Origin of the sequence: Streptomyces sp. TSRI0107 (assembly GCF_001905845.1) — a bacterium.
Classification (GTDB): domain Bacteria; phylum Actinomycetota; class Actinomycetes; order Streptomycetales; family Streptomycetaceae; genus Streptomyces.
In genome coordinates this window covers 1-56,881 of record NZ_LIVZ01000005.1, presented here as the reverse complement: position 1 = coordinate 56,881, position 56,881 = coordinate 1, and the positions used below count along the sequence as shown (strand labels likewise).

Annotated in this window: 48 protein-coding genes and 2 tRNA genes (1 of these 50 cut by a window edge); 16 read left to right on the top strand and 34 right to left on the bottom strand. The window is 72.1% G+C overall.

The genetic code is table 11. The annotated features are described in order from the left end of the window. Nucleotides 1-469, top strand: partial view of a ribonucleoside-diphosphate reductase subunit alpha gene (locus AMK31_RS14030; RefSeq protein ID WP_073940836.1) — the end only. 1,892 nt of this gene lie to the left of the window's left edge; only the last 469 of its 2,361 coding nucleotides appear in the window; its start codon lies off the left edge, out of view; its stop codon occupies nt 467-469. Next, nucleotides 469-1,482, top strand: coding sequence for a ribonucleotide-diphosphate reductase subunit beta (locus AMK31_RS14025; protein WP_073940835.1), 1,014 nt, complete (start codon nt 469-471; stop codon nt 1,480-1,482). Before AMK31_RS14030 ends, AMK31_RS14025 begins: the two co-directional genes overlap by 1 nt. A 48-nt stretch (nt 1,483-1,530) precedes the next feature. On the opposite strand, the gene AMK31_RS14020 is transcribed toward AMK31_RS14025, so the two are convergent. The 10 genes from AMK31_RS14020 to AMK31_RS13975 form a co-directional block, all read right to left on the bottom strand. After that, complete coding sequence (locus AMK31_RS14020) at nt 1,531-2,910, bottom strand: bifunctional albaflavenone monooxygenase/terpene synthase (RefSeq protein WP_073940834.1); 1,380 nt, start codon at nt 2,908-2,910, stop codon at nt 1,531-1,533. After that, nucleotides 2,907-4,004 carry an epi-isozizaene synthase gene (gene cyc1, locus AMK31_RS14015; protein ID WP_107468621.1) on the bottom strand — a complete coding sequence of 366 codons (1,098 nt, stop codon included), beginning with the start codon at nt 4,002-4,004 and terminating at the stop codon, nt 2,907-2,909. The genes AMK31_RS14020 and cyc1 overlap by 4 nt, the downstream gene beginning before the upstream one ends. A 277-nt stretch (nt 4,005-4,281) precedes the next feature. After that, nucleotides 4,282-4,932 carry a peptide deformylase gene (def, locus tag AMK31_RS14010; RefSeq protein ID WP_073940832.1) on the bottom strand — a complete coding sequence of 217 codons (651 nt, stop codon included), beginning with the start codon at nt 4,930-4,932 and terminating at the stop codon, nt 4,282-4,284. 120 nt (nt 4,933-5,052) lie between these two features. Then, the gene (locus tag AMK31_RS14005; protein WP_073940831.1) at nt 5,053-6,033 is read right to left on the bottom strand and encodes a tetratricopeptide repeat protein; all 981 of its coding nucleotides are present in this window, start codon (nt 6,031-6,033) and stop codon (nt 5,053-5,055) included. A gap of 116 nt (nt 6,034-6,149) precedes the next feature. Then, entirely contained in the window at nt 6,150-7,391 is a 1,242-nt protein-coding gene (locus tag AMK31_RS14000; RefSeq protein WP_107468606.1) for an HD-GYP domain-containing protein, read from the bottom strand. Next, a complete protein-coding gene (locus AMK31_RS13995) occupies nt 7,388-8,695 on the bottom strand; it encodes an HD-GYP domain-containing protein (protein WP_073940830.1) in 1,308 nt (435 codons plus the stop codon). The genes AMK31_RS14000 and AMK31_RS13995 overlap by 4 nt, the downstream gene beginning before the upstream one ends. A gap of 132 nt (nt 8,696-8,827) precedes the next feature. Then, on the bottom strand, nt 8,828-9,130 hold the full coding sequence (gene rsrA, locus AMK31_RS13990) for a mycothiol system anti-sigma-R factor (RefSeq protein WP_073940829.1): 303 nt from the start codon (nt 9,128-9,130) through the stop codon (nt 8,828-8,830). Further along, nucleotides 9,127-9,822 (bottom strand): sigma-70 family RNA polymerase sigma factor, encoded by a 696-nt coding sequence (locus AMK31_RS13985; RefSeq protein WP_198948493.1) that lies wholly within the window; start codon nt 9,820-9,822, stop codon nt 9,127-9,129. The genes rsrA and AMK31_RS13985 overlap by 4 nt, the downstream gene beginning before the upstream one ends. A gap of 277 nt (nt 9,823-10,099) precedes the next feature. Next, the gene (locus AMK31_RS13980) at nt 10,100-10,750 is read right to left on the bottom strand and encodes an alpha/beta hydrolase family protein (RefSeq protein WP_241842648.1); all 651 of its coding nucleotides are present in this window, start codon (nt 10,748-10,750) and stop codon (nt 10,100-10,102) included. 1 nt (nt 10,751) lies between these two features. Then, a complete protein-coding gene (locus AMK31_RS13975) occupies nt 10,752-11,567 on the bottom strand; it encodes an SOS response-associated peptidase (RefSeq protein ID WP_073940828.1) in 816 nt (271 codons plus the stop codon). A 51-nt stretch (nt 11,568-11,618) separates the two neighbouring features. On the opposite strand from AMK31_RS13975, the gene AMK31_RS13970 reads away from it, so the two are divergent. The 4 genes from AMK31_RS13970 to AMK31_RS13955 all read left to right on the top strand — a co-directional run bounded on the left by AMK31_RS13970 (nt 11,619) and on the right by AMK31_RS13955 (nt 15,245). Next, on the top strand, nt 11,619-12,332 hold the full coding sequence (locus tag AMK31_RS13970; RefSeq protein WP_073940827.1) for a M50 family metallopeptidase: 714 nt from the start codon (nt 11,619-11,621) through the stop codon (nt 12,330-12,332). A gap of 95 nt (nt 12,333-12,427) precedes the next feature. Beyond that, nucleotides 12,428-13,765, top strand: coding sequence for a 3-phosphoshikimate 1-carboxyvinyltransferase (gene aroA, locus AMK31_RS13965; protein WP_073940826.1), 1,338 nt, complete (start codon nt 12,428-12,430; stop codon nt 13,763-13,765). Between the two features lie 10 nt (nt 13,766-13,775). Then, entirely contained in the window at nt 13,776-14,786 is a 1,011-nt protein-coding gene (gene rsgA, locus AMK31_RS13960) for a ribosome small subunit-dependent GTPase A (RefSeq protein ID WP_073940825.1), read from the top strand. 135 nt (nt 14,787-14,921) lie between these two features. Then, nucleotides 14,922-15,245: a DMT family transporter gene (locus AMK31_RS13955; RefSeq protein WP_073940824.1), complete on the top strand. Its 324-nt coding sequence runs from the start codon at nt 14,922-14,924 to the stop codon at nt 15,243-15,245. Between the two features lie 6 nt (nt 15,246-15,251). On the opposite strand, the gene AMK31_RS13950 is transcribed toward AMK31_RS13955, so the two are convergent. Then, nucleotides 15,252-15,860, bottom strand: a complete 609-nt coding sequence (locus tag AMK31_RS13950; protein WP_198948492.1) for a TetR/AcrR family transcriptional regulator — start codon at nt 15,858-15,860, stop codon at nt 15,252-15,254. Nucleotides 15,861-16,676: 816 nt separating this feature from the next. Between AMK31_RS13950 and hisN the strand changes: the two genes are divergently transcribed. Next, nucleotides 16,677-17,477 (top strand): histidinol-phosphatase, encoded by an 801-nt coding sequence (gene hisN / locus AMK31_RS13945; protein ID WP_073940823.1) that lies wholly within the window; start codon nt 16,677-16,679, stop codon nt 17,475-17,477. 163 nt (nt 17,478-17,640) lie between these two features. Further along, nucleotides 17,641-18,060, top strand: coding sequence for a CBS domain-containing protein (locus AMK31_RS13940; RefSeq protein ID WP_073940822.1), 420 nt, complete (start codon nt 17,641-17,643; stop codon nt 18,058-18,060). 90 nt (nt 18,061-18,150) lie between these two features. Here AMK31_RS13940 and AMK31_RS13935 read toward each other — a convergent pair whose 3' ends face one another. Then, complete coding sequence (locus tag AMK31_RS13935; RefSeq protein WP_073941274.1) at nt 18,151-19,605, bottom strand: catalase; 1,455 nt, start codon at nt 19,603-19,605, stop codon at nt 18,151-18,153. Nucleotides 19,606-19,760: 155 nt separating this feature from the next. Between AMK31_RS13935 and AMK31_RS13930 the strand changes: the two genes are divergently transcribed. Next, a complete protein-coding gene (locus AMK31_RS13930; protein WP_073940821.1) occupies nt 19,761-20,177 on the top strand; it encodes a Fur family transcriptional regulator in 417 nt (138 codons plus the stop codon). 139 nt (nt 20,178-20,316) lie between these two features. On the opposite strand, the gene AMK31_RS13925 is transcribed toward AMK31_RS13930, so the two are convergent. From AMK31_RS13925 to AMK31_RS13910, 4 genes are all read right to left on the bottom strand, one after another. Next, nucleotides 20,317-20,390, bottom strand: a tRNA-Met gene (locus AMK31_RS13925). A 61-nt stretch (nt 20,391-20,451) separates the two neighbouring features. Further along, nucleotides 20,452-22,311, bottom strand: coding sequence for a tetratricopeptide repeat protein (locus AMK31_RS13920; protein ID WP_073940820.1), 1,860 nt, complete (start codon nt 22,309-22,311; stop codon nt 20,452-20,454). Between the two features lie 205 nt (nt 22,312-22,516). Further along, nucleotides 22,517-22,590, bottom strand: a tRNA-Met gene (locus AMK31_RS13915). 43 nt (nt 22,591-22,633) lie between these two features. Beyond that, nucleotides 22,634-25,579, bottom strand: a complete 2,946-nt coding sequence (locus AMK31_RS13910; protein WP_073940819.1) for a UPF0182 family membrane protein — start codon at nt 25,577-25,579, stop codon at nt 22,634-22,636. Nucleotides 25,580-25,741: 162 nt separating this feature from the next. Here AMK31_RS13910 and AMK31_RS13905 point away from each other — a divergent pair, with 162 nt between their 5' ends. Further along, nucleotides 25,742-26,287 (top strand): PPA1309 family protein, encoded by a 546-nt coding sequence (locus AMK31_RS13905; protein WP_073940818.1) that lies wholly within the window; start codon nt 25,742-25,744, stop codon nt 26,285-26,287. A gap of 293 nt (nt 26,288-26,580) precedes the next feature. Here AMK31_RS13905 and AMK31_RS13900 read toward each other — a convergent pair whose 3' ends face one another. From AMK31_RS13900 to AMK31_RS13885, 4 genes are all read right to left on the bottom strand, one after another. Beyond that, on the bottom strand, nt 26,581-27,678 hold the full coding sequence (locus tag AMK31_RS13900) for a YlbL family protein (RefSeq protein WP_073940817.1): 1,098 nt from the start codon (nt 27,676-27,678) through the stop codon (nt 26,581-26,583). A gap of 49 nt (nt 27,679-27,727) precedes the next feature. Continuing rightward, complete coding sequence (locus AMK31_RS41000) at nt 27,728-27,892, bottom strand: hypothetical protein (RefSeq protein ID WP_198948491.1); 165 nt, start codon at nt 27,890-27,892, stop codon at nt 27,728-27,730. A gap of 127 nt (nt 27,893-28,019) precedes the next feature. After that, nucleotides 28,020-28,481, bottom strand: coding sequence for a molybdenum cofactor biosynthesis protein MoaE (locus AMK31_RS13890; protein WP_073940815.1), 462 nt, complete (start codon nt 28,479-28,481; stop codon nt 28,020-28,022). A 122-nt stretch (nt 28,482-28,603) separates the two neighbouring features. Beyond that, nucleotides 28,604-29,716 (bottom strand): SDR family oxidoreductase, encoded by a 1,113-nt coding sequence (locus tag AMK31_RS13885; RefSeq protein ID WP_073940814.1) that lies wholly within the window; start codon nt 29,714-29,716, stop codon nt 28,604-28,606. Nucleotides 29,717-29,911: 195 nt separating this feature from the next. On the opposite strand from AMK31_RS13885, the gene AMK31_RS13880 reads away from it, so the two are divergent. Together AMK31_RS13880 and AMK31_RS13875 are read left to right on the top strand one after the other, a co-directional pair. Beyond that, nucleotides 29,912-31,357, top strand: a complete 1,446-nt coding sequence (locus AMK31_RS13880; protein WP_073940813.1) for a zinc-dependent metalloprotease — start codon at nt 29,912-29,914, stop codon at nt 31,355-31,357. Beyond that, nucleotides 31,354-31,875, top strand: a complete 522-nt coding sequence (locus AMK31_RS13875; protein ID WP_073940812.1) for an NUDIX hydrolase — start codon at nt 31,354-31,356, stop codon at nt 31,873-31,875. The genes AMK31_RS13880 and AMK31_RS13875 overlap by 4 nt, the downstream gene beginning before the upstream one ends. Nucleotides 31,876-31,944: 69 nt before the next feature. Here the strand turns inward: AMK31_RS13875 and AMK31_RS13870 are convergent, their stop codons facing one another. The 4 genes from AMK31_RS13870 to AMK31_RS13855 form a co-directional block, all read right to left on the bottom strand. Further along, nucleotides 31,945-32,700 (bottom strand): AIM24 family protein, encoded by a 756-nt coding sequence (locus AMK31_RS13870; protein WP_073940811.1) that lies wholly within the window; start codon nt 32,698-32,700, stop codon nt 31,945-31,947. An 18-nt stretch (nt 32,701-32,718) separates the two neighbouring features. After that, nucleotides 32,719-33,399 (bottom strand): AIM24 family protein, encoded by a 681-nt coding sequence (locus AMK31_RS13865; protein WP_073940810.1) that lies wholly within the window; start codon nt 33,397-33,399, stop codon nt 32,719-32,721. A gap of 13 nt (nt 33,400-33,412) precedes the next feature. Next, complete coding sequence (locus tag AMK31_RS13860; protein ID WP_073940809.1) at nt 33,413-35,188, bottom strand: TerD family protein; 1,776 nt, start codon at nt 35,186-35,188, stop codon at nt 33,413-33,415. A 135-nt stretch (nt 35,189-35,323) separates the two neighbouring features. After that, nucleotides 35,324-35,920, bottom strand: coding sequence for a M48 metallopeptidase family protein (locus tag AMK31_RS13855; protein ID WP_073940808.1), 597 nt, complete (start codon nt 35,918-35,920; stop codon nt 35,324-35,326). A gap of 257 nt (nt 35,921-36,177) precedes the next feature. Here AMK31_RS13855 and AMK31_RS13850 point away from each other — a divergent pair, with 257 nt between their 5' ends. Then, complete coding sequence (locus tag AMK31_RS13850) at nt 36,178-37,392, top strand: TOMM precursor leader peptide-binding protein (RefSeq protein ID WP_073940807.1); 1,215 nt, start codon at nt 36,178-36,180, stop codon at nt 37,390-37,392. Next, entirely contained in the window at nt 37,385-38,749 is a 1,365-nt protein-coding gene (locus tag AMK31_RS13845; protein ID WP_073940806.1) for an ABC1 kinase family protein, read from the top strand. The genes AMK31_RS13850 and AMK31_RS13845 overlap by 8 nt, the downstream gene beginning before the upstream one ends. Before the next feature lie 28 nt (nt 38,750-38,777). Here the strand turns inward: AMK31_RS13845 and AMK31_RS40405 are convergent, their stop codons facing one another. From AMK31_RS40405 to AMK31_RS13825, 5 genes are all read right to left on the bottom strand, one after another. Then, entirely contained in the window at nt 38,778-38,987 is a 210-nt protein-coding gene (locus AMK31_RS40405; RefSeq protein WP_143204234.1) for a hypothetical protein, read from the bottom strand. 136 nt (nt 38,988-39,123) lie between these two features. After that, complete coding sequence (locus AMK31_RS13840; RefSeq protein WP_073940805.1) at nt 39,124-39,447, bottom strand: hypothetical protein; 324 nt, start codon at nt 39,445-39,447, stop codon at nt 39,124-39,126. After that, entirely contained in the window at nt 39,444-39,812 is a 369-nt protein-coding gene (locus tag AMK31_RS13835; protein ID WP_020119791.1) for a WhiB family transcriptional regulator, read from the bottom strand. Before AMK31_RS13835 ends, AMK31_RS13840 begins: the two co-directional genes overlap by 4 nt. A gap of 176 nt (nt 39,813-39,988) precedes the next feature. Beyond that, the gene (locus tag AMK31_RS13830) at nt 39,989-40,318 is read right to left on the bottom strand and encodes a hypothetical protein (RefSeq protein WP_073940804.1); all 330 of its coding nucleotides are present in this window, start codon (nt 40,316-40,318) and stop codon (nt 39,989-39,991) included. 165 nt (nt 40,319-40,483) lie between these two features. Beyond that, a complete protein-coding gene (locus AMK31_RS13825; RefSeq protein WP_073940803.1) occupies nt 40,484-42,679 on the bottom strand; it encodes an ATP-dependent DNA helicase UvrD2 in 2,196 nt (731 codons plus the stop codon). Nucleotides 42,680-42,863: 184 nt separating this feature from the next. Between AMK31_RS13825 and AMK31_RS13820 the strand changes: the two genes are divergently transcribed. Further along, entirely contained in the window at nt 42,864-43,106 is a 243-nt protein-coding gene (locus tag AMK31_RS13820; protein WP_073940802.1) for a mycoredoxin, read from the top strand. 101 nt (nt 43,107-43,207) lie between these two features. Here the strand turns inward: AMK31_RS13820 and nudC are convergent, their stop codons facing one another. The 5 genes from nudC to AMK31_RS13795 form a co-directional block, all read right to left on the bottom strand. Further along, on the bottom strand, nt 43,208-44,152 hold the full coding sequence (gene nudC / locus AMK31_RS13815) for an NAD(+) diphosphatase (protein WP_073940801.1): 945 nt from the start codon (nt 44,150-44,152) through the stop codon (nt 43,208-43,210). A gap of 157 nt (nt 44,153-44,309) precedes the next feature. Next, on the bottom strand, nt 44,310-45,713 hold the full coding sequence (locus AMK31_RS13810; protein ID WP_073940800.1) for a dipeptidase: 1,404 nt from the start codon (nt 45,711-45,713) through the stop codon (nt 44,310-44,312). A gap of 10 nt (nt 45,714-45,723) precedes the next feature. Continuing rightward, nucleotides 45,724-49,317 carry an ATP-dependent helicase gene (locus tag AMK31_RS13805; RefSeq protein ID WP_073940799.1) on the bottom strand — a complete coding sequence of 1,198 codons (3,594 nt, stop codon included), beginning with the start codon at nt 49,315-49,317 and terminating at the stop codon, nt 45,724-45,726. Nucleotides 49,318-49,420: 103 nt separating this feature from the next. Beyond that, entirely contained in the window at nt 49,421-53,269 is a 3,849-nt protein-coding gene (locus tag AMK31_RS13800) for a UvrD-helicase domain-containing protein (protein WP_073940798.1), read from the bottom strand. A 257-nt stretch (nt 53,270-53,526) separates the two neighbouring features. Beyond that, nucleotides 53,527-53,913, bottom strand: a complete 387-nt coding sequence (locus tag AMK31_RS13795) for an MGMT family protein (protein WP_073940797.1) — start codon at nt 53,911-53,913, stop codon at nt 53,527-53,529. Nucleotides 53,914-54,099: 186 nt separating this feature from the next. On the opposite strand from AMK31_RS13795, the gene AMK31_RS13790 reads away from it, so the two are divergent. Then, the gene (locus AMK31_RS13790; RefSeq protein ID WP_198948490.1) at nt 54,100-56,829 is read left to right on the top strand and encodes a lysylphosphatidylglycerol synthase transmembrane domain-containing protein; all 2,730 of its coding nucleotides are present in this window, start codon (nt 54,100-54,102) and stop codon (nt 56,827-56,829) included. The last annotated feature ends 52 nt before the right edge of the window (nt 56,830-56,881 follow it).

The window sequence follows — 56,881 nt, the reverse complement described above, 5'->3', positions numbered from 1 at the left end:
GCGCGAGACGCTGTCCGGCGAGTTCCTCCAGGTGAACTCCTACCTGGTGCAGGACCTGAAGGACCTCGGCGTGTGGGACGCCCGCACCCGGGAGGCGCTGCGCGAGTCCAACGGCTCGGTGCAGGACTTCGCGTGGATCCCTCAGGACGTACGGCGGCTGTACCGCACGGCGTGGGAGATCCCGCAGCGCGGCCTGATCGACATGGCGGCGGCCCGCACCCCGTACCTGGACCAGGCGCAGTCCCTGAACCTGTTCATGGAGACGCCGACCATCGGCAAGCTCTCCTCGATGTACGCCTACGCCTGGAAGTCCGGGCTGAAGACGACGTACTACCTGCGTTCGCGCCCCGCGACGCGCATCGCCCGCGCCGCCCAGGCGCAGGCCACCGTCCCCGTCCAGCAGGCCGCCGACCCCGAAGCGGTCGCCTGCTCCCTTGAGAACCCCGAGTCCTGCGAGGCCTGCCAGTAATGTCCACCCGTAACCAGAATCTCCTCGACCCGGGCTTCGAGCTGACCCTGCGCCCGATGCGCTACCCGGACTTCTACGAGCGCTACCGGGACGCCATCAAGAACACCTGGACCGTGGAGGAGGTCGACCTCCACTCGGACGTCGCCGACCTGGCGAAGCTGACGCCCGGTGAGCAGCACCTGATCGGCCGCCTGGTCGCGTTCTTCGCGACGGGCGACTCGATCGTGGCGAACAACCTGGTGCTGACGCTGTACAAGCACATCAACTCCCCGGAAGCGCGCCTGTACTTGTCGCGCCAGCTCTTCGAGGAGGCCGTGCACGTCCAGTTCTACTTGACGCTGCTCGACACCTACCTCCCCGACCCGGACGACCGCGCGGCGGCCTTCGCGGCCGTCGAGAACATCCCGTCCATCCGTGAGAAGGCCGAGTTCTGCTTCAAGTGGATGGACTCGGTGGAGAAGCTCGACCGGCTGGAGACGAAGGCGGACCGCCGTCGCTTCCTGCTGAACCTGATCTGCTTCGCCGCGTGCATCGAGGGCCTGTTCTTCTACGGCGCGTTCGCGTACGTCTACTGGTTCCGCAGCCGGGGCCTGCTGCACGGTCTCGCGACCGGCACCAACTGGGTGTTCCGTGACGAGACGATGCACATGAGCTTCGCGTTCGACGTGGTCGACACCGTCCGCAAGGAGGAGCCGGACCTCTTCGACGACCAGCTCCAGCAGCAGGTGACGGACATGCTGCGGGAGGCCGTGGAGGCGGAGCTGCAGTTCGCGCGCGACCTGTGCGGGGACGGCCTGCCGGGCATGAACACCGACTCGATGCGGCAGTACCTGGAGTGCGTGGCCGACCAGCGGCTCAGCCGGCTGGGCTTCGCCCCGGTCCACGGCTCGGAGAACCCGTTCTCCTTCATGGAGCTGCAGGGAGTGCAGGAGCTGACCAACTTCTTCGAGCGGCGTCCGTCCGCGTACCAGGTCGCGGTCGAGGGCACCGTGGACCTGGACGAGGACTTCTGAGCCCCGCGGCCGGGGCCGGCACGAGGGCCGGCCCCGGCCCGTCTTCCCTCACCTCGGTACGGGCTTCAGCAGCAGCCGCTGCGGACGGAGGGTGATGCCCACGCGGGTGGCGTCGTCGGAGCCGGCCACCTGCTCGAACCGGTACTTCGTCGCGATCGCCGCGGTGATGAGCGACAGCTGGGCCATCGAGAAGTGGTCGCTCGGGCACTTCCGATTACCCACACTGAAGGGGCTCATGGCATATTTCGGCACGTCCTTGGCGCGTTCCGGAAGCCATCGGTCGGGGTCGAACTCGAGGTGGTCCGGGTACGAGTGCGGATCGCGCTGGATCGCGTACGGGCTGTACACGATGTCGGCTCCGGCCGGAATGCGATAGCCGCCGAGCGAGGTGTCGGTGACCGCCCGCCGGGTCAATATCCAGACGGCCGGGCGCAAACGCATCGCCTCGACGACGACATTGTTGGTGTGCCGCAGCTTGCGGACGTCCTCGAATGCCACCGGACGGCCATCCGTCACGGATTCAACTTCTTCCCTGACCCGGTCCGCGTGTTCCGGATGTGCCGCGAGCACCTGGAGCAGCCACATGATCGTGGAGGCCACGGTTTCGCTTCCGGGGGTGAGTATCGCCACCACCTGATCGTGGATCTCCTGCTCCCCGATGGGGTCGCCATTCTCGTCCTTCGCCTCCAGCAATGCCGTCAGCAAATCGTCCGGCTTTTGACCGGATGCCCGGCGCTCGGCGATGATCTCGTCGACGAGCAGATGCAAATCGGCCAGCGCCCGGTTGAATTCCCGGTTGGCCGGCAGCGGCAGCCGGTACAGGGGCCCCAGCGGGACGACCATCCGCCGGTACATGCCCTGGAAGACGACCGCGAGCGCGTTGCACAGCCGCTCGGCGCGTTCGTCCATGTACTCGCCGCGCAGCAGGCAGCGGGCCGCGATCCGCACGGCCACCCGGAAGGACTCCGAGGTGCAGTCGATGGTCTCGCCGGGCCGCCAGCGGGTGGTCAGCCCGTGCGCCTCCTCCTCCATGATCGGCCCGTAGGCGGGGATGGCGTCGAGCCGGAAGGCGGGCTGGATGGTGCGGCGCTGGCGGCGGTGCCGGGGGCCGTTGGCGGTGGCCACGCCCTCCTTGCCGAGCAGGCCCTCCAGGGACTCCCACAGCGGCCCGTCGATCTTGAAGTCGGGGCTCAGCGCGAGGGCCCCGGTGAGCGCCGGGGTGGTGACCGCGTAGACGGTCTTGGGTCCCAGCTTCAGCCGGACGACGTCCCCGTGCTCACGCAGCCGGGACATGAAGGCCAGCGGGTCGCGGACCAGCTTCAGGCCGTGCCCGAGGAGTGGTACGGCCCCTCCCGCGAGGGGTGGTTCGCGCAGCTGCGACGCCTGGGCGGCCGCGGAGGTCGGGGGCTTCACGGACTCGACGGTCATTTCTCACCTGCCGCTTCGTTGTTGACGTACGGGGGTGTGGACCGGTCCTCCCAGCTGTCGACCCGGTACCGGCCGGACTCGTGGTGGAACCAGTAGACGGAGCTGAACCAGTTCCGCATATTCGCGACGCAGGACCGCACGGCGGCGCTCAATTCCTTTCCCTGTACCGTGCCGTCGGCCAGCTCGTCGGCGAATCGCAGGGCGTCCCGCTCGGCGACGAGAAAGTCGGCTATGCAGTTCTCGATCCGGCGCCGTATTTCGGCGACCGCCGTTTCCAGGCTCATTCCCTGATGGATGACGAGACTGATGCCGAGATTGTGGACCTCATCGCCCGCGATTTCCTTGGGCAGCGAGCAGAGGTCGTTGTACCAGGCGGCGAATTCCTGGCTCAGCAGTGCCGCCTGCCGGAATGCCGGGTGTTTCCGTACCTCGTCCGGGAGTTGACGTCCCGCGCTCGGCTCCAGCAGATCGGTCCAGATCCAGTGCGCGAAAGTGAGGCGGCGCAGTTCCAGATACTCCTCGACCGTGGGGACCAACCCCCCGGCACGGTTGCGGAATTCCCGGTCGTACGCCTCGATCACCGCGTGGAAGTGCCGGGCGAACCGCGCGTTCCACGTTCCCGGTGCGTTCCACGTTCCCGGCAGGAAGGAGTACAGCCGCAGCACACTGTCGGCGAACCCCGCCACCAGCGGGTCCTCGTGGTGCAGATGGTCCTTGGGGGAGTCGAGTGCCGTGTGCAGCCGGGACCGCAGCCGGCTCCAGGCGAGCGGACGGCGGTGGACGATGTCCCGGTCGTGGCGGTCGTCCCAGACGAAGAACCACGCGCTGAAGTCCGCGATCGCCTGCATGACCTCGTCCGGGGCGCCGACGTAGTACCCCGCCATCAGGTCGGTGTAGCACAGGCCGTCGGCATATTCCGCCACCTTGTCCGCCGACATGAGCCGTTTTTCCAGGAGCCAGGCACGAGTCTTCTCCTGGAGCCTGGGCCAATACGGGTGCAATTGCCTGGGAAACGCCGCCTCGATCACCGGAAGTGCGAGCGACGGTGGAACGGCGACCGCGGTCGCGGTGGTGCTGTGTGGGAAAGCAGGCACGAACAAACCCCTCTCAGCCGCCGGTTGGCGCACGCCTCTCCGTCGTGCCGGGCGTGCGCCGTTGCGTAATCCCGCACTTACCATTCAGCACCACAACTGACCGTTCTGGGAACGGATTTGCTTCACTCACTACCCCATACTGCCGAGACACCCCTCTTGCGTGACTGGTTCTGGATCACTAAGGAAGGGACACGGTCGAACGTGCGACGGACAGACGAACGGCGCCCGACCGGGAAGGGAAGCCCGGTCGGGCGCCGTACGGATGAGGCGGACGAGGTCAGTCGTTCGCGACCACGGGGTAGCGGGGCTCGTTCTCGGCCATCTGCCGCAGCGCGTCCTTGCGGTCCCGCTTCGACAGCCGGTCGATGTACAGGTAGCCGTACAGGTGGTCGGTCTCGTGCTGCAAACACCGAGCGAAGTATCCGGTGCCCCGCACCTTGATCGGGTTGCCCTTCTCGTCCTGCCCGGTCACCTCGGCGTAGTCCGGCCGGGCGAGCGGCATGTACGCGGTCGGCACCGACAGGCAGCCCTCGTTGCTGTCGTCGAGGCGGCGGTTCTCCGCCGGCAGCTCGACCAGCTTCGGGTTGCAGACCACGCCGACGTGGCGCACGCCCTCGTCGTCCGGGCAGTCGTAGACGAAGACCTTCAGATCGACGCCGATCTGGTTGGCGGCCAGGCCCACGCCCTCGGCGGTGCGCTGGCTGGCGAACATGTCCGCGACGAGCTGCTGGAACTCGTCACCGAAGTCGGTGACGTCCTTGCACTCCTTGTGCAGCACGGGGTTGCCGACGACCGTGATCGGCCGCGAGGTACCCCGCCCGCGCCACTCGGCCTCCCGCTCCTCGCACTGCTCGGTGTCGATGACGAAGCCCTCGTCGTCCACGGGGAGCACGCCCACGTGCTGCTGATCGGTGTCCTGCTGCGCCATGACCGACGTATGCCTTCCTAGAAAAACAGGGTGGTGATGCTGATACAGGGTACGGGTGACGCCGCGAGGGGCGCGGGGAACTGCGCGATCAACCCCCACTACGGAGATCCGGCAACGGCGCTAGCAGACCTCTTCGAGGTCCCGCCAGTCACGAGAGTCCGGGCTGTCCGCAACCCAGCCGTCCAACAACCCCCTGACCAGCGAAGCCGGCGCAGCCACCCCGCACTCCCGCTCCGGCACCCACAACTGCCCGTCCGTCCGATGCCCCAGCGGCCCCGGATGCCCCGGCTCACTGTGATCGTGGGGATCGAGGTGCTCCCCGTCCCCCTCGTCCGCCGGCATCCGCGACTCCGAGCACATCCGGCACAGCAGCCGCACCGACGACGACCAGTCCTCCGCGGCGAACCCGGCGTCCGCGGCCAGCTGCTCCAGCGCGTCCCGGTCCGCCTCGGTGGCCGCCTCCAGCAGCACCACCCAGGTCGGCACCGGCGACGGCGCCCACAGCTCGATCTCGTCGAACACCGGATAGGAGTGCCCCACGGCTGTGGTCCGCTCGCCGTGCGGCACCCCGTCGTGCAGTACGACCTCGCCCCAGCGCCGCCCGGACGACGGCAGCGGAATGGACAGCACCTCTATGCGCGCGGGGTCCAGCCGCCGCCCCCACACCACCTCGGCCTCGCCCTCGGGCGACAGCCGCACGGCCGCGCTGCCCAGGTCCATGCCGACGGGTTCCCCGTTGTCGGTGGCGCCGCCGGGCACCTGGAGTCCGTACGCCTGCCAGGCCCGCCGGGCCAGCGGCCAGTCCTGGAGGGCGGTGGCGGCGATGCCGACGTTCCACCAGTCGGGCGCCCCGGCCTCCCGGTCCAGCAGCGCGACGGCCCGCAGGCCGGCCGTGCGGGCCTGCTCCCAGTCGTGCCGGAACTTGTGCAGCAGGGCCAGGTTGAACCAGGACTCGGACAGCCAGGGCTCGAGGTCGGCGGCCCGTGTCAGCAGCGCGCCCGCGTCCTCGTACCGGCCGTCGCCGATCAGCGTGAACGCACGGTCGGTGGCCTGCCGCCAGGAGGCGGAGGGCCGGTGCCGTCCCTTGCCGAAGATCCTCACGATTCCCGCCTGCCAGTTTTGTGGAGTGGGCCGGCTGTGCCCCCGGACAGCCTCTCGGACTCCCTCTCCTTCGCATCCAACCACGTACGCCTGGAGAGGCGCTCATTACCCATGGGTTACCCACCTGCGGGCAGGGTCAGACAGTCCCTGGACAGCACTCGGGCCAGGGCTTCGACCACCTCCGGGGCGTACTCCCCGGCCGTCGCCAGCCGCAGTTCCTCCAGCGCGGTCAGCGGCCCGCCGGGCCCCGCGGACCGCGCCTTCTCCTCGTAGGCGTTCACCACCCGCACGATCCGCGCGGCGAGCGGCTGCTCCGCGCAGGCGTCGGCCTGCCGCTCCACCACCTCCGCCACCCGCCGGTCCACCCCGGTCTGCCGGACGACGGCCCCGCCCAGCAGCGCGATCCGCCGCTGTTCGGCGGCGGGCAGTACGGCGGTGGCCCCGGCCGGCACCGGGTCGACCAGGCTCAGCTGCCCGATGTCGTGCATCAGGGCCGCGTACTCCAGCACGGTCAGCTCGCTCCCGGACAGCCCCAGGTCCCGGCCGACGGCCCGGCTGAGCGCGGCCACCCGGTGGGCGTGCCCGGCCGGGGTGTACCCGGCGATCTCGGTGGCGCGCGCGAGGGAGGCGATGGTCTGCCGGTAGGTGGCGCGCACGGCGGCGTACCGGCGGACGGAGACCTGGGTGAGCAGCAGCGGCACGCAGAACACGGGCAGCGCCCACAGCCCGGCGACGGCCACCGCGAGCGCGATCACGGCCCCGGTCGCGCACACCGCGGACCCCACTCCGGACATGGCCCGCAGCCCGTCCCGCAGCAGCGGCACGAACGGCCAGTCGGTACGGGCGTGCGCCAGCGCGGCGGCGAGCACGGCGTCGCATAGCGCGGTGAGGGAGAGCAGCGCGATCAGCAGCAGCGCGTAGGCGGTGCCGGTCCAGTCGTCGAACACGCCCCGGTTGTAGAGCGGTTGGAAGCAGGCGGCGGCGAAGGCGACGGTGAGCACCCGGCGCGCCAGATGGTCGTACATCGGGCCCCGGCCGCGCGCGATGTGCGGGACGCAGCCGAGCAGCGAGGCGGCGACCACGACCGTGAGGACCTGGGCGGCCCCGTGCCCGGTGGGCCGGCCCGCGTTCTCCCCGAGCAGCGCGTACGACAGCGCCCCGGCGGCCCCGAGCGGCGCCGCCTCCCTGACCCGGGCGGCCCCGGTCCACCGGCTGAGTTCGCCGAGCGTGATCAGCGCGCCGAAGGCGAGGGCGACCCCGCGTTCCGTCATCCCGGTCCAGAGGGTGACGGCGAGGGAGACGGCGGCGACGAGGGCGGCGCTGGTGTGGATGAGGGTGCGGGGCAGGGCGGCGGTCATCGGCGCGCCCCCTCCTTGCCGGGGACGGGCGCGGCGGGCGGCCGGGGCGCCGGCATCTCGTCCGCGGTGACCGCCGGATGCCAGCCGTACCGGGTCAGGGCCTGCGTGAGGGCCGCCACCATGCGCGGGTCGAAGTGCGTCCCGGCGCACCGCTCCAGCTCGGCCAGCGCGGCCTCGACGGGCCGGGCGCGCGCGTAGGACCGGGTGGAGGTCATCGCGTCGAAGGCGTCGGCGACGGCGACCACCCGCGCGGACTCCGGGATCTGGGTGCCGACGAGCCCGTAGGGGTATCCGCTGCCGTCCAGCCGCTCGTGGTGGTGGAGCACGGCGGCCCGGGCCTCACAGAGGAAGGAGATGCCCCGCACCATCTCGTGCCCGTACTCGGGGTGCAGCTCGATGATCCGCCGCTCCTCGGGCGTCAGCGGCCCGTCCTTGCGCAGCAGCCGGGTGGGTACGCCGAGCTTGCCCACGTCGTGCAGGATCCCGGCGAACCGCAGCACCTCGACGCGGTCGTCGGGCATGCCCAGCTCGCGGGCGATCATCATCGAGGCCTGTCCGACGCGTTCGCTGTGGCCCCGGGTGTATCCGTCCTTGATGTCGACGGCCTGCACCAGGGCCCGGATGGTGGCCCGGTGGGCGGCCCGCTCCCGGTGGTACTGGGCGAACGCCCACCACGAGACGCACATCGGCAGCAGCACGAGCAGCGAGGCGGTCGGCCCGTAGGGGCTGCGCCACAGCACGGCCATCATCAGCCCGGCCAGCCCGTGCACCCCGAGCGGGGCGAGCGAGCGCGCGAACAGGCCCCGCCAGGCCCGGCGGGCGGGCACGTGCTCGGCGAGCACCAGGACACCGCCGTCGAGCAGGGCGAGCGCCGCGCAGAACGCCAGCACGCCGCCCGTGGCGGGCAGCAGCGCGTACGGGAAGTCGGCGGTCGCGACGGCCGCCCCGCCGCCCAGCGCCCGGAACACCTGTGCCGAGGCCCAGACGGCGAGGACCAGCTCGGCGGCCCGCCAGATCCGGCGGAGCGCCGCGGGCCGCTGCTCGACCCGGGCCGACAGCGCCCCCGGCAGCGCGACGAGCGCGGCGGCGGGCGGTGCCAGCAGGAAGGCGCCGGCGAGGAGCACGGGGTAGCAGGTGCCGGAGAACCTCCGGCCGGCGATCTGCTCACCACCCGCGTAGAGGGCGGCCAGCAGGGCCGTCGCCCACCAGGGCGGCCCTGCGGCGGACAGCGGCGCGAGACAGCACAGCGCGCCCAGTGCGACACCGGCGACGTACACCCGGGCCCGTGCCGGAACCGCCTCCATGACGCCGCCCCTCCCCGCCCCCGTTCCTGCCTGTTTCGGGCTGGGAGCCTAGGGCGGCGAGGGGGAGGGTGCGGACCGATGGTCCGCCGATTAGCACGTTCGGGTGACGGCGGCCGGCCGCCGGGAGGAGGCTCAGGACTCCTGCGGTGTGGCCGTCACGTCGTGCTCGGGCACGGCCTGCCCGGAGCGGATCATGTCGATGCGCCCCATGACCTTGGCGCGCAGGTCGGTCGGCACCTCGTCATGCCCGCAGCACCGCTTGACCAGCTTCTTCACGGCCTGCTCCAGCCCGTACTTCTCCAGGCACGGGGAGCACTCCTCGAAGTGGTGCTGGAACTTGTCCCGGTCGACGGGCGGCATCTCGCTGTCGAGGAACTCGTACAGGTGGTCCAGGACCTCACTGCAGTCCGTCTCGTGCGGCTCTCCGCAGCTCATGAGCCCGAGCCTTTCGCTTCGTCCGACTTACCGGCGCCGGCCGGGACCAGCCCGCGCTCGCGGGCGTAGTCCTCGAGCATCCCGCGCAGTTGACGGCGGCCCCGGTGCAGCCGGGACATCACCGTACCGATGGGTGTCCCCATGATGTCCGCGATCTCCTTGTACGCAAAGCCCTCTACGTCGGCGAGATACACGGCGATGCGGAATTCTTCCGGGATGGCCTGGAGCGCTTCCTTCACGTCCGAGTCGGGCAGGTGGTCGAGCGCCTGCGACTCCGCGGAGCGCAGACCCGTCGACATGTGCGACTCGGCACGGGCCAGCTGCCAGTCCTCGATCTCCTCGGCCGCGCTGCGCTGGGGTTCACGCTGCTTCTTGCGGTACGAGTTGATGAACGTGTTCGTGAGGATCCGGTACAGCCACGCCTTGAGGTTGGTGCCCTCGCGGAACTGGTGGAAGGACGCGTACGCCTTCGCGTACGTCTCCTGCACCAGGTCCTCGGCGTCGGCCGGGTTGCGCGTCATGCGCAGCGCGGCCGAGTACATCTGGTCGAGGAATTCGAGCGCGTCCCGCTCGAAGCGCGCGCTGCGCTCCGCGGTCGTCTCCGTGCTCGCGTCCGCGCTGATGCCCTGGCCCTCGGGCAGCTCCGCCTGGCCGTTGTCGGTCCCTGCGTCGGTACCGCTGACCGGACCCACCTCCTCAAAGTTCCGGACGGGACCCAAAAAGGTCCCACTGGAATCGGAGGATAGACGACCCACCGTCGGGGACGCCTGTCGATCCGTTCCGCCCGCCGCGCGAAGCGGTGCCGTCTTGGCCGCGTGCAGCACCGTCCAGTCCAGGTCAGCGCGGCTGCTGCGGCTCGGGCAAAAGGTCGAACCCATGCGGCGGACTTCCTCTCCTACGACGTCGGTGCTGGTCGTCAGCACTTCTGTCCGCTGCAACAGCGGTCACCCGCCGGTCATTCCCGGCGCGTCACCCGAGTGCGCCGGTCCACTTCACGACCGCGTCGGTGACGACCGCCAGGGCCTCGTCCTGGTCCAGCGGCGCCCGCTTCGGCACCGCGAGGCCGTGATCGGCGTACGGCACCTCGACCAGTTCGAAGTCCCCGTCGGGGAACTCCGCCGGCTTCCCCCACGGATCGTTGCCGCCCTGCACGACCAGCGTGCGCGCCCCCGCCCCCAGCAGCTCCTCGGCGCGGGACTTCTCCGGCTTGCCCGGCGGGTGCAGCGGGAAGGCGAGCGCCAGCACCCCGGCCGCGCCCAGCTCCGTGGCGGTACGGCAGGCCACCCGGGCGCCCGCGCTCCGCCCGCCGGAGACCACCGGCAGCCCCGGCGCGCTCAGCGCGGGCCAGACGCCCCGCCAGCCGGTGTCCAGCGTCTTCGGCGCGGGCGCCATCTTCTTCCCGGCCACCCGCCACGGCTGCTCGACGAGGGCCACGGTCACGCCGTGCCCCGGCAGCACCGCCGCCAGCGCCCGCAGGTCGCGGGCGTCGACGCCGCCGCCCGCGCCGTGGCTGACGGCGAGCACGAGACGGGCCTTCGCCGCCCGGCGCCAGGTGATGCGGGCGGTTCCGGCGTCGGTCTCGACGAGCTCGGTGATCTCGGTGGTCTCAGTCCTGGTCACATCAGAAGAGTGTGCCCTCCTCGGGCCCCTCCAGCTCCTTCAGCAACTCCGGTCCGTTGTTGCGGACGTTGCTGACGGCCGTGGTCACCGGGTAGGCGCGCATCAGGCCGGGCGGCGGCGGGGCGAGCAGGGCGCGCAGGTCCTCGGGCTCGGTGCGGGACGGGTCCAGCCAGGCGTCCCAGCGGTCCGGGGTGAGCATCAGCGGCATCCGGGGGTGGATGTCGGCGAGCACGTACGGGCCCTCGGCGGGCGCGACGGCGAGCGGGTCGGTCTCCGCCTCGGTGGTGATCACCGAGCAGGTGACCCACCAGGCCTGCGGGTGGTCGTCGGGCAGCGTGCGGTCCCGCCAGAACTCGTACAGCCCGGCCATCGCGAAGACCGAGCCGTCGGCGGGCAGCACGAAGTAGGGCTGCTTGCGGGGCCGCTTCCGCTTGCCCTCGGCCTCCAGCTCCCGCTCCTGCTTGCCGGTGACCCACTCGTAGTAGCCGTCGGCGGGCACGATGCAGCGCCGGGTGGCGAAGGCGCGGCGGTAGGCGGGCTTCTCGTGGACGGTCTCCGCGCGGGCGTTGATCATCCGGGCGCCGCCCTCGGGGGTCTTCGCCCAGGACGGCACCAGGCCCCACTTGAGCTTGCGCAGCTGGCGAACCGGGCGCGGGTCGTCGGCGTCCTTCAGAGGACGGTCCAGGACCGCGTAGACCTCCTTGGTCGGCGCCACGTTGTAGTCGGGTGCCAGGGTCTCCTCCGGCTCCCACTTCTCGACCTCGAAGACGCCCGCGAGATCCTCGGGCCTACGACTCGCTGCAAACCGTCCGCACATACGTGCCACACTGCCAGACTCCGCACGACGAGAGGGAGCGCTCGAGCAATCATGGACAGCACCACCGCCGCCTCCCTCTGGGACGAACTCGTCGGCACCCAGCCCGAGCCCGACCTGTGGGTGGTGATCGCCACCCTGGTCGCCGCCCTCGCCGTCGTCGTCCCCCAGGGCCTGTGGCGACTCGCCCGCAACGCGATCACCATCGCCCACGAGGGCGGCCACGGCCTGGTCGCCCTGCTCACCGGCCGCACCCTCACCGGCATCCGGCTGCACTCCGACACCAGCGGCCTCACCGTCAGCCGCGGCAAGCCGTACGGCCTGGGCATGATCCTCACGGCCGCCGCCGGCTACACCGCGCCGCCCCTGCTGGGCCTGGGCGGCGCGGCCCTGCTGGCCTCCGGCCGCATAACCCTGCTGCTGTGGCTGGCGACGGCCCTGCTGCTGGTGATGCTGGTGATGATCCGGAACGCCTACGGGGTGCTGACGGTGGTGCTGACGGGAGCCATGTTCGTACTGGTGTCCTGGCTCACAGGGCCCCAGGTGCAGTCGGCGTTCGCGTTCGCTGTGGTCTGGTTCCTGCTGCTGGGCGGAGTGCGCCCGGCGTTCGAGCTGCAGTCGAAGCGGCGGCACGGCGGAGCGCCCGATTCCGACGCCGACCAGCTGGCGAGGCTGACGCACGCGCCGGCCGCGGTGTGGCTGTTCCTCTTCCACGCGGTGTCGCTGTGCTCGCTGATCGGCGGCGGGCGGTGGCTGCTGGCCCTGTGACGGCCGGCGGCGGGGGCGCGAGGCCGTACCGCGCGGGGCGCGACCAGCCACAACGGCGCCGCACCCGAACAGCGGCCTCCTTATAAAGTGGCCCTATGGCCCACGAAGCACACCCCGCCCTCTGGCCCGCCCCCCACGCGAGCGGAGCCGTCGACGCGACGGTCCACGTGCCGGGGTCCAAGTCGGTCACCAACCGCGCCCTCGTGCTCGCCGCGCTCGCCTCGGAGCCGGGCTGGGTGCGCCGCCCGCTGCGCTCCCGCGACACCCTGCTGATGGCCGGTGCCCTGCGGGCGATGGGCGTGGGGATCGAGGAGACCGTGTCGTCCAGCTCGGTCGGCGCCGGGGCCGGTGACGTCACGGGCGAGGCCTGGCGGGTGTTCCCCACGGGGCTGCGCGGCCCGGCCACGGTCGACGTCGGCAACGCCGGCACGGTGATGCGGTTCCTGCCGCCGGTCGCCGCGCTCGCCGACGGCCCGGTCCGGTTCGACGGCGACCCGAGGTCGTACGAGCGTCCCCTGCACGGCGTCATCGACGCGCTGCGCGTCCTGGGCGCCCGGATCGACGACGACGGGCGGGGCGCGCTGCCGCTGACCGTGCACGGCGGGGGCGCCCTGGACGGCGGCCGGGTCGAGATCGACGCGTCCTCGTCCTCGCAGTTCGTGTCGGCGCTGCTGCTGTCGGGGCCGCGGTTCAACCAGGGTGTGGAGGTGCGGCACGTCGGTGCCGCGCTGCCCTCGCTGCCGCACATCCGGATGACGGTGGAGATGCTCCGCGCGGTCGGCGCCCAGGTGGACACCCCCGAGTCGGGCGGCGAACCGAACGTGTGGCGGGTCACGCCGGGTGCGCTGCTCGGCCGTGACCTGACCGTCGAGCCGGATCTGTCCAACGCCCAGCCGTTCCTCGCGGCGGCCCTGGTCACCGGTGGCAAGATCCTCGTCCCGGACTGGCCGGCCCGGACCACGCAGCCCGGTGACCGGCTGCGCGAGATCTTCACCGAGATGGGCGGTTCCTGCGAGCTGACGGAACAGGGTCTGCGGTTCACCGGTTCGGGGGCCATCCATGGCATCGATGTCGACCTGAGCGAGGTCGGCGAGCTGACCCCGGGCATCGCGGCGGTCGCCGCGCTCGCCGACTCCCCCTCGACACTGCGGGGCGTAGCGCATCTGCGGCTGCACGAGACGGACCGGCTGGCGGCCCTCACCAAGGAGATCAACGAACTCGGCGGCGATGTCACCGAGACCGCCGACGGTCTCCACATCCGCCCGCGCCCGCTGCACGGCGGCGTCTTCCACACGTACGAGGACCACCGCATGGCCACTGCCGGCGCGATCCTCGGCCTGGCGGTCGAGGGCGTACAGATCGAGAACGTGGCGACGACGGCGAAGACCCTCCCGGACTTCCCCGAGCTGTGGACCGGGATGCTCGGGGCATAGGGACATCGCGATGCGCCGCTACGGCAAGCACACCGACGAGGACGACATCCGCAGCCGTCCCAACCGCAAGGGCAACCGGCCGCGTACGAACATCCGGCCCAAGCACGAGGACGCCGCCGAGGGCATGGTCCTCACCGTCGACCGGGGCAGGCTGACCTGCCTCGTCGAGGACCGGCCGGTGGTCGCGATGAAGGCCCGTGAACTGGGCCGCAAGGCGGCCGTGGTCGGCGACCGGGTCGCCCTGGTCGGCGACATGTCCGGCAAGAAGGACACCCTCGCGAGGATCGTCCGCATCGAGGAGCGGTCCTCGGTCCTGCGCCGCACCGCCGACGACGACGACCCGTACGAGCGGGTGGTCGTCGCCAACGCCGACCAGCTCGCCATCGTCACCGCCCTCGCCGACCCGGAACCGCGCCCGCGGCTGATCGACCGGTGCCTGGTGGCGGCGTACGACGGCGGACTCACGCCGCTGCTGGTGATGACGAAGTCGGACCTCGCCCCGCCGGACAAGCTGCTGGAGCTGTACGGCGACCTGGACATCCCGTACGTGGTCACCAGCCGCGAGGAGCTGGAGACCGGCGGCGCGGCGGACCGGGTGCGCGACCACCTGCGGGGCAAGGTCACCGCGTTCGTCGGGCACTCCGGGGTCGGCAAGACGACCTTGGTCAACGCGCTGGTGGCGAAGGAGCGGCGACGGCTGACCGGCCATGTGAACGCGGTGACGGGCCGCGGCCGGCACACCACGACCTCGGCCCTGGCCCTCCCCCTGCCCGACGCGGACGGCTGGGTCGTCGACACTCCGGGCGTACGGTCGTTCGGCCTCCACCACGTCGACCCGTCCCGGGTGATCCACGCCTTCCCCGACCTGGAACCCGGCACCGAGGGCTGTCCGCGCGCGTGCAGTCACGACGAGCCGGACTGCGCGCTGGACGACTGGGTGGCCGAGGGCCACGCCGACCCGGCCCGCCTCTACTCGCTGCGCCGGCTGCTGGCCACCCGGGAGCGCCGGGAGGGCGACTGACCTCCGCATTGTTTGCCTGGCAGCGGGTCCGGTAAGGGCATAATCGCACCGAGCCGGAAGCAAGCTCGACCAAAGTCGGGCAATGCGGTCACAGTGCGCAACGGGGTTACACGGGGTCGTACAGGAGGACAGCACATGGCGTGGCTGCTGGTCATCGTGGCCGGGTTGCTCGAAACCGGTTTCGCCGTCTGCCTCAAGCTCTCGCACGGCTTCACCCGCCTGTGGCCCACCATCGCCTTCGCCGCCTTCGCCCTCGGCAGCTTCGGCCTGCTGACCCTCGCCCTGCGGAAGCTGGACGTCGGCCCGGCGTACGCGGTGTGGACCGGCATCGGCGCGGCGGGCACCGCGATCTACGGCATGGTCTTCCTGGGCGACGTCGTGTCCACCCTGAAGATCGTCTCGATCAGCCTGGTGATCATCGGGGTGATCGGTCTCCAGCTGTCGGGCTCGACGCACTGAGCGGCGTCAGACCGGCTGCCGGTAGAGGACACCGCGCACCAGACCGGCGACACCCCCCTCACCCGGCGGGGCCGCCACACAGGACAGGGCCAGCCGGACCACCAGCTCGCAGCAGCGCGCCGCCTCGGCGGCCTCCGCCTTGTCCTCGCCTGGCCCGCAGACCACGGCGACCGCGCGGTCACGGACCAGGGCCACGAAGTCGCCGGGCGACGGCAGCGGCCCGTCCGCCCGCCGCTGCGCCGGGACGGCCGAGGTGGACGGTACGGCGGTCAGCGCCAGGGCGGGCAGCCGCTCGCTCCAGCAGCCGGTGAGCAGGGCACGCGCGAGCGCGTTCTCCCGGGCGGCCTCGGCGATCCACTCGGCGGTGGCGGCCAGCCGCTCCCGGGGCTCGGGGTGCGCGGCGAGCGCCCGCTCCACCCCGGCGAGGAAGCCGTCGGCCTCCCGCCGCACCAGCGCCCGCGCGAGGCCGTCCTTGCTGCCGAACTCGTTGTACAGCGTCTGCCGGGACACCCCGGCCGCCGCCGCCACGTCCACCATCCGCACCGCCGACCACGGCCGGCGCGCCAGCGCCGTGTAAGCGGCGTCCAGCAGGGACTCCCGCGCTGCAGGCATCATCGCCTCCCTCGCCGGCAACCGACTCTGCGCACAGATTTGACGCCCCCCAAACCACTGTCAAGGTCTCACGCAGGCACAAAGGGGTTCACCCGCCACCCGTTCGAACGGCGGCCCCCAACACACCCCACGAAGACCACGCACGCCCCCTTGCCCGAGCAGCGCACGCGACCCCTCCCCCAGCAACGCCCACCACCAGCCCGTGGCAAGCCGCGCGTGCGGCCCTCACCCAGGCAGAGCAGGCCACCGGCCCACCCGGCCGCGACCGCCCCTCCAGGCCATGCGGGCAGCCATCGCCCAAGCAGCGCACGTCACCGGCCTACCCAAGCCGCGGGCACGAGCGAACCCCCTCCAGGCCACGCGGCAGCCCTCGCTCAAGCAACGCACCTCATCGCTCCGCCCAGCTGCGGGCTGCGCGGCCCCCGCAAGCCGCGCGTGCGGCCTCCGCCGAGCTGGGCGCCTCTCTCAAGCAACCCGCACCACCCCTCCCCCTCCCAGCGGCGCGCGCACCGCTTCACCAAGCTGCGGGACCACCACTCCGCCCAGGCGCGGGCAGCACGCACGCCCCTCCGTGCCGCGCACGCGGCCCCCGCCCGAGCAACGCGCGCCCCCGCTCCCCCCAGACAGCGCGCACCACCCCTCCCCCCAAGCGCGGTCCGACATGCCCGCCACAGCCGCAGGCATTCCCCCCAGGGCCGCGCGGCCGACATCTCCTCGGCACCGGGGCGCGCGCCCCACCCCCGCCCGCCCCGCCGCCGGTCACAGCGCCCCAAGGTCCCGTGTGGCCCCGTACCGCCGACGCCAGATACGGTTCCTCACATGCCGGACTACCTCGACGACCTCCGCCTCGCCCACGTCCTCGCGGACGCCGCAGACGCCGCCACCATGGACCGCTTCAAGGCTCTCGACCTCAAGGTGGAGACGAAGCCGGACATGACCCCGGTCAGCGAGGCGGACCGGGCCGCCGAGGAGCTCATCCGCGGCCAGCTCCAGCGCGCCCGCCCCCGCGACGCGATCCTCGGCGAGGAGTACGGCGTGGAGGGCACCGGCCCCCGCCGCTGGGTCGTCGACCCGATCGACGGCACCAAGAACTACGTCCGCGGCGTCCCCGTCTGGGCCACTCTCATCTCCCTGATGGAAGCCGGCGAGGGCGGCTACCAGCCCGTCGTCGGCGTGGTCTCCGCCCCCGCGCTGGGCCGCCGCTGGTGGGCCGCGAAGGGCCACGGCGCGTTCACCGGCCGCAGCCTGACGAAGGCGTCCCGCCTGCACGTCTCCCGTGTCGGCAAGCTCGCGGACGCCTCCTTTTCGTACTCCTCGCTCTCCGGCTGGGAAGAGCAGGGCCGCCTCAACGGCTTCCTGGACCTCACCCGCGAGGTGTGGCGCACGCGCGCGTACGGCGACTTCTGGCCGTACATGATGGTGGCCGAGGGCTCCGTGGACATGTGCGCGGAACCCGAGCTGTCACTGTGGGACATGGCGGCCAACGCCATCATCGTCACGGAGGCCGGCGGCACCTTCACCGGCCTCGACGGCCGCCCGGGCCCGCACAGCGGCAACGCGGCCGCGTCGAACGGCCTCCTGCACGACGAGCTCCTGGGCTACCTGAACCAGCGGTACTGAGCCAGCACTCACAGGCGGGCGCGTCCGAGCTTCACGCGCCCCCTTGTTGACCCTCTCTTTGCCTGCCACTCTGAGAGTCCCCCCACTTGTGCATTTGTGAATCCCTGAACAATCCCCGGCCCGGGGCTTCATCAGGGGTTCCCTTAGGAGGTGGCTCCCGCCCATGCTCGTCCGCGACGCCATGAGCACCGTGGTCCTCACCATCGGCCCCACCCACACCCTCCGCCAGGCCGCAGCCCTGATGTCCGCCCGCCGGGTGGGCGCGGCCGTGGTCCATGACCCGGACGCCGGCGGCATCGGCATCCTCACCGAACGCGACATCCTCAACTCCGTGGGCCTCGGCCAGAACCTGGACACGGAGTGCGCCCACGCCCACACCACCACCGACGTCGTCTTCGCCGCACCGGCGTGGACCCTGGAGGAGGCGGCCCGCGCCATGGCGCACGGCGGCTTCCGCCATCTCGTCGTCCTGGACCGCGACGAGCCGGTCGGCATCGTCTCGGTCCGCGACATCATCCGCTGCTGGGCCCCGGCCCGGCGGCAGGCATCCACCGCACCCGCCGCACCCGCCGTACCCGCCTGACCCGCCCGACCCCGCACAGACCAGCGGGCCGAGCCCCCGAAGGGACCCGGCCCGCTGTCCACGGCAAGCGATCCAGCGCTGGTTGGTTGTTCAGCCGCGCAGGGCCTGGACCGCGGCCTCCAGCCGCTTGCCGAAGTCGGCGTCCGCGTTGCGGAAGTTGCCGATCGCGCGCTCGATGATCTCCTCACGCGAGACCTTGGCGATGAAGCCCGCCAGGTTGCCGATGAGCCGCTCCTGCTCGTCCGCGCTCATCAGGCGGTAGAGGTTGCCCGCCTGGACGAAGTCGTCGTCCTCGGCGTGCCGCGGCGTCGGGTGGTTGCCGGTGCCGCCGGCGAACCCGTCGAACGGCTGCCACAGCGGACGGCCGGTCTGGGCCGGGCCGCCGAAGCTGTTCGGCTCGTAGTTCTTCGCGGCGCCGTGCCGGCCGTCGTACAGGAAGCCGTCCCGCGAGTTGGTGTTCGCGACGGTGGCGTGCGGACGGTTCACCGGCAGGTGGTCGGCGTTGATGCCGACGCGGTAGCGGTGCGCGTCGCCGTAGGCGAACAGGCGGCCCTGGAGCATCTTGTCCGGCGAGGGGCCGATGCCGGGCACGAAGTGCGCGGGCGAGAAGATCGACTGCTCGACCTCGGCGAAGACGTTCTGCGGGTTGCGGTTGAGCTCCAGCTTGCCGATCTCGATGACCGGGTAGTCCGCGTGCGGCCACACCTTGGTCAGGTCGAACGGGTTGAAGCGGTAGGTCGCCGCGTCGGCCGCCGGCATGATCTGCACGCCCACGGTCCAGCTCGGGAACTCCCCGCGCTCGATGGCCTCGCGCAGGTCGCGCTGGTGGGAGTCGGGGTCCTCACCGGCGAGCTTGTTGGCCTCTTCCTGGGTGAGGTTCTTGATGCCCTGGTCGGTCTTGAAGTGGTACTTGACCCAGAAGACCTCGCCGGCCTCGTTGTTCCACTGGTAGGTGTGCGAGCCGAAGCCGTCCATGTGGCGGTACGAGGCGGGGATGCCGCGGTCGCCGAACAGCCAGGTCACCTGGTGGGTGGACTCGGGCGAGAGGCTCCAGAAGTCCCAGACGTTGTCCGCCTCGGTCGAGCCGGTGTACGGGTCGCGCTTCTGGGTGTGGATGAAGTCCGGGAACTTGATCGCGTCGCGGATGAAGAACACCGGGGTGTTGTTGCCGACGAGGTCGTAGTTGCCCTCTTCGGTGTAGAACTTCAGCGCGAAACCGCGTGGGTCGCGCACGGCGTCCGCGGCGCCGAGGTTGCCGGCCACGGTGGAGAACCGCAGGAACGTCTCGGTCTGCTTGCCGACCTCGGAGAGGAACTTGGCACGCGTGTACTTCGTGACGTCGGCGGTCACCGTGAAGGTGCCGTAGGCACCGGCACCGCGCGCGTGCACGACACGCTCGGGGATGCGCTCACGGTTGAAGTGGGCCAGCTTCTCGAGCAGCAGCTGGTCCTGGACGAGCACCGGGCCGCCGACGCCCGCGGTCTCGCTGTTCTGGTTGTCGGCGACCGGAGCACCGGCCTCCGTGGTGAGCGGTCCCTGAGTCACGTCCGCGCCCTTCATCAGTCTTACCTGTCCCTTGGCTAATGCCGATCTCGATCCTACAATAGACAATGTCTAAGTCAAGTAAGCCTCCAACTCCGGTGGGGCTCCAACTTCACACCCATTCGGGACCTAGGTCCCTTGCTGTTAGGCTGGTCTCCATGAGCGACCTTCTTGATCGACTGCGCGGACGCGGATGGCGGATGACCGCGCAGCGCCGCGTTGTGGCCGAGGTCCTCGACGGCGAGCACGTACACCTCACGGCCGACGAGGTCCATGCCCGAGCCGTCGCCAAGCTGCCCGAGATCTCCCGGGCGACCGTCTACAACACCCTCGGCGAGCTGGTGTCCCTCGGCGAGGTCATCGAGGTCTCCACCGACAAGCGCGCCAAGCGGTACGACCCGAACGCGCACCGGCCGCACCATCACCTGGTCTGCGCCCAGTGCGGCTCGATCCGCGACGTCCACCCCACCGGCAACCCGCTGGCCGACCTCCCCGACTCGGAGCGCTTCGGCTTCACGGTGTCGGACGTCGAGGTGACGTACCGCGGCGTCTGCCCGAACTGCGCGGCGGCGTAGCGCACGGCGCACCCAGAACGACCGAAGGCCCTGGCGTATGCGTACGCCAGGGCCTTCCTCGTTTCCGCGATCGCCCCCATGGGGCCGACAAACGCACCGAGGGCCGGAACCCTTTCGGATTCCGGCCCTCGGCCTTCAGTAGCGGGGACAGGATTTGAACCTGCGACCTCTGGGTTATGAGCCCAGCGAGCTACCGAGCTGCTCCACCCCGCGTCGGTGAACTCAACATTACGTCAACGCTGCCACCAGAAGCAAATCCCTTCCCGGTGCCCCCTCAGGCCGACAGTTCCTCCAGCAGCGCGTCCCGCAGCCGGGCCGCCCGCTCGGCCACCTCCCCGGGCCCCAGCGTCACCGCGAGGTCGGCCCACCGCTGCCCCTCCAGCAGCTCACCGCGACGCGCGTAGACGAGGGCGAGCCGCAGCGCCGCCCGTCCGTGCCCGTCGTCGGCGGCCCGCTTCCACCACAGGACCGCTTCCGGCTCACTGCCCTCGCGGGCGAGCAGCAGCCCCAGGTTGAACGCCCCGTTCCGCGATCCCGCCTCGGCCGCCTCCCGGTACCAGCGGGCCGCCTCCACGACATCGCCCCGCGCCGCGGCCAGCATCCCGACCCGGACCTGCGCCCGCCGGTGCCCCTGGGACGCGGCCCGCTCGTACCACTCCTCGCATTCGGTCCGGCGGTGCACCGGCTCCCCCAGCTCGGGCCCCGCCCCGGCGGGCTGCCGTGCGTCGAGCACGGTCGCCAGCCGGTACGCGGCCTCCGCGCTACCGCCGCCGGCCGCGCACCGCAGATGCCGCTCGGCCTCCTGCTCGTCCCCGTCCCGCAGCCGCGCCATGCCGACCTGGAGCGCCGCCTCGGTGTGCCCGGCGGCGGCCGCCCGCTCGTACCACCGCAGGGCGGCGGCGTCCTCGCCCCGCCCGGCGTACAGGATGCCCAGGTTGAACGCCGCGTCCACGCTGCCGGCCTCGGCGGCCTTGGAGAACCACGGCTCCGCCCCGGTCTCGTCCCCGCCCTGGAGCAGCAGGATCGCCAGCGCGTTCGCAGCCTCCCGGTGCCCTGCGTACGCCGCCCGCCGGTACCACTGCTCGGCCTGCGTGGTCCGGCCCTGCTCGGCGCAGAGCAGCCCCAGGTTGTACGCGCCGTTCACGTCGCCCGCGTCCATCGCCGCCCGGTACCAGCGCTCGGCGGTCTGCGTCTGCCCGCGCTCGGCGTGCAGGGCGCCCAGCGCGTTGGCCGCGTTGCCGTCGCCCTCCTGGGCGGCCCGCAGCCACCACACGGCGGCGCTCTCCTCGTCGCCGGCATCACGCAGCAGGAACCCGAGCGCGCACGCGGCCCGCGCCTCGCCGTCCTTGGCGGACGTCAGGTACCAGCGGCCGGCCTCCTTCAGGTCGCCGCGCCGCTCCAGGATCGCCCCGAGGTACAGCGCGGCCCGCCGGTGTCCGCGCGCGGCGGCCTGCCGGTACCACTGCTCGGCCTCCTCCGCCGCCCCGGCCGCGACTTCGACCCCGGCACCGCCGGGCCCGCCGGCACCGGACCCGACACCGTTGTCACCCTCGGTGTCCCCCGAGGCGGAGGCCCGCCGGTCGAGCGCCCGCGCCAGCCGGTACGCCCCCTCGCGGTGCCCCCGCTCGGCGGCGGCCCGCATCCACTTCTCGGCCTCGGCGTCGCCGCGGTGCTCCAGCAGGTCGGCGAGCGCGTACGCGCCCAGCGCGTGCCCCTGCTCGGCGGACTGGCGCAGCCAGTACTCGGCGGCGGGCTCGTCCCCGCGCTCCCGGTGGTGCCGCCCGAGCGCGTGCGCGGCGGCGGCGGACCCGGCGACGGCGGCGATCCGCCACCACCCGGCGGCCTCGTCGGGGTAGCCCCGCTGATGGAGCAGGACCCCGAGGTTGTTCGCGGCGGCACGGTCCCCGGCCGCGGTGGCGGCACGCAGCTGGGGTTCCGCTCCGTCGAGATCACCGCGGCGCAGCAGCATGGCCCCGAGAACGCTCATCGCCTCGACGTCGCCGGCCTCCGCGGCGAGCCGCTGCCGCGCCTCCTCGGCGGCCTCGGCGGCCTCGTCACGGGTTTCCTCCTGGCCACTCGGCTGCACAAATCGCCCTGTCTCGAACAGAGTTGCCATGTCCCCCATAACGTCCATCGTCGCACCACCCGCAACCCGGGTACACCTGGTATACCGCAGCCAGTGAGGTCACTTCAGCGTTTTGTCGACATGCCCACAGAGAGACAAGTCAAACACACTTCTCCCAACTCCCCACGGCGGCGCGGCGGTCGAGAACACCGGCACATGAGTTCGCACATCACGAAGGCCCGGATCCTTGAGGATCCGGGCCTTCGGTTTTCAGTAGCGGGGACAGGATTTGAACCTGCGACCTCTGGGTTATGAGCCCAGCGAGCTACCGAGCTGCTCCACCCCGCGCCGTTGTTCCTCAACCGTACCACGGCGCGGAGGGAGCATTTGATCAGCTACTGGCGCTGGGCTTCGGACTGGGACTGGCGTCACCGCCGCCTTCACCGCCGCCGCCACTGCCGCCACCGGTCTTGTCGGTCTGCGACTGGGCCTCCTCGGCACGCTTCAGCGCGTCCTCGAGGTCCTCCTGCGCCCGGCCGTACGCCTCCCAGTCGCCCTTCTGCAGGGCTTCCTGGCCGGCCTCGAACGCCTTCTGGGCGTCGGAGAGCGCGTCCTCGACCGTCGGGTTCTCGGCGGTCGGCGGCGGAGGCGTGGTGCCACCGCCCTCTTCCTCGGGTGGCTCGGGGGCCGAACCCTCCGCTCCGAAGACCTTGTTGAGGGCTTCCTCGAGGGTGTCCTCGAACGCGGTGTTGCCGCCGTAGGTCACCAGGACCTTGCGCAGCAGCGGGTACTTCAGCCCGCCACCGCGGACGTAGACCGGCTCCACGTACAGCAGTCCGCCGTCGAGCGGCACCGTCAGCAGGTTGCCGTACTCGACCTCCGAGTCACCGCCTCTCAGCAGCCTGATCGACTCGGCGATGTCCTGTTCGGAGTTGAACTGGCTCTGCACCTGCTTGGGTCCGGAGACCGTGGTGCTCGTCGGCAGTTTCAGGACTCTGATCTGGCCGTAGCCGCTGGTGCCGGCCTCCGCGTCGACCGCCATGAACGCGCTCAGGTTGTCCCGGCCGTTGGGCGTGAAGGTGGTCGTCAGCGAGAACGCCTGTTCCTTCTGGTCGGGCATCTTCATGCTCAGGTAGTACGGCGGCACCGCGTCGCCCGTCTTGTTGGTCGGGTCGTCCGGCACCTGCCACACCTCGCTGCCGCTGAGGAACGTCTCGGCGTCCTTCACGTGGTAGCGGGTGAGCAGTTCGCGCTGCACCTTGAACAGGTCCTGCGGGTAGCGCAGATGGGCCATCAGCTGCTCGGAGATCGCGCTCTTCGGCTCGACCGTGTCCGGGAACGCCTTCATCCAGGTCTTGAGGACCGGGTCCTGGGTGTCCCACTCGTAGAGCTTGACCTCGCCGGTGTACGCGTCGACGGTCGCCTTCACCGAGTTGCGGATGTAGTTGACCTGGTTCTGCTGGGCGACCACCGCGCGGGAGTCGTTGGTCGCGGTCAGCGAGTCGGCGGTGGTGTCACCGAGCGTCGTACGGGAGGCGTACGGGTAGCCGTTCGTCGTCGTGTACGCGTCGACGATCCACTGGATCTTGCCGTCGACGACCGCCGGGTAGGCGTCGCCGTCGATGGTCAGCCACGGGGCGACCGCCTCGACGCGCTCCTTGGGCGTGCGGTTGTACAGGATCCGCGAACCCTCGCCGATGGCGCCGGAGTAGAGGATCTGCGGCTCGTTGAGCGCCACCGCGTAAGCGGCCCGGTTGACCGGGCTGGAGAGGTTGACCCCGCTCTTGGCCTCGTAGCTGTAGGTCTTCTCGCCGCTGTCGTCGGAGTAGTCGATCTCCTTCTGGGGACCGCCGACGATCGAGTACGTGGTGGTCTTCTCGCCGTAGTAGACCCGCTGCTGGTACGTCCCGAGGTCGCCCTTGGACGGCAGGTCGGACTCGGTGAAGACCGGACGGCCCTCGGAGTCGGCGGTGGTGCCCTTGGCGGCGACCACGCCGTAGCCGTGGGTGTAACGGAAGTGGTTGTTGATCCAGTTCTTCTTCGGGATGCCGGCCAGGTTCAGCTCGCGCAGACCGATGACCGTGTCCTGGTCCTTGCCGTCCTTGTTGTAGCGGTCGACGTCCAGGTTGGTCGGGAACGCGTAGTAGTTCCGCATCTGCTGGAGCTGCTGGAACGTCGGCGAGACGATGTTCGGGTCCATGATCCGGATGCTCGCCGCGCTGTCCGCGTCGTCGCGCAGCTCGGTCTTGTCCTCGGTCTTGCTCGTACCGGGGTAGTCGCTGACCTTGGTCCCGTCGATGCCGTAGGCCTCACGCGTGGCCTTGAGGTTCTTCTCGACGTACGGCGCTTCCTTGGCCTGCTCGTTCGGCTGGACCTGGAACTTCTGGACGATCGCCGGGTACAGACCGCCGATGAGGATCGCCGAGAGGACCATCAGGCCGAAGCCGATGACCGGCAGCTGCCAGGTGCGCCGCCACAGGGTGGCGAAGAACAACAGGGCGCAGATGACGGCGATGCAGAACAGGATCGTCTTGGCCGGCAGATAGGCGTTCGCGTCGACGTACCTCAGGCCGGTCCAGTTGTCCGTCGCCTTGAAGTCGCTGGACTTCACCGCGAGGCCGTACCGGTCGAGCCAGTAGGCGACCGCCTTCAGGGCGACGAAGATGCCGATGAGCACCGACAGATGGCCGGTGGCGGCGGCCGTGGCGCGGGCGCCGGGGCTGGTGACGCGCAGTCCGCCGTACAGGTAGTGGGTCAGCGCGGCGGCGATCACGGAGAGGATCGCGGCGGCGAAGCCGAAGCCGAGCAGGAACCGGTACCAGGGCAGGTCGAAGGCGTAGAACGCGACGTCCAGGTGGAACTGCGGGTCCTTCGTGCCGAACGGCACGCCGTTGACCCACATCAGCCAGGTCCGCCACTGCCCGGACGCGGACGCGCCGGCGATCAGGCCCACCAGGGCCGTGATGCCGAACAGCAGCCACTTCTTGTAGGGAGCGATGCCCATCCGGTAGCGGTCGAGACTCTGCTGCTCCATCGACATCGCGCTCAGCGGCGGCCGAAGCCGGTGCGCCAGCCAGATGTTGAAGCCGACCGCCAGGGCCATGAGCAGGCCGAAGACGAAGAAGAGCCCGATCTTGGTCCACAGGGTGGTGGTGAAGACCGAGGAGTAGTTCACCGAGCGGTACCAGAGCCAGTCCGTCCAGAAGCCCGCGAACATGGTGAACGCCATGCCGAGCACGGCAAGGACGCCCAGTGTCATGAGCAGGGTCCGGACACGCCGGGACGGGCGGCCCACTCTGATCCGTGGCCCCGTCGGGCCTCCGCCGCGGTCCGGCATCTGGAAAGCCAAGGTGGCACCTCGAAAGTCGCTGTTGGTAGGTCAGGCCCCCGATTTCGCGGGCCGTGGCAGGGCCCCGTGATCGTAGGCCCTCACCTATGCAACTTACTCACGCTTTACTCGGTTCCCGATTCCGGGCCGGAACCAGGCAGGATTGTGACCATGTCCAACACTCCCATGGCGGCGAGCCCGCTCACCCGGGCCGTACTCGAGATCGACGAGTACGCCTCCGGCCTCGGCTGGGACCAGCCCGCCCGCCTTTTCGCCCTTGTAGACACCGCGCGGCTGCGGGCCCAGGAGCCCGCCCTCGCGGCGCAGCTCGGCCTGGCGGACGAGCAGGAGAACACCGCCGCCCTGACCCCGATCGAGCAGGACGAGATTCCAACGGACAAGGCGCTCGACGAGTTCCTGGCCACCATCGCCTGGCCCGACGCGGTGGCCGGCTGCGCGCTCACCGTGGAGCGCCTGATGCTGCCGCCGTCCGCGGAGGCCCAGGTTCCGCAGGACCTGGACGAGGCCGCGCTGGCGAAGTGGGTGGCGAAGCACCCCGAGCGCCAGGAGGTCCGGATGACGGTCGCCGTGCTGCGGGACGGGGCCCGCGAGTCCGCCCTGCGGCTGCGCGAGAAGGACTCGGCGACCGAGGTGCTCACCGGCTCCGACCTGGTGCCGGGGCTGGCGGAGGCGCTGGCGGCGACGTTCGAGGACTGAGCGGACCGGGGTCCTAGGGGGTGTCTCGTCGATCAGGCCGGATCAGGGAGCGGCGTCTGGTGCCGTGCATCGCAAGGCGGAGGAGGGAGCCGATGCGATGGGGGTCCCCCCTGCTCGAGCGGAGCCGAGAGCTTGGGGGAATCGGGGACCGACGACAACGCGGCGAGGCGCGGTGCCAGGCGCCGCGAGCCCGGCATGATCGGCGAGACACCCCCTAGGCTAGGGGGCGTCTCGTCGATGGGGGCGCCCGTGCCTGCGCGGGGCGCCCCCAGCCACGTACGGCGACGGGTCGTTCAGCCCTTGGCCGTGCACTTCGGCAGGTCGGCGGTGTCGCCGCCGCGGATGTCCTTCAGCGCGTCCAGCGCGTCGTCGATGGTGTCGACCTTGACCAGGGTCAGGCCCTCGGGGGTGTCCTTCGCGGCGGCCGCGCAGTTGTCGGCGGGCGTCAGGAAGAACTCCGCGCCCTTGTCCCTCGCGCCGACCGTCTTCATCTCGACGCCGCCGATCGGGCCGACCTTGCCCGCGTCGTCGATGGTGCCGGTGCCGGCGACGAAACGGCCGCCGGTGAGGCTGCCCGGGGTGAGCTTGTCGTAGATGCCGAGCGCGAACATCAGGCCCGCGCTGGGTCCGCCGACGTCGGCGAGCTTGATGTCGACCGTGAACGGGAACGTGTGGTCCGTCCCTGCGGAGATCCCCACGACGGCGCGCTTCTCGCCGGCGTCGTCGGAGGTCCCGGTGGTGATGGTGACCTTCTCGGTCCTGGCCGCCGCCCGCTTCTCCTTCTCGGCCGCGGCCTGCTCCTTGGCCGGCACGATCGTGAAACGCACGTTCTCGCCCGGCTTGTGCTTGGTGACCAGCTCGGCGACGTCGGCGGGCTCCTTCACCGCCGTGCCGTCGACCGCCTTGATCACATCGCCCGCGTGCAGCCTGCCCTCGGCCGGCGAGCCCTTCACCACGGTCGAGACGATCACCCAGGACTCCACCGGGATGTCCAGCTCCTTCAGGGCGGCGACCTTGGCGCTCTCCTGGGACTGGCTGAACTCCTCGGCGTTCTCCTGGGTGGACTCCTCCTCGGTCTTGCCGTCCGGGTAGAGCGTGTCGTGCGGCACGACCTTGTTGTCGTGCGCAAGCCAGCCGTAGACCGCCTCGACCAGGTTCATCCGGTAGTCGGCGCTGGTGACGCGGACCGTGGTCATGTTGAGGTGGCCGGACGTCTCGTAGGTCTTGTGGCCCGAGATCTGCAGCACCGGCTCGCCGCCGTGCTCACCCAGCGTGTTCACCGTCGGCCCCGGGGACATCTCCGAGTACGGCACGGGGATGAGCACCCCCGCGCACAGGAGCGCGATCAGCATCAGGGTGGAGGCGAGCATCGTCGCGGTGCGGCGTGGCATGCCTCGACAGTACGGGACGCGTCTGTCAGCGCACCGTCAGGTCCGGTGATCAGCCACCGCTGTGGGACTTCTCCATGGCCGCGCGGAAACGGGCGTATCCGTCGAGCTCAGGGCCGTCACTGCGCACCTTGCGGGTCCGATTGGCCCACACGCCCCAGAGACCAGCGCCGATCGCAGCCACAAGCGGAATCAGCAACCAGGCGAGCGCCGCCATGCCGACCTCCCAACCCCGAATGAGCGTCCGCAACTGACTGATCAGCAGATTAACCATCCGCACTGACAACGCTCACGCCAGGGGTACGGTTACGCAACCGGAGGCCGGATTCGGTCGGCGGTGGCGCTCAGCAGGCGCCGACCCACTCCTCCGTGCCGTCGGAGAACTTCTGGTGCTTCCAGATCGGCACCTCGTGCTTGAGGTCGTCGATCAGCTTGCGGCACGCCTCGAAGGCCTCCCCGCGATGCGGGCACGAGACGGCGACCACCACGGCGAGGTCCCCGACCCGCAGGTCCCCCACGCGGTGCACCGCGGCCAGCGCGCGCACCGGGAAGTCGGCGGCGACCTTCTCCGCGATCCGCCGCATCTCCGCCTCGGCGCTGGGATGGCACGAGTAGCCGAGCTCGTCGACGTCGGCCCCGCCGTCGTGATCACGCACGGTCCCCACGAACAGCGCGGTGCCCCCGGCGGCGTCGTCCCCGACCGCCCGGAAGACCTCGTCCACGGACAGCGGCGTTTCCCTGATGCCGATCAGCTTGATGGGCTCCTGCGCGCCCAGCTCACCGGGGTGATCGTTCGTGGCTGCCATGCCTCCATCCTGCCTCACCCCGCCGACAAGGCGGAATAGCCGTTTCCCCTGTCACCGGCGAGCCCGTTTTGGAGCCTCCTACAGGGCGGAAGCGGGGCCGACGGGGCGCACAGCCTCGGATCTCAGATCCGCCGGCGGGCCTTCCGGGCCCGCCGCACCACCGCCGCCGCGCCCAGCAGCGCCACCGTCGCACCGGCCGCGCCCGCCGCCGTCGCGTCCTTGCGCCCGAGCCGCCGCCCGGCCACGGTGTGCCGCCCGGAGACCTCCTCCAGCAGTTCCGCCAGCACTTCCTCGTTGGTCCACCGCGGCCGCCACCCGGCGTCGTGCAGCCGGCTGCCGCTGACCACCCAGGGGTACATCGTGTACGCGAGGTCCCCGGCCGGGGAGGGCGTGAGGCCGATCCTGTGCAGCCGGGCCGCCGCGCCGAGCGCGACCGCCGAGGGCAGCTCCATCCGCCGGATCCCGCTCAGCTCCTCGACCTCCTCCTGCTCCAGCCAGCCGTCGCACCCGACGGCCAGTTCCCCGTCCACCTTCTCCAGGACGGCGTACTCCAGCGCGCCGCACAGGTCCTCGACGTGGCAGAACTGCCAGGCCGGCCGCGACCCGGCCACCACAAGGAGCCGAGGCGACTCGAAGTACCTGGTCAGCGCGGTGTCGGTGCCGCCGACCAGGACCGCGGGCCGCACCACGGTGACGTTGAGACCGGGGTGCGCGCGGGGCGCCCGCCGGGCCAGCCGCTCGATCTCCAGCAGGTCCCCGACGCCGGTCGCCTCGGCCGTGGCGCGCAGCTCGGCGTCCTCCGACAGGGGCAGCTCGTTGTCCGGCAGCGCCCCGTAGACCATCGCCGAGGTGCACAGCACCACGCGGTGCACCCCGGCCGCGGCGGCAGCCGTCAGCACGGTCTGCGTCCCCCGGACGTTGTACGCCGTCCGGGCGGCCGCGTCGGTCTCCAGGTCGAGGTCGAGCGCGAGGTGGACGACGACGTCCGCGCCGCGCAGCTTCTCGGCGATCGCCGGATCACGGACGTCGAGGATGTGCCACTGCGCGTCCGCGCATTCGCCTCGTCGCTCGTCGATCGCGATGACCTGCTTGATCTCCTCCGACGCGGCCAGCCGCGCGGTGAGCAGCGCGCCGACGCCGGACGCGGCGCCGGTGACCGCGACGACGGGGCCGCGCGCGGCGGTGGGGGTTGAGTGGTTTCGCGCTGCGCGAACCTGCGGGTCTGGGGAACTCACCGGGTGTCTCCAGCGGTTGTCTTCACATACGAGCGCGAGTAACGCGTACGTACCAGGTGGCATCCATCCTGCCGCAGGCCTCCTGTCGGCGAAGCACCGAGGCCCGATCCGCCCCGGGTGTCTACGCTGGGTGGTGTTGTCGGGCAGTCGTGCCGTCGGGGAAAGAACCGGCGGCCTTACCAGCCGAGGAATCCCGTGAGTGACACCCCATTCGGATTCGGCCTTCCGCCGGAGGAGCCGGAGAACGGCGACGAGGGCAAGAAGAAGGACCAGCAGAGCGGCGGTGGGCAGGGACCGGCCAACCCGTTCGGTTTCGGGTCGCTGCCCGGCGCCGGAGGCTTTGGTGGCCCCGGTGCGGACAATCCGCTCGCTGCCATGTTCGGTTCCCTGAACCCCACCGACCTGGGCGCCGCGTTCCAGCAGCTGGGCCAGATGCTCTCCTACGAGGGCGGCCCGGTGAACTGGGACATGGCCAAGCAGATCGCCCGCCAGACGGTCGCCCAGGGCACGCAGGACGGCACCAAGGACGCGAGCGTCGGCCCCGCCGAGCGCAGCGCGGTCCAGGAGGCCGTCCGTCTGGCCGATCTGTGGCTGGACGACGCCACCTCGCTGCCGTCCGGCGCCGGCTCCGCCGTGGCGTGGAGCCGCGCGGAGTGGGTCGAGGCGACCCTGCCCGCGTGGCGGGAGCTGGTCGACCCGGTCGCCGAGCGCGTCGGCAACGCCATGGGTGATGTCCTGCCGGAGGAGATGCAGGCCATGGCCGGCCCGCTGATCGGCATGATGCGCTCGATGGGCGGCGCGATGTTCGGCACGCAGATCGGGCAGGCCGTCGGCGTGCTCGCGGGCGAGGTCGTCGGGTCCACCGACATCGGTCTGCCGCTCGGCCCGGCCGGCAAGGCCGCGCTGCTGCCGGTGAACATCGAGGCGTTCGGCAAGGACCTGGGCGTGCCCAAGGAGGAGGTGCGGCTGTATCTCGCCCTGCGCGAGGCCGCCCACCAGCGTCTGTTCGCCCATGTGCCGTGGCTGCGCTCGCACCTGTTCGGCGCGGTCGACGGCTACGCGCGCGGCATCAAGGTCGACACCGCCAAGCTGGAGGACGTGGTCGGCCAGTTCGACCCGCAGAACCCCGAGCAGCTGCAGGACGCCCTTCAGCAGGGCATGTTCCAGCCGGAGGACACCCCGGAGCAGAAGGCCGCCCTGGCCCGTCTGGAGACCGCTCTGGCCCTCGTGGAGGGCTGGGTGGACGCGGTGGTGCACGCGGCCGCGAAGCCCCGCCTGGCGTCCGCGGACGCCCTGCGCGAGACCCTGCGCCGCCGCCGCGCCTCGGGCGGGCCCGCCGAGCAGACGTTCGCCACGCTGATCGGCCTGGAGCTGCGCCCGCGCCGGCTGCGTGACGCGTCCCGGCTGTGGGCCTCGCTCACCGACGCGCGCGGCGTCGACGGCCGGGACGACCTGTGGCACCACCCGGACATGCTGCCGACGGCCACCGACCTGGACGACCCGGACGGCTTCGTCCACCGCGAGCAGCTGGACTTCTCCGAGCTGGACAAGATGCTCGGCGAGGCGGCGCACAAGCCGGACCTGCGCAAGAAGGACCAGGGCGAGGCCGAGGGCGACGGCAAGGGCGACGAGACCGAGTGAGCCTGTACGACGACGCGGTCCTCGTCCTGAAGCGGTACGAGGACCAGCCCGAGCTGCGCCAGGCCTACCTCGACCACCTCGCGGCGCACCCGGACGGCATGTGGAAGGCCTGCCACGCGGGCCACATCACGGCGAGCGCCCTGGTCGTCGACCCGGAGCACGGCCGGGTGCTGCTCACGCTGCACCGCAAGCTGCGGATGTGGCTGCAGATGGGCGGCCACTGCGAGCCAGGAGACGCCTCGCTGGCCGCTGCGGCCCTGCGTGAGGCCGCCGAGGAGTCCGGTGTCGCGGGACTGACCCTGCTGCCGGGCGGCCCGGTGCGGCTGGACCGCCATCCGATCCCCCCGCCGTGCCACGTCCACTTCGACGTGCAGTACGCGGTCCTGGCACCGCCGGGCGCGGTCCAGGCGATCAGCGACGAGTCCCTGGACCTGCGCTGGTTCGCCTACGACGAGGTGGCGGACGTGGCCGACGAGTCGGTCGTACGGCTCCTGGAAGCCACGCGCGCCAGGCTCTGAACGTGTAAGGGGTGACCGCCATCGCGGTCACCCCTTACCGATGCTGCGGGCCTCACTTGGGCCGCGGGCTCAGCTCCAGACGTTGCCCTGGTTCTGTCCCCGGGCGCCCTGCTGGCCCATGCCGTACTGCGCGGCGATGCCCGAGCCGATCTGGGCGTTCTGCGGCGGCAGCAGCTCGCTGGGCTGGACCAGCGCGTAGCCGGTGCCCATGAAGCTGAGCTCCCAGCCCTCGCCGGTGTTGCCGCGGCGCCGCCAGATCCCCGAGGAGTGCGTCTGGGCCTGCATCTGCACCCGCAGCGAGGTGGACCAGGCGACGATGGCGTCGGCGTCGCAGTTGACGTACTTGTCGGGCGTCACCTGCATCATCAGCGGCATGCCCGAGGTCATCAGCGCGACCTTGCCGCGACCGGTGATGTTGAGCTGGTACTTCCCGGAGCCGGAGATGCCGTACAGGCTGTCCACGGCGATGACCTCGTGGTGCAACGACGAGTCCATCGCGAGGACGTAGCTGCTGTCGACGGTCAGGCCGTCCTGGTCCACGTCCATCACATGGACGTGCTGCTTGAGGTTGGCGAGGTAGACCGTGCCCTGCCCGTGGCAGCGCATCAGGTCCAGGCCCTCGCCGGTGCGGGCACGCGCGCGTGACTCGCTGTTGCTCTGGAACTCCGCGTCGAACTCCACGAGGCCCTGGTAGGCGACCATGGTGCCCTTGCGGGCCAGGATGTCGTCGTGGCCCTCCAGGGCGACGCGCAGCATCTGCTTGTTCTGCAGGCTCCAGCGGTCCTGGGTCTGCTGCTCGTTGTAGGCGAAAAGCGGACTCTGCATGGTGTTTCTGGCTCCCCCTCAGCCCCGGATCCGGAGGCGGTCGGTGCTGTCCTCGCTGGGCTGGACGACGACGATGCCCTGCCCGGAGAAGGCCATCTGGTAGGCCTCCCCGCTGCCCCGGCCGATCAGCGACTGTGCCTTGAAGCTGCGCTTGCCCTTCACCTTGAGGTTCGGGGACCAGGCGACGAGGGCGTCCGGGTCGACGTACGTCTCGTCCTCGCCACCGCCGCAGTCGACGACGATCGGCTTGCCCCGGGAGGTCAGCGCGACCCAGCCCTGCCCGGAGATCCTGGTGTTCCACAGGCCCTGACCGGCGAACTTCGCCAGGCCCTTGACCCGCTCCACGCCCCAGGAGAGGTGCGCGTCGAAGGCGAGCAGGTTGGTGGCGTTGACGGAGATGCCGTCGCCGTTGAGGTTGATCACGACGACGTTGGCGCCGTAGTCGGCGAGGTAGAGCAGTCCGTCGCCGGAGCACTTCATCAGGGGCGCGCCCTCGCCGGTCATCCAGTCCTTGGCGATCTGGCGCACGGCCGGCGGGTTGGGCTCGTACTGGATGAACCCCTCGTAGGCGACCATCGACCCCACGCGCGCGAGGAGGTCGTTTCCGGTCTGCATGGCGACCTTGAGCATGTGGTTGCCGTGGTTCTCCATGCGGGCGGCCACGGGTGCGGGGGCGTAGCCCGCGAGCGGCTGGTTCATGACGGGCTCTCCCTCAGATCTCGTACGGCTGGACGACGATGAAGTTGCCGGGCGCGCCCCGGAACTGGAGGTTGACGCTCTCCCCGGTGTCGCCGGGGTAGGCGTTGCGGCGCATCCGGACCTGGCTGGAGACGACCACCTGGGAGGCGGCCGACCAGGCGACCACGGCGTTGCAGTCGGCGAACGTGGTCGGCGTGACCGGCAGGACGACGGGCGTGCCGTGCGTCTTGACGACGATCGTGCCGGTGCCCGTGAACTGCATGGTGAACAGCGCGCCACCGGGGATGCCGTGCCCCTCGATCCGGCGGACCTCGTACTGGAGGCTCTCGTCGAAGGCGAGGACGTTCTCGGCGGAGACGCAGATGCCGTCGCCCTGGAGCTCGATCGGGTGCAGCATCGTGGAGTTCTCGGCGAGGAACACCTGGCCCTGGCCGGTGCAGCGCATCAGCTGCATCTCCTGGCCGGTGGCGTTGCCGGCGATGCGGCCGGCGAAACCGGCGCCCTTGTAGCTGAAGTCGACCTTGCCCTGGTAGAGCACCATGCTGCCCTGGCGGGCCAGTACGGGCTGGCCCCCGATGCCGAGGTCGACGCGGACCATCTTCTTGTTCTGCTGGGTCCAGCGCTGCCCGGTGGGCGACTCCTTGAACTGCTGGAGCGCACCCGCGACGCCGGGCATCTGCGGGGCGCCCTGAGACATGCCCTGCGGGGCCCCGTAGGGGGCCGACTGGCCCGGGGCCTGGCCGAAGGGGGGCTGCTGGCCGTAGCCGGGCGGCGGGACCGGGGCCTGGGGCGCCTGCGGCTGCGCGTAACCGGGCGGCATGGGGGCGCTCTGGGCGGCGGGGGCGGCGTGGCCGTACGGCTGCTGCGGCTGGTGCGGCGGCTGCCCGTAGGGGGCCTGCGGCGGCTGGCCGTACGGCTGCTGCGGGGCCGGCTGCCCGTAGGGGGGCGTCGGTGCCGGGGCGGGCGGCGGGACGGTGCCGCCGGGCGGCGTGAGGGGCGCGGCGATGGTCGGCGCGACATGCATCTGCGGCGCGGGCGCCGGGGGCGGCGTGGCGCCCTGCGGGGGCGCGAAGCCCTGCGCGGCGGCGGGCTGAGGGGCGGGCGCGGGAGCCGGGGCGGGTGCCGGGGCGGGTGCCGGGGCCGGGGCGGGAGCGGGGGCCGGAGCGGCGGGGGCGCCGAACGCGGGCGGGGCGGCGGCCTGGGCGGGCGGGGCGAAGCCGGGCGCGGCAGCCTGCGGCTGCTGCGGGGCGGGGGCCTCCTCTTCCGCGACCTCGCCGCCGAAGTTCCGCAGCAGCGCCTCCAGGCCGCCGTCGAAGCCCTGCCCGACGGCGGCGAACCGCCACACGTCCTTGAGGTAGAAGTCGCCCAGCATCACGGCCCGCTCGGTGGAGAACTCCGAGCCGTTGAACGAGTACCGGGCCACCTCCTCGCCGCCCGCGACGATCCGGATGTATCCGGGGCCGATCTGCGACATCTGCCCGGCGCCGTCGATCGTCGCCGTGAACGACAGCTTCTGGATCTGCGGCGGGACGCGGTCGAGCGTGACCCGGAAGGACTCCGTGTCGCCCGCCTGCGCGCCCAGCAGCTGGATGGACTCCTCGGGGGACTTCGGCTGGTTGAAGAAGACGAAGTACCGGTCGTCCGAGAGGCGTTCGTCGGCGTCGAGACCGAAGCAGCTGATGTCGAAGGTCAGTCCGGGGGCGGAGATCTGCACGCCTACGTACAGATCCGTGCCCGCGGTGAGGTCACTGATCCTGGCCTTGTGGCCGCGTTGGAATTCCCTGGCCATGCGTTACGACCGTCCCCCATCCCGAATATGAGTGCGTCGCGCCAGGCTAACCGCAAACTCCGACAACGGACGCAGCCGGTACAGACCCGGTACAGAACCTCCGCCGGCCAGTGGTGAAGCCCCGCGCGGCCGGGCTCACTCGCCGCGCGCGGAGGGCAGATGGGGCAGCCGCTCGGCCGCGACCACTCCTTCGAGGTAGCCGCGGGCCCTCTCGGTCCGCGGGTAGGCCTCCAGCAGCCGCCAGAAGCGGGGCCCGTGCCCGGGCACCAGCAGATGGGCCAGCTCGTGCACGAGCACGTAGTCGACCACGTACTCGGGCATGCCCTGCAACCGGTGGGAGAGGCGGATGCTGCCCTCGGCCGGTGTGCAGGAACCCCAGCGGGTGTTCTGGTTGGTGACCCAGCGGACCGAGGTGGGCCGGGCCCGGCCGCCGAGGTACTGGGCCGACAGACGCTCCGCACGCTCGGCCAGCTCCGCGTCGCCGAGGACCCGCTTGCTCTCCTGCGCGGCCAGCTTGTCGAGCATGACGTTCACCCAGCGCTGCTCCTCCGCCTCGGACATCCGGGCGGGGATGAGCACGACGGTGCGATCGCCCTCGCGGTACGCGGACACCGTCCTTCGCCGGCGCGTGCTCCTGCGCACCTCGATCGCGCTCGCCCCCGAGCCGCCGGGCGGCTGGCTCGTCGTACTGCGCTGTGGTGTCGCGGCGCGGTGCAGTGGGTCGGCGGGCACGCCCCGACGTTACCCGCTGCGCACGGCGGAAGTCCCGACCCCGGGAGGGTTCGGTTCCGATCGGTCCCCGTGCGCTCGATTAATACGACGATCATCCACCACCTGTGGACAACTCCCGGCGCCCGCCGCCCGGTCCGGGCATGCTGGCATACGTCGAGGGAGCCCGGACCCGAACGGACAGGGGAAAAGGCGTGCGAACCGCGCTTCCATCGACGAACGGGGATGTTCCACAACTTCTTGGGCAACGGGGGCCTGTCATGCATCCGATGGTGAAACCCGCGCTCCGGCGCGGGTGGCGCGACCTCAACACCGTGCAGTTCGGGATGACTCCGGCGCACGCGCTGACGCTGGGTCCGATCGACACCGCCACAGGCAGCTTCCTCGATCTGCTCAACGGCACCCGCGGACTCGACCTGCTGCGCGCGGAGGGCCGGCGGATGGACCTGCCCGACGGCCATGTCGACGCACTGGTACGGCGGCTGACCGGCGCCGGACTCCTCGACGACGCGCAGGGCGGCGGGCCGGCCGCGGCGGAGCTGCGCGGCAAGCAGGAGGTCTACGACCGGCTGCGTCCCGAGCTGGCCACCCTCTCGCTGACCACGTCGGAACCCGGCGAGGCGATCGAGCGGCTGGCCGCGCGCCGGGCCCAGCGGGTGCAGGTACGGGGCGCGGGCCGGGTCGGCGCGCTGCTCTCGGCACTGCTGTCGGCCGCGGGCGTCGGTGCCGTCGACGTGCGGGACGGCGGCCGCGTGGAGCCGTGGGACGTGACGCCGGGCGGGCTGCCCGCCGAGACCGTCGGCGAGCGCCGGGACGAGGCCGCGCGACGTGCCGTGCGCGCCGCCGCCCCGGACCGCCCGCCCCGCCGCGGCCCCCGCTCCCCCGCCGGGGACGCGGACCCCGGCTTCTCCCTGGTGGTCCTCGCTCCGCGCGACGACGTCGCGGTCCACGCCCCCGGCCCGGACACCGCCGCGCCGCTGATCTCCTCGGGCACCCCGCATCTGCACGCCGGGGTGGTGGAGGGAACCGGCGTGGTCGGCCCGCTCGTCCTGCCCGGCGAGACCGGCTGCGCCGGCTGTCTGCACGAGGCACGCGCCGACCGGGACCCCACCTGGCCCCGGCTGGTCGCCCAGTGGCGGTCGGGCGGACAGCGCCAGGCGCGGCCCTGCGATGTGACGCTCGCCACCACGGTGGCCGGGCTGGCGGCCGCGCACGCGCTCGCCTTCCTCGACGGCCAGACCCCCTCCAGCACCGGAGCGCGTTGGGAGGTCTCGCTCCCCGGCCTCCAGTGGCATGCGAGGCCGGTTTGGGCACACTCCGCATGCCCGTGCGGGGCGGCAGAGAAAGCCAAGGGGGAACAGGCCTCATTGAAATCGGCGGCACACGAGACAATGGCGGAGCAAGGGTCGTCAACGCGGGTAGGCCGTCCGGCAGGCGCGGCGCGGCCGGCTGGGACTTGGAGGGCGCATGTCTGATCTTCCCCGGAAGGCGGTCACCCGGACCGCCAAGCTCGCCGCGCTCCCGCTCGGCTTCGCCGGCCGGGCGACCTGGGGCCTGGGCAAGCGGATCGTCGGCGAGTCCGCGGAGATCGTCGGCCGCGAGCTGCAACAGCGCACGGCCGAGCAGCTGTTCAAGGTGCTCGGGGAGCTCAAGGGCGGCGCGATGAAGTTCGGGCAGGCCCTGTCCGTCTTCGAGTCGGCGCTGCCCGAAGAGGTCGCGGGCCCCTACCGGGCGGCCCTGACCAAGCTCCAGGAGGCCGCCCCGCCGATGCCGACGCGCACCGTGCACTCGGTGCTCGCGCAGGGGCTCGGGGAGGACTGGCGGGAGCTGTTCCTGGAGTTCGAGGACAAGCCGTCGGCGGCGGCCTCGATCGGCCAGGTGCACCGAGGGGTGTGGCACGACGGCCGCGAGGTAGCGGTCAAGGTGCAGTACCCGGGTGCCGGCGAGGCCCTGCTCTCCGACCTCAACCAGCTCAGCCGCTTCGCCCGGCTGCTGGGTCCGCTGATCCCCGGCATGGACATCAAGCCTTTGATCACCGAGCTGAAGGACCGGGTGTCGGAGGAACTGGACTACGGCCTGGAGGCACAGGCCCAGCGGGTGCACGCCGAGGAGTTCGCCGACGACGCGGACGTGGTGGTGCCCGCCGTGGTCCATCAGTGCGACCAGGTCCTGATCACGGAGTGGATCGACGGCGTCCCGCTGTCGGAGGTCATCTCCGACGGGACGCCGGAGCAGCGTGACCGTGCCGGCCAGCTCCTCGCCCGCTTCCTGTTCTCCGGTCCCGCCCGCACCGGTCTGCTGCACGCCGACCCGCACCCCGGGAACTTCCGGCTGCTGCCCGGCGGCCCCGACGGCGAGCGCGACTGGCGGCTGGGCGTGCTGGACTTCGGCACCGTCGACCGCCTCCCGGGCGGTCTGCCGACCCCGATAGGCGAGTCCCTGCGCATGACCCTCGACGGCGAGGCCCAGGCCGTCTACGACATGCTGCGCGCGGAGGGCTTCGTCAAGGAGTCCATCGAACTGGACCCGGACGCGGTGCTCGACTACCTCCTGCCGATCATCGAACCGGCGGAGGCCGAGGAGTTCACCTTCACGCGCGGCTGGATCCGCAGCCAGGCCGCCCGGATCGCCGACATCCGCTCCCCCGCCTACCAGCTCGGCAAGCAGCTGAACCTGCCTCCGGCGTACCTGCTGATACACCGCGTCACGCTGAGCACCATCGGTGTCCTGTGCCAGCTGGGTGCGACCGTCCGGCTGCGCGACGAGCTGGAGGAGTGGCTGCCGGGCTTCGTGGAGGACGATCCCTCCGAGGAGACGGCCGCGGAAGCGTGAGCCTCGGGGGCATGAGTCCCGGTGACCGCTACCACCAGGCCGAGTCCAGCCGGCCCTCGATCGCTCTGAGGTTCCGTCGGGAGCAGGTGTCGCAGAAGTACTGGCGGACGCCGTTCTCCACGGAGCAGGTCCACGTCGGCTGCGGGCCGTTCGCCGGGGTGCCGCAGCGGGCGCACACGAGGGGCCCGGGCTCCTTGGCGGAGCCCCCGTCGTCACTGCCTCCGGAAAGACTCGTCACCTGGCGACGATAACGCCGTGGTCGGCCGATCCGCGGTCGCAACGCACCGCGGGGGCCGGTCCGTTCGGACGGACCGGCCCCCGCGGGGAGCTTTCGCCTCCCGGATCCGGGAGGCCGCCGCTTCGGGCGTGACGGGTTACTGCATGACGGCGAGGGCGAGCGCCCGGCGGGCGCGCAGCGAGGCGCGCTCGGCCCGGCGCTGCATCCGGCGAGCGGCGGCCAGGCTCACGGCCCGGCGCTCCCGCTGCGCCTCATGCAGGCGGTCGTGCATATGCGCACGAGCCAGGGCTTCTGGGATGAGTTGCATCTCTCGGTTCCTGTTCTGACGCGAGCCGATCGCGCCGGTGGTGGTGAAGTCTGTGGTTGCGGAGCCGGTGGGCTCGCTGGTGGACGGCTTCATCGGGGCCTGCTTCTGGGGGTCGTGCGTGAGGGGGCGGTCGATCGTTCCTGCGGTGTTCATGCCGTGACCGGGTTCTTGCGCGGGCGGCCACGCGGCCGCTTCCGGGCGACGACGACACCCTGGACGAACAGCTCGCCACCCCAGACGCCCCAGGGCTCACGCCGCTCCTTGGCGCCGGCGAGGCAGGCCTCCATCAGCGGGCAGGTGCGGCACAGCGACTTGGCGTACTCGACGTCGGCCGGCGACTCGGCGAAGAAGACCTCCGGGTCGTACGAGCGGCACGGGACGGGTACGCCGAGGTTCTCGATGGCGTCGTCGAGCGCGGTGAGCGCGGTGAGGGGGATCAAGGTGGAGTCCTCCGTGAGGCCGGGCGGGGGGATCGTTTCGGAAGGCGGTACGGACGGGGCGTGCGCTTCGAGTTGCACGGTTCGTCTTCCTCGTCTGGTCGTTCCGGTCGGGTGGACCGGTTGGCGGCTGGTACCGGGCTCTTGTTCCTGTCCCGAGGCCCCTTCGCTCTGTCATCCACGTTCGTGGACAAACAGAAGGGCCGCGGATCCCGGATGGGGTTCCGCGGCCCTGAAGGCGCCGGCCTGATCGCCGATCAGGCTGGATCACTCCAGGGTTCTGGCCCACGGAAGGCCCACATCAGGTGGTGCTGCGTCGTCTGCTGCGTCCGGAATCCGGCACCGGTCGCCGTAAAGGCATAGGCGTGTGCCCGGGCCTCTACTGCCGCTTCCAGTGCCTTGGTCGGTCGCTCATTGCGCTCGCGGACGGGAAGGCCCGCGAGAGACAGGGAGGACGCCGGACGGACGGCACGAATGCCGGACAGACCGGTGCCCTGGTCCGAGGCGCCGAGCATGCACAGGGAGGCGACGACCGAGCGATCGGTCATTTTCACGCTGCTGATGGAGCTGCTGTTGATGCTGATCACTGGACTCGCCTCCTCTCGGCGTCTCGGGGGACTGGGGTGAGCCAGTCCGACGGATATGCAAGTACAACACGGAATCGGGGCCTTCGAGAAGGCCGCCGTTCCCACGCCTAAGAACCTATGGGGATTGCTGGGGCATGCGCAAACTATTTTTTCGACGAGTTCGTATCAGTCGTCGTCTTCTCCCGAACCGACGTCCTGGCCTGCGCAGATCGCCAGTACATCGGCTCCGTAGCGGTTGAGCTTACGCACTCCGACGCCGGGGATGCGCGCCAGTTCGCGGTCGTCGTCGGGGACGGTCTCGGCGATCGCCATCAGCGTCTTGTCGGTGAAGACGCAGAACGCGGGCTGGCCACTGAGCCGTGCCTGGTCCGCGCGCCACTCGCGGAGCCGCTCGTACAGCCCCTCGTCCATGTCGGAGGGGCAGTCCTCGCAGCGCAGCAGCTTCAGCTCGCCGGCGTCGGTGAGGGTGCGTCCGCAGACCCGGCAGCGGGCGGGGGTGCGCTGGGTGCGTCGCGGGGCGGTCTCCGGCCGGCCGGAGAGACCGCGCTCGACGCCTCCGGAGCCGCCCGGCCCGCTGCGGCCGGCCGCGGTGCCGGAGCCGGGGCGCAGGCCGTCGAGGAACCGGCTGGGGCGGCGGTTGGGGCGGCCGCCGGGCGAGCGGGCGAGCGCCCAGGAGACGAACAGGCGGGAGCGGGCGCGGGTGACGCCCACGTAGAGGAGACGGCGCTCCTCCTCGATCTGCTCGTCGGTTCTGGCGTAGGTGATCGGCATCATGCCCTCGGCGACGCCGACCAGGAAGACGACGTCCCATTCCAGGCCCTTGGCCGAGTGCAGGGAGGCGAGGGTGACGCCCTGCACGGTGGGGGCGTGCTGGGCGTTCGCCCGCTCGTCGAGTTCGGCGACGAAGTCGGCGAGGGTGGCGGCGGGCTGCGCGGCGGCGAAGTCCTGCGCCAGGTTCACCAGGGCGGCCAGGGACTCCCAGCGCTCTCTGACGGCGCCGGAGCCGGCCGGCGGCTGGGGGGTCCAGCCGTCGGACGAGAGCACCGCGCGCACCTGGGAGGGCAGGTCGACGGCCTCGTCGAGGGCCGAGTCGTTGCCGCCGAAGCGGGCCGCGCCGCGCAGGGAGACACCGGCCTTGCGGACCTCGGGACGGTCGAAGAACCGCTCGGCGCCCCGCAGCTGGTAGGGGATGCCGACGTCGGCGAGGGCCTGCTCGTAGATCTCGGACTGGGCGTTGGTACGGAAGAGGACGGCGATCTCGGCGGCCGGGGTCCCGGAGTCGAGGAGGTCGCGGATGCGGCGGGCGGCGCCTTCGGCCTCGGCGGGTTCGTCGGTGTACTCGGTGTAGGCGGGTTCCGGGCCGGCAGGACGCTGGGAGACGAGTTCCAGCCGGTGGTCGGCGGCGCGGCCGCGGGCCTGGGCGAGCAGACCGTTGGCGAGGTGGACGACCTGGGGCGTGGAGCGGTAGTCGCGGACCAGCTTGACGACGGTGGCGCGGGGGTGCCTGTTGCGGAAGTCGAGCAGATGGTCGGGGGTTGCTCCCGTGAACGAATAGATCGTCTGGCTGGCGTCGCCGACCACGCACAGGTCGTCCCGGTCGCCGAGCCAGAGTTCCAGCAGGCGCTGCTGGAGGGGGCTGACGTCCTGGTACTCGTCGACGACGAAGTGCTGGTACTGGGCGCGTACCTGTTCGGCGATGTCCTGCCGGTCCTGGAGGATGGCGACGGTCAGCAGTAGGACGTCCTCGAAGTCGATGACCGCGCGGTTCCGCTTGAGGTCTTCGTAGGCCGAGTAGAGCTGGGCGATCTCGGCCGGGTCGCGGGGGGCCTCACGGCCGGCCTTCGCGGCTGCGAGCGCGTAGTCGGCGGGGACGGTCTGGGTGACCTTGGACCATTCGATCTCGGCGGTGACATCACGCAGCTCGTTGCGGTCGAGGCGGATGCGGCAGGCGGCGGCCGCGTCGGCGATGAGCTGGATCTTGCGGTCGACGAGCCGGGGCATCGAGCCACCGATCGCTTTCGGCCAGAAGTACTGGAGCTGCCGGAGCGCCGCGGAGTGGAAGGTGCGGGCCTGGACGCCGGTCGCTCCGAGCTGGCGGAGCCGGCCGCGCATCTCCCCGGCCGCACGGTTGGTGAAGGTGACGGCGAGCACGCTGGAGGGGTGCAGGATCCCGGCGCGCACCCCGTACGCGATGCGGTGGGTGATCGCCCGCGTCTTGCCCGTGCCCGCGCCGGCCAGCACGCACACGGGTCCGTGCAGCGCGGTGGCGACCTCGCGCTGCTCGGGGTCGAGCCCTTCGAGCACCGCGTCGGCAGAGTCCGGTGCCTGCGGGAAGAGGGGGGAGTGCGTTGCTGCTGTCACACAGCCATGCTGCCAGGTCGCCCGGGACCACCGAGCCGGTTGTCCACAGGCGGGACCTCGCAGTCGTATTAATCACCCGCAGGTTCCTGCCGGGGTGGGCGGGTGAGGGAATGATGGCGCTTTCAAGTACGTTCCCTCCTCAGCGACCACCCGTCCCCCGAGCCGCCGAAGGAGCGCGAAAGAGATGTCGGGCACTGTGACGATGTACAGCACCACGTGGTGTGGCTACTGCCGTCGGCTGAAGAGCCAGCTGGACCGCGAGGGCATCGCGTACAACGAGATCAACATCGAGCAGGACCCGGAATCCGCCGCGTTCGTGGAGAAGGCGAACGGCGGGAACCAGACGGTGCCGACCGTGCTGTTCGCCGACGGGTCCACGCTGACGAACCCGTCGCTGGCGCAGGTCAAGCAGAAGATCGGCGTGTGACGGTCGGCGCGTGATGATCAGCGCGTGACGGCGACGGCCGTACGGCTTTGTGAAGGCGGCCCCCGGGATGTCCCGGGGGCCGCCTTCTCGTTCCGGACGCGTCAGACGACGCTGCGCGTCGGCAGCGGCTTGCCGTACCACAGCTCGATCAGGCGGGCCGCGATCGAGATGCCGTAGGGCGGCAGCACCTCACCGGACTCGAAGGCGGCGCCCAGCTCGTCGCGGGAGAACCAGCGGGCCTCGCGGATCTCGTCGCCGTCGACGTCGATGTCGGTGGAGGTGGCGCGCGCCATGAAGCCGAGCATGAGGCTGGACGGGAACGGCCACGGCTGGCTGGCCACGTACTCGACCTCGCCGACGGTGACGCCGGCCTCCTCGAAGACCTCGCGGCGCACCGCCTGCTCGATGGACTCGCCGGGCTCGACGAATCCGGCGAGCGTGGAGAAGCGGCCCTCGGGCCAGTGGACCTGCCGGCCGAGGAGGATGCGGTCGTCCTCGTCGGTGACGGCCATGATCACGGCCGGGTCGGTGCGCGGGTAGTGCTCGGCGCCGCAGGCCGGGCAGCGGCGGATGTGGCCGGCCGCGGCGATCACGGTGCGCTCGCCGCAGCGGGAGCAGAAGCGGTGGGTGCGCTGCCAGTTCTCCAGGCCGACGGCGTGCACCATCAGTCCGGCGTCGCGCGGGGACAGCAGCAGGCCCGCCTCGCGCAGTCCGGCCGGGCGGGCGGACTGGTCGATGCGGCCGGGCAGGGCGTCCTTCTGCAGGGCGAAGTAGCTGACGCCGTCCTCGTCGATGCCGAGGAAGTAGCGGTGCGCCTCGGTGAGCGGGGCCTCGAAGGACGGGGTCATGACGAGTTCGGTACGGCCGTCCGCCGTCTCGTCGATGAGGACCTGGCCGCCGGAGACCACGAAGCAGCGGGTGGTGGGGTGGCTCCACGCCGCGGCGAGCCAGGCCTCGTCGAGCCGGTGGTGGGCGGCCCGGTCGACGCCGCTCGGGGCGGTGAGCGAGATGGGTCGGTCGGCGGTGAGGTCGGTCCAGGTGGTCACGAGTGCTTCCAACTCCCCCGGGTGCAGCGGTTTGTTTCGGCGGCGGTTCAACGGGTCGTACGGGCGGGAGGCGACCGGGTCCGGAAGGGCTCGGCGGTGCGGGAGGGCCTCTCCAGTGTGCCCCGCGCGGAACGGGGCTCCGGACGTCAGGGCGAGGTCAGGGAGCACGGCGCCAGTTCGCCGCCAGGTCGCCCCACAGGTACGCGCCGGCCTCGGCGCCCTTGAGGAGCAGATCGAGCTCGACCTTCTCGTTCGGGGCGTGCCAGCCGTCGGACGGGACGGAGATGCCCAGGAAGAGGACGGGCGCGCCGAGCACTTCCTGGAGGTCGGCGGCGGGCCCGGAGCCGCCCTCGCGGGTGAAGCGGACCGCCGTGCCGAAGGCGCGGCCCATGGCGCGGGCGACGGACCGCAGGGCCGGGTGGTCCAGCGGCGTCAGGCACGGGCGCGTGCCCGGGGAGAACGTGATCTCGTGGCGGATGCCCTCGGGCAGCCGGTCGGCGACCCATGCGCGGACGGCCTGCTCGACGCGGTCGAGGTCCTGGCCCGCGACCAGCCGGAACGACAGCTTCACCATCGCCGTGGACGGGATGATCGTCTTGCTGCCGGTGCCCTGGTAGCCGCCGCCGATGCCGTTGACCTCGGCGGTCGGGCGGGCCCAGACGCGCTCCAGGGTGGTGTAGCCGGCCTCGCCCTGGGCGGCGTGGGACTTCGCGGTGCGCAGCCACTGCGCCTCGTCGAAGGGCAGCTCGGCGAAGAGCTCTCGCTCGCGGTCGGTGAGCTCCACGACGCCGTCGTAGAAGCCGGGTATCGCCACGCGCCCCCGCTCGTCGTGCAGGGCGGCGACGAGGCGGGCGACGGCGGTCGCCGGGTTGGGCACGGCGCCGCCGAAGGAGCCGGAGTGGATGTCCTGGTCCGGGCCGTACAGCCGGATCTCGCACTCGGCGAGGCCGCGCATGCCGGTGCACACGGTGGGGGTGTCCTCGGACCACATGCCGGTGTCGGAGACGATCACGGCGTCGGCGGCGAGCCGCGCGGCGTGCTCCTCGACGAGCGCGCGGAAGTGCGGGGAGCCGGACTCCTCCTCGCCCTCGACCAGCAGCTTCAGATGGACGGCCGGGACGCTGCGGCCGGTGGCGGCGAGGTGGGCGCGCACACCGAGTGTGTGGAAGAACACCTGGCCCTTGTCGTCGGCGGCCCCGCGCGCGTAGAGCCGGTTCTCGCGGACGACGGGCTCGAAGGGTTCGCTGTCCCAGCCGTCCTCGCGGGCGGCGGGCTGCACGTCGTGATGGCCGTAGACGAGGACGGTCGGCGCGGCCGGGTCGTCGGAGGGCCACTCGGCGTAGACGGCCGGGGCGCCCGGGGTCTCCCAGACCTCGGCGGTCGGGAAACCGGTCTCCTTGAGCCTGTCGGCGAGCCAGTCGGCGCTGCGCCGTACGTCGTGCGCGTGGGCGGGCTGAGCGGACACCGACGGGATGCGCAGCCACTCGGCGAGGTCGTCGAGGAAGGCGGTGCGGTGCTGGTCGATGTACGTACGGACGGCGCTGTCCGGGGTCAGGCTCATGGCCACGAGCCTATCGGCCCGCGGTGACAGCCCGGTCGTGCGATTCGTCACCGGGCGGCTCGGGGGGCTCCTCCCGCAGCAGCCGCTCCAGGGCGTCGCGGCCCGGGAGAGCGGCGGGCCGTACGACCTCGCCGGTGCGGACGTACACGAACGCGGCCGTGACCGACTCCAGGGGGATCCTCTGCTGCTCGGCCCAGGCGAGCCGGTACACGGCGAGCTGGAGGGGGTCGCCGGAGTGCTCCTGGCCGGTCTTCCAGTCGACGATCTCGTACGTCGCCTCCGGGCCCTCGCCGTCCCGGTAGACGGCGTCGATACGGCCGCGGATCACCCGGCCGGCGACGGTGATCTGGAAAGGGGCCTCCACGCGGTGCGGTGTGCGACGGGCGTACTCGGTGCGTTCGAAGGCCTCCTTGAGGGCTTCGAGGTCGCGTTCGTCGGCGATCTCGGCGTCGCCGCCGGGCAGCTCGTCCGGTTCCAGCATGGGCAGGGTCAGCGCCTCGAAGCGGGACTCGACCCAGGCGTGGAAGCGGGTGCCGCGGCGGGCGGCGGGCTGCGGCGGGCGGGGCATGGGTCGGGCCAGCTCCTGGGCGAAGCCGTCCGGGTCGGCGGCCAGCCGCAGCAGCTGGGTCGCCGTCAGCGACGCGGGCAGCGGGACCTCCGTGACGCTCTCCCGGGCGCGCAGCAGCTCTCCGGTGAGGGCGTCCAGGTCGCGGTCCCAGGAGGCAACGATCCGGGCCTCTTCGGGCGTGAGGCGGGTGTCCCGCGCCCTGTCGTGGTCCGAGGGCGTCGCCTGGTGGGGGACGGTCGGACGCTGGGGGGTCCGGGCGTCCCAGTCGGCGGGGGCTTCGGGGGCGGGCGGGGTTTCGTCGAGGTGCGGTTCGTCCTCGTAGAGGCGTGCTTCGTCCTCGTGAGGGTGCGGCTGGTCCTCGTAGGGAACCTCGTCGTCCTCGTACGGAAGCGCGTCGTACGGAAGCGCGTCGTACGGAGGCTCGCCGTACGGCGGCTCGTCGTCCTCGTACGGCTCGTCGTACGGCGGCTCGTCCTCCTCGGGCGGCGAAGGCCAGTCCGGGTCCTCGAAGGTGTCGGGGTCGTGCGCGGCCGCGGCGAGGGCGTCGAGGTGGGCGAGGACCGTCTCGGCGGCCGCGCGGCGGCGGGCCAGGGCGGCCTCGTCCAGCGGCAGCGGCCAGGCCTGGTGGGCGGTTGCCTGGTGCAGGGCGGGGTTCTCCTCGCCCTCGGCGGGTTCGTCCGCCCAGACCTCGATCTCGCCGTGGCCGGCGGCGCAGTGGTCGTGGAGGGCCAGGAGGAAGTCGGAGGGGCCGCGGGGCTTCTTCTGGGTGGGGCCCCACCAGTGGCCGGAGCCGAGGAGCAGGGAGCGGGGGCGGGTGAAGGTGACGTAGCCGAGGCGCAGCTCCTCGGTGTGCTGGTGTTCCTTCATGGCCTCGTGGAAGGCCTTCATGCCGCGTGAGTCCCAGGCCTCGACGTCGGGCAGGGTGTCGGCGTCGCCGCGCAGCTCGTGCGGCAGCACCTTGGCCTGGGCGGTCCACTTCTCGCGGCCCTGGGCGCTGGGGAAGGTGCCGGTGACCAGGCCGGGGACGGCGACGACGTCCCACTCCAGGCCCTTGGACTTGTGCGCGGTGAGGACCTTGACGGTGTTCTCGCCGCCGGGCAGGGCGTTGTCGAGGCCCTTCTCGTATTGGGCGGCGGTGCGCAGGAAGCCCAGGAAGGCGAGGAGCGTGGCCTCGTTCTCGTTGGCGGCGAAGGACGCGGCGACGTCCAGGAAGTTGGACAGGGTCTCGCGGCGGCGGGCGGCCAGGGCGTGCGGGGACGCCGACAGCTCCACCTCCAGGCCGGTGACGGCGAGCACCCGGTGCAGTACGTCCATGAGCGGGTCGGCCAGGGAGCGCCGCAGGTCACGCAGCTCGGCGGCGAGGCGGGCGAAGCGCACGCGCGCGTCCGGCGAGAACGGCAGCCCGTCGTCGTCCCCGCCGCCCTGCAGCGGCGTCTCCAGGAACGTGTCGAGGGCGTCCGCGAGCGAGATCACCTCGGCGGGGTCGACGCCCTCCACGGCCTCGGCGAGCCGCCGGTCGGGGTCGTCGTCGGCGTCCACGCGCGCGTGGGCGACGAGCAGCCGGGCGCGCCGCCCGAGCAGGGCGAGGTCGCGCGGGCCGATGCGCCAGCGGGGGCCGGTGAGCAGCCGGACCAGGGAGGCGTTGGCGCCCGGGTCCTGGAGGACCTCGCAGACGGCGACCAGGTCGGCGACCTCGGGGAGGTGCAGCAGCCCGGAGAGACCGACCACCTCCACGGGTACGTCCCGGGCGACGAGCGCGCCCTGGATCTCGGCGAAGTCGGTCGCCGTGCGGCACAGGACCGCGATCTCGCCGGGGGCCTTCCCGGTGTTCACCAGGTGGGCGATGGAGTCGGCGATCCAGTCGATCTCCTCGGCGTGGGTGCGCAGCAGGGCGCAGCGGACGATGCCGTCGCGTTCGGCGCCGGGGGCCGGGCGCAGGGCCTCCACGCCCGCGTGCATGGCGCGCAGGGGCTCGGCGAGGCCGTTGGCGAGGTCGAGGAGGCGGCCGCCGCTGCGGCGGTTCTCGCTGAGCGCCTGGCGGGTGGCGGGGCGGCCGTCGGCGTGCGCGAAGTGCTCGGGGAAGTCGTCGAGGTTGGCGACGGAGGCGCCGCGCCAGCCGTAGATCGCCTGGCAGGGGTCGCCGACGGCGGTCACCGGGTGGCCGGTGCCGCCGCCGAACAGGCCGGCGAGGAGGACGCGCTGGGCGACCGAGGTGTCCTGGTACTCGTCGAGGAGCACCACGCGGAACTCGTCGCGCAGGAGACGGCCCACTTCGGGCAGCCGGCCGAGGCGGGCGGCGAGGGCGATCTGGTCGCCGAAGTCGAGCAGGTCCCGCTCTCGTTTCACGGCCCGGTAGCGCAGCACCAGCTCGGCGAGTTCGCGGCGGGCTGCGGCGGTCTCGGGGACCTTGCGCAGGTCGGCGTTGGTGAGTCTGGCGCCCTCGAGGGTGTGCAGCAGCCCGGCGTCCCAGGAGCGCAGGTCCTCGGGCCGCACCAGGTGCTCGGCGAGTTCCGAGTCGAGGGTGAGGAGGTCGCTGACCAGGTCGGCGAAGGAGCGGGTCAGCGCCGGGTACGGGCCCGGGGCTTCGCGCAGCACCCGCGCGGCCAGCTGGTAGCGGGTGGCGTCGGCGAGGAGGCGGGAGGTCGGTTCGAGGCCGATGCGCAGGCCGTGGTCGGTCAGCAGGCGGCCCGCGAAGGCGTGGTAAGTGGAGATCACCGGTTCGCCGGGCGGATTGTCCGGGTCGATGGTGTCGGGGTCGGTGACACCCGCCTTGACCAGCGCCGTGCGCACGCGCTCGGCGAGTTCGCCGGCGGCCTTGTTGGTGAAGGTGAGCCCGAGCACCTGTTCGGGCGCCACCTGGCCGGTACCGACCAGCCACACCACGCGGGCCGCCATCACCGTGGTCTTGCCGGAGCCGGCTCCGGCCACGATCACCTGCGGGGCGGGCGGCGCGATGATGCAGGCCGTCTGCTCCGGGGTGAACGGGATGCCGAGAAGCTCCTTGAGCTGCTCGGGGTCGGTGATACGTGCGGGCACCTCAGAGAGGCTAGCGGCGGGCACTGACAGTCGAGGCCGGATCACCCCAGCGGGCCGGAAGAAGCGCAGGTCAGCCCGGGTGGTGCGGCTCGTCACACCCGGTTCACTCGACCACGTGGCGGCCTTCGGGCCGGGCGCTGCACGACGCCCGGAACGCGCAGTGCGTGCAGTGCTGGCCGGTGGTCGGGGCGAACCGCTCGTCGAGCACCTTGCCGGCGGCCGTGGCGAGCAGCTCGCCGACCCACTGCCCCTCCAGGGGCTCCTGGGCCTGCACCTTCGGCAGGCTCTCCCCGCCGTCCCGTTTGGCGGCGCCCTGCCGCAGCTGGACGAGTTCGGCGCCGCCCGGCTCGGGACGCACCCCGTCGAAGACGTCGTCGACGGCGCCCTCGGTGACGGCGAGCTGGTAAACGGCGAGCTGGGGGTGGCGGGCCACCTCGGCGGAGCTGGGCGCCTGCTTGCCCGTCTTGAAGTCGACGACATAGGCGCGGCCCTCGCCGTCCGCCTCCACGCGGTCCATCTGGCCGCGGATGCGGACCTCGTAGTCACCCGCCTCCAGGGTGACGTCGAAGTCGTGCTCGCTGGCCACCGGGGTGCGCCCGGTGCGGTCCATGACGTGCCACTCAAGGAAGCGTTCGAGCGCTACGCGCGCGTGCTGCTTCTCCTGTGCCGACTTCCACGGCGCGTCGAACGCGAGCGCGTCCCACACGGAGTCGAGGCGTTCCATGAGGACGTCGAGGTCGGCCGGGGTGCGCCCGGAGGCAACCTCGTCGGCGAGGACGTGCACCACGTTGCCGAAGCCCTGGGCGGCGGTGGCCGGGGCGTCCGCCTTCACCTCGCGGCCGAGGAACCACTGCAGGGCGCAGGTGTTGGCGAGCTGGTCGAGGGCGCTGCCGGACAGCACGACGGGCTGGTCCCGGTGGCGCAGCGGCACCTTGCTCTCGGTCGGGTCGAACATGCCCCACCAGCGGTACGGGTGCGCGGAGGGCACCAGGGGGCGGCCGTCCTCGTCGGTGAGCGCCGCGAGCCGGGCCAGCCGGCGGGCGGCGGCCTCCCGCAGGGTGTCCGACACGCGCGGGTCGACGGTCGTGGCGCGCAGTTCCGCGACCAGCGCGGCGACGGAGAGCGGGCGGCGCGGGCGGCCGGTGACGTCCCTGGGCTCGACGCCGAGTTCGGTCAGGAACCGGGACGGCTGGTCGCCGTCGTCCGCCGGGGCCTTCACCGCGGTGACGACGAGCCGTTCCCGCGCGCGCGTGGCGGCGACGTAGAACAGGCGACGTTCCTCGGCGAGCAGGGCGCCCGGGGTGAGCGGTTCGGCGAGTCCGTCGCGGCCGATGCGGTCGGCCTCCAGCAGGGAGCCGCGGCGGCGCAGGTCCGGCCACAGGCCCTCCTGGACGCCGGCCACGACGACCAGCCGCCATTCCAGGCCCTTGGCGCGGTGCGCGGTCATCAGGCGCACGGCGTCGGGGCGCAGGGCGCGCCGCGTGAGGGTGTCGGCGGCGATGTCCTCCGCCTCGATCTGCTCCAGGAAGTTCAGGGCGCCCCGCCCGCCGGTGCGCTCCTCCGCGCGGGCCGCCGTCGCGAACAGCGCGCAGACGGCGTCCAGGTCGCGGTCGGCGTTGCGGCCTGCGGCGCCGCCGCGCCGGGCGGCCCGCTCCAGGCGGCCGGGCCAGGGCGTGCCGACCCAGAGGTCCCACAGCGCCTCCTCGGCCGTGCCGCCGCCCGCGAGGCGCTCGCGCGCCGTGCGCAGCAGCGCGCCGAGACGCTGGGCTCCGCGCGCGTACGCCGGGTCGTGCGCCACCAAACGCTCGGGTTCGGCGAGCGCCTGCGTCAGCAGTTCGTCCGAGGGCGGCGGTACGGGGTTGCCGGCGGCGCGCTCCTCGTCGCGCAGCGCGCGGCCCAGGCGACGCAGGTCGGCGGCGTCCATGCCGGCGAGGGGCGAGGCGAGGAGGGTGAGGGCGGTCTCGGTGTCCAGCCAGCAGGGCTCCTCCGGGGCCTCCGCGTCATCCGGGCCGGTCCGTCGGGGTCCGGTTTCCGGATCGGCTTCCTCGGGCACGCCGACTGCGGACTCGGCCTCCGGGGCGGCCGTCTCGGGCCCGTCGGCAGCGGACTCGGCCTCCGGGGCGGCCTTCTCGGACCCGTCGGCAGCAGAGCCGTCGGCCCGTGGACCGGCGTCCTCCTCCGGAACGCCCTCTACGGCCCCGGCCGCCGCGTCGGCCGTCCCGGGCACGCCCGCTGCCGAACCGCCGGCCTCCGGGGCGACCGGCTCGGAGCCATCCGCAGCAGGGCCACCGGCCTCCGGGTCAGCCTGCTCGGACCCGTCGCCAGCAGAACCGCCAGCCCCCGGAGCGGGCTTCTCGGACCCGCCGTCAGCAGAACCGCCAGCCCCCGCGTCAGCCGTCCCGGAACCGCCGACAGCGGAACCCCCAGCCTCCGCGTCGGCCGTCCCGGACCCGTCGGCAGCGGAGCCGTCGGCCCCCGCATCAGCCTGCCCGGCCACACCCGCTGCGGAAGCGCCGCCCCCCGGACGGGCCTCCCCGGGAGCACCCGCCGCGGCCCCGGCCTCCGCCGTGGCCACCGCCCGCAGTGCCGTCAGCAGCGGCGCCACCGCCGGCTCGTGCCGGAGGGGGAGGTCGTCGCCGTCGACGTCGAGCGGGACGCCCGCCGAGGTGAGGGCGCGGCGGACCGCCGGGATGGTGCGGGAGCCGGCGCGTACGAGGACGGCCATGTCGCTCCAGGGGACGCCGTCCTCCAGATGGGCCCGGCGCAGGATGTCGGCGATGTTGTCCAGCTCGGTGCCGGGTGTCGGGTAGGTGTACACCTCCACGCGGCCGCCGTCCCGCACCGGGGTGAGCTCGCGGTGGGCGCGCACCTTGTCGGCGGGGAGGCGGGTCAGCGGCATGCGCTGGGTCAGCAGCCGGGTGGCGGCCAGCAGGCCGGCCCCGGAGCGGCGGGAGGTGCGCAGGACCTCGACCGGCGCCGGGCGGCCGTCCGCGCGGGGGAAGGCGTGCGGGAAGTCGAGGATGCCGTTCACGTCCGCGCCGCGGAAGGTGTAGATCGACTGGTCGGGGTCGCCGAAGGCGACGAGCGTGCGGCCACCGCCGGCGAGCGCGTGCAGCAGCCGTACCTGCGCGGGGTCGGTGTCCTGGTACTCGTCCACGAACACCGCGTCGTACTGCGCGGCGAGCCGCCCGGCCACCTCGGGGCGGCGGGCGAGCAGCACCGCGCGGTGGACGAGTTCGGCGTAGTCGATGACTCCTTGCAGGTCGAGGACGTCGAGGTACTCGGCGAGGAAGGCGGCCGCGGCCCGCCAGTCGGGGCGGCCGATGCGCCGGGCGAAGGCGTCCAGGGCGGCCGGGTCGAGGCCCAGCTCGCGGCTGCGGGCGAGGACCGCGCGGACCTCGTCGGCGAAGCCGCGGGTGGTCAGGCAGGCGCGCAGTTCGTCCGGCCACCGCACGTGGGCGAGACCGCGCCGCTCCAGGTCCGGCTGGCCGGCGAGCAGTTCGCGGACGGCGACGTCCTGCTCGGGGCCGGACAGCAGCCGCAGCGGCTCGACGAACAGGTCGCTGTCCTGGTGGGCGCGGACCAGGGCGTAGCTGAACGAGTGGAAGGTGGTCGCCCGGGGTGCGCGGGCGGCGCCGATGCGCAGGGCCATGCGGTCGCGCAGTTCGACGGCGGCCTTGCGGCTGAAGGTGAGCACCAGGAGGCGTTCGGGGTCCGCTCCGCGGGCGATCCGCGCGGCCACGGACTCCACCAGCGTGGTGGTCTTGCCGGTGCCCGGACCGGCGAGGACCAGCAGCGGGCCGGACCGGTGGTCAACCACGGCGCGCTGTCCGGCGTCCAGGAGAGGGGGATCCGGTCGGACGGGAAGGGTACGGACGAGCCGGTAAGCGCCACGGTTCCCCTGTCGCACCGCGGGGTGCGACAGGCGCCTGGTGGAGGAAGAGGAGCTCACGTGGTTCGCCGGTCCTGGTGGGTGTGCTTGGATGCCGATCGCCGTACGGGGACGGCGGTGGCCGCGGGGTGAGGGGGACGCGTGGACCCGACGCTACGCCGACGGCCGGGGTGGAAGCAGGGCTTCCGGTTGTTCCCTCGGGGCTCAGCGGACCCGTGCGTCCCTTTGCCCTCGAACGTACGTCATGTCACGGAAGTGCCCTGTTTCCCCCGTACGGATCAGGCGTCCCCCACGCGGGCCGCCGATGGCGGAAGCTGTCAGGTGTGACCCTTCGCGCGTTCGCCGCCGTCCCACCGCGCGCGCCGCATGTCGACGCGCGGCAGGTGGCCCTCCGCGGCCCGGCTCGCCCCCTTCAGGGGCGTGCCCTCCGCGCGGTAGTGGGCCAGAGCCTCCAGCTCGTGGCCCGGGAGCAGGTGTCCGTCCGCGCGGACGACCCGCCACCAGGGGACCGCTCCCCCGTAGAGCGCCATCACGCGGCCGACCTGGCGAGGCCCGCCCTCCTCCAGCCACTCGGCGACATCGCCGTAGGTCATGACGCGCCCGGGCGGGATCATCTCCGTGACGTCGAGCACCCGCTCGGCGTACTCCGGCAGGGCGTCGGAGTGCTCCGCGCGGGCGTCCTCGGGAAGGCTGTCCTCGCTCATTCGCCCCATCCTGCCGCATGCCGCCGACAAAGTGACGGAGTCGCGACAGTGCGTGACCCTCGCCCTGGAGCGGCGCTTCGGGCAGACTGTGCGACCCCGCGTTTGCACCCTGATGCCCCCGTGTGTCGGTGGAGCATGCCACCATCGTGCGGGCGGTGACTGGTGATACGAGATCAAGAAGAGACGATGAAGCAGCAGGGTGTGCACCCGGAGGACGCGGACAGCACCTCTGATGCCTCGTCGCGCCCGGACGAGCGCCCGGGCGAGGATGCGCAGGCGAACACCCCGCCGGATCCCGACCGCACGGACCCCGAGGCGCACACCGACGAGGTGGAGGGCGACGAACCGCTCCTCCCCGCGCGCGTGCACCGCCCGTCGGACCTGATGCGCCTCCTGGTGGGCGTGCTCGCCGTCGCCGTGCTGCTCGCCGTCGCGGCGTTCGCGCACGGCACCACCTCGGGCCTCGAACAGGACATCACCAAGGGCACCGGCCAGGCACCCGACCTGCTCATCAAGATCGCGGGACTGGCGTCCAGCATCGCGATCCTGCTGGTGCCGGTCGCGTTCGCGATCGAACGGCTGATCAAACGGGACGGGCTGCGCATCGCAGACGGCGTGCTCGCCGCGGTCCTCGCGCACGGTGTGACTCTCGCCACCGACCTATGGGTCGCCAAGGCCGCCCCGGACTCCATCCAGGAGGCCCTGACCCAGCCGTCCCCCGGTGACATCCACGCCCTGACCGACCCGGTCCACGGCTACCTCGCGCCCGTCATCGCGTACATGACGGCCGTCGGCATGTCCCGCAGACCTCGCTGGCGCGCGGTGCTGTGGATCGTGCTGCTCCTCGACGCGTTCTCGATGCTGGTCACCGGCTACACCACGCCGTTCTCGATCATCCTGACCGTGCTGATCGGCTGGACCGTGGCCTACGGCACCCTGTACGCCGTCGGCTCCCCCAACGTCCGCCCCACCGGGCGCACGCTGATGGCGGGCCTGCGGACCGTCGGATTCCGCCCGGTGAGCGCGGCCCGCGAGGAGACCGCGGACACGCCGGACGGCGGCGACCGCGGCCGGCGCTACTTCGTCACCCTGGAGGACGGCCCGCCCCTGGACGTCACGGTCGTCGACCGCGAACAGCAGGCACAGGGCTTCTTCTACCGCGTGTGGCGCAACCTGACCCTGCGCGGCATCGCCACCCGCCGCAGCCTCCAGTCGCTGCGCCAGGCCCTGGAGCAGGAGGCCCTGCTCGCCTACGCCGCCATCGCGGCCGGCGCCAACGCGCCCAAGCTGATCGCCACCTCCGAGCTGGGCCCCGACGCGGTGATGCTCGTCTACGAGCACACCGGCGGCCGCACCCTGGACTCCCTGGCGGACGAGGAGATCACCGACGAACTGCTGCAGCACACCTGGCAGCAGGTGCGGGCGCTGCAGTCGCGCCGGATCGCGCACCGCAGGCTCGCGGGCGACGCGATTCTGGTGGATCGTTCCGGCACGGTGATCCTCACCGATCTGCGCGGCGGCGAGATCGCGGCCGGCGATCTGCTGCTGCGCATGGACATCGCCCAGCTGATGACGACGCTCGCCCTGCGCGTGGGCGCCGAACGCGCGGTCGCCTCGGCGGTGGACGTGCTGGGGCCCGACGCGGTCGCCGACTGTCTGCCGATGCTCCAGCCGATCGCCCTGACCCGGACCACCCGCGCGACCCTGCGCCGACTGGCCCGGGAGCGGGCCGAGCGCGAGCGTGAGGCGGTCCTGGAGGCCTCCCGGCAGGCCAAGCTGGCCCGCGCGGAGGCCGCCGGCGGCGAGGAGGCCGTCGTCGCCCTGGAGAAGCCCGGCAAGAAGGCCGTACGCGCGCAGGCGCGGGCCGAGAAGCGGGCCATGGACGAGGCGCTGGACGAGGCGCGCGAGGAGGACCCGCTCACCCAGATCCGGCACGAGGTGCTCCGGATCCGGCCGCAGGCGCCCGTGGAGCCGGTCCGCCTGGAGCGGGTGCGGCCCCGCACGCTGATCAGTTTCATCGCCGGTGCCATCGGCGCGTACTTCCTGCTCACGCAGCTCACCCACATCGAGTTCGGCCCGCTCGTGGCCAACGCCGAGTGGGGCTGGGTGGCGGCGGCGGTGCTGTTCTCGGCGCTGAGCTATGTCGCCGCGGCGATGAGCCTGCTGGGCTTCGTGCCGGAGCGGGTGCCCTTCCCGCGGACCGTGGCGGCGCAGGTCGCCGGGTCGTTCGTGAAGATCGTGGCGCCGGCCGCGGTGGGCGGTGTCGCCCTCAACACGCGGTTCCTGCAGCGTTCCGGGGTGCGGCCGGGGCTCGCGGTGGCCAGTGTCGGCGCCTCGCAGTTGTTCGGGCTCGGCTGCCACATCCTGATGCTGCTGTCCTTCGGCTATCTGACCGGTACCGAGAAGACGCCGTCGCTGTCGCCGTCCCGGACGGTCATCGCGGGTCTGCTGACGGTGGCGGTGCTGGTGCTCGTGGTGACCTCGGTGCCGTTCCTGCGGAAATTCGTCGTCACGCGCGTGAGGTCGCTTTTCGCGGGCGTCGTGCCGCGCATGCTGGACGTGCTCCAGCGGCCGCAGAAGCTGCTCACCGGCATCGGCGGCATGCTGCTGCTCACCGCCTGCTTCGTGATGTGCCTGGACGCGTCGATCCGCGCGTTCGGCGACGAGACCACGTCGATCAGCATCGCCAGCGTCGCCGTCGTGTTCCTCGCGGGCAACGCGCTCGGCTCCGCGGCGCCCACGCCCGGCGGTGTGGGCGCGGTCGAGGCGACCCTCACGGTCGGTCTGATCGCCGTCGGGCTGCCCAGCGAGGTCGCCGCCCCCGCCGTCCTGCTGTTCCGTCTGCTGACGCTGTGGCTGCCGGTGCTGCCGGGCTGGCTGGCCTTCAACCACCTCACCCGCAAGGGCGCCCTCTAGGGGGTGTCCGCAAAGTCAGGGCAGCCAGATTCGTAGGCAGGCGATGGTGACC

What these genes read in the sequence shown, in the direction of transcription:
- AMK31_RS14025 (WP_073940835.1), top strand. Translation starts at nt 469, where the DNA reads ATGTCCACCCGTAACCAGAATCTCCTCGACCCGGGCTTCGAGCTGACC.
- AMK31_RS14020 (WP_073940834.1), bottom strand. Translation starts at nt 2,910, where the DNA reads ATGACCGTCGAGTCCGTGAAGCCCCCGACCTCCGCGGCCGCCCAGGCG.
- def (WP_073940832.1), bottom strand. Translation starts at nt 4,932, where the DNA reads ATGGCGCAGCAGGACACCGATCAGCAGCACGTGGGCGTGCTCCCCGTG.
- AMK31_RS14000 (WP_107468606.1), bottom strand. Translation starts at nt 7,391, where the DNA reads ATGACCGCCGCCCTGCCCCGCACCCTCATCCACACCAGCGCCGCCCTC.
- AMK31_RS13995 (WP_073940830.1), bottom strand. Translation starts at nt 8,695, where the DNA reads ATGGAGGCGGTTCCGGCACGGGCCCGGGTGTACGTCGCCGGTGTCGCA.
- rsrA (WP_073940829.1), bottom strand. Translation starts at nt 9,130, where the DNA reads ATGAGCTGCGGAGAGCCGCACGAGACGGACTGCAGTGAGGTCCTGGAC.
- AMK31_RS13975 (WP_073940828.1), bottom strand. Translation starts at nt 11,567, where the DNA reads ATGTGCGGACGGTTTGCAGCGAGTCGTAGGCCCGAGGATCTCGCGGGC.
- AMK31_RS13970 (WP_073940827.1), top strand. Translation starts at nt 11,619, where the DNA reads ATGGACAGCACCACCGCCGCCTCCCTCTGGGACGAACTCGTCGGCACC.
- aroA (WP_073940826.1), top strand. Translation starts at nt 12,428, where the DNA reads ATGGCCCACGAAGCACACCCCGCCCTCTGGCCCGCCCCCCACGCGAGC.
- rsgA (WP_073940825.1), top strand. Translation starts at nt 13,776, where the DNA reads ATGCGCCGCTACGGCAAGCACACCGACGAGGACGACATCCGCAGCCGT.
- AMK31_RS13955 (WP_073940824.1), top strand. Translation starts at nt 14,922, where the DNA reads ATGGCGTGGCTGCTGGTCATCGTGGCCGGGTTGCTCGAAACCGGTTTC.
- AMK31_RS13950 (WP_198948492.1), bottom strand. Translation starts at nt 15,860, where the DNA reads ATGATGCCTGCAGCGCGGGAGTCCCTGCTGGACGCCGCTTACACGGCG.
- hisN (WP_073940823.1), top strand. Translation starts at nt 16,677, where the DNA reads ATGCCGGACTACCTCGACGACCTCCGCCTCGCCCACGTCCTCGCGGAC.
- AMK31_RS13940 (WP_073940822.1), top strand. Translation starts at nt 17,641, where the DNA reads ATGCTCGTCCGCGACGCCATGAGCACCGTGGTCCTCACCATCGGCCCC.
- AMK31_RS13930 (WP_073940821.1), top strand. Translation starts at nt 19,761, where the DNA reads ATGAGCGACCTTCTTGATCGACTGCGCGGACGCGGATGGCGGATGACC.
- AMK31_RS13920 (WP_073940820.1), bottom strand. Translation starts at nt 22,311, where the DNA reads ATGGACGTTATGGGGGACATGGCAACTCTGTTCGAGACAGGGCGATTT.
- AMK31_RS13910 (WP_073940819.1), bottom strand. Translation starts at nt 25,579, where the DNA reads ATGCCGGACCGCGGCGGAGGCCCGACGGGGCCACGGATCAGAGTGGGC.
- AMK31_RS13905 (WP_073940818.1), top strand. Translation starts at nt 25,742, where the DNA reads ATGTCCAACACTCCCATGGCGGCGAGCCCGCTCACCCGGGCCGTACTC.
- AMK31_RS13900 (WP_073940817.1), bottom strand. Translation starts at nt 27,678, where the DNA reads ATGCCACGCCGCACCGCGACGATGCTCGCCTCCACCCTGATGCTGATC.
- AMK31_RS41000 (WP_198948491.1), bottom strand. Translation starts at nt 27,892, where the DNA reads ATGGCGGCGCTCGCCTGGTTGCTGATTCCGCTTGTGGCTGCGATCGGC.
- AMK31_RS13890 (WP_073940815.1), bottom strand. Translation starts at nt 28,481, where the DNA reads ATGGCAGCCACGAACGATCACCCCGGTGAGCTGGGCGCGCAGGAGCCC.
- AMK31_RS13870 (WP_073940811.1), bottom strand. Translation starts at nt 32,700, where the DNA reads ATGCAGAGTCCGCTTTTCGCCTACAACGAGCAGCAGACCCAGGACCGC.
- AMK31_RS13865 (WP_073940810.1), bottom strand. Translation starts at nt 33,399, where the DNA reads ATGAACCAGCCGCTCGCGGGCTACGCCCCCGCACCCGTGGCCGCCCGC.
- AMK31_RS13860 (WP_073940809.1), bottom strand. Translation starts at nt 35,188, where the DNA reads ATGGCCAGGGAATTCCAACGCGGCCACAAGGCCAGGATCAGTGACCTC.
- AMK31_RS13850 (WP_073940807.1), top strand. Translation starts at nt 36,178, where the DNA reads ATGCATCCGATGGTGAAACCCGCGCTCCGGCGCGGGTGGCGCGACCTC.
- AMK31_RS13845 (WP_073940806.1), top strand. Translation starts at nt 37,385, where the DNA reads ATGTCTGATCTTCCCCGGAAGGCGGTCACCCGGACCGCCAAGCTCGCC.
- AMK31_RS13840 (WP_073940805.1), bottom strand. Translation starts at nt 39,447, where the DNA reads ATGAACACCGCAGGAACGATCGACCGCCCCCTCACGCACGACCCCCAG.
- AMK31_RS13820 (WP_073940802.1), top strand. Translation starts at nt 42,864, where the DNA reads ATGTCGGGCACTGTGACGATGTACAGCACCACGTGGTGTGGCTACTGC.
- AMK31_RS13810 (WP_073940800.1), bottom strand. Translation starts at nt 45,713, where the DNA reads ATGAGCCTGACCCCGGACAGCGCCGTCCGTACGTACATCGACCAGCAC.
- AMK31_RS13795 (WP_073940797.1), bottom strand. Translation starts at nt 53,913, where the DNA reads ATGAGCGAGGACAGCCTTCCCGAGGACGCCCGCGCGGAGCACTCCGAC.
- AMK31_RS13790 (WP_198948490.1), top strand. Translation starts at nt 54,100, where the DNA reads ATGAAGCAGCAGGGTGTGCACCCGGAGGACGCGGACAGCACCTCTGAT.